The sequence below is a fragment of the Solwaraspora sp. WMMD1047 genome (assembly GCF_029626155.1).
Classification (GTDB): domain Bacteria; phylum Actinomycetota; class Actinomycetes; order Mycobacteriales; family Micromonosporaceae; genus WMMD1047.
Genome location: NZ_JARUBL010000001.1, coordinates 3,603,873 through 3,660,339, shown reverse-complemented (window position 1 = coordinate 3,660,339; position 56,467 = coordinate 3,603,873). Strand labels below are relative to the sequence as shown.

52 protein-coding genes, 3 pseudogenes and 1 riboswitch (2 of these 56 only partly in view) are annotated in these 56,467 nt (G+C 72.6%); of the genes and pseudogenes, 27 read left to right on the top strand and 28 right to left on the bottom strand.

Annotated elements, in window-relative coordinates; translation table 11 throughout:
• The 3 genes from O7627_RS16570 to O7627_RS16560 all read right to left on the bottom strand — a co-directional run.
• Positions 1 to 979, bottom strand: partial view of an ATP-binding protein gene (locus tag O7627_RS16570; protein WP_278094417.1) — the 5' portion only. Its footprint begins 242 nt before the window's first position; the window shows 979 of its 1,221 coding nt (coding positions 1-979); its start codon is at positions 977 to 979; its stop codon lies off the left edge, out of view.
• A gap of 213 nt (positions 980 to 1,192) precedes the next feature.
• Positions 1,193 to 1,405 carry a DUF397 domain-containing protein gene (locus O7627_RS16565; protein WP_278094416.1) on the bottom strand — a complete coding sequence of 71 codons (213 nt, stop codon included), beginning with the start codon at positions 1,403 to 1,405 and terminating at the stop codon, positions 1,193 to 1,195.
• A 68-nt stretch (positions 1,406 to 1,473) separates the two neighbouring features.
• The gene (locus tag O7627_RS16560) at positions 1,474 to 1,656 is read right to left on the bottom strand and encodes a Scr1 family TA system antitoxin-like transcriptional regulator (RefSeq protein WP_278094415.1); all 183 of its coding nucleotides are present in this window, start codon (positions 1,654 to 1,656) and stop codon (positions 1,474 to 1,476) included.
• A 22-nt stretch (positions 1,657 to 1,678) separates the two neighbouring features.
• On the opposite strand from O7627_RS16560, the gene O7627_RS16555 reads away from it, so the two are divergent.
• Positions 1,679 to 2,713 (top strand): DUF222 domain-containing protein, encoded by a 1,035-nt coding sequence (locus O7627_RS16555; protein WP_278094414.1) that lies wholly within the window; start codon positions 1,679 to 1,681, stop codon positions 2,711 to 2,713.
• A 43-nt stretch (positions 2,714 to 2,756) separates the two neighbouring features.
• On the opposite strand, the gene O7627_RS16550 is transcribed toward O7627_RS16555, so the two are convergent.
• The 3 genes from O7627_RS16550 to O7627_RS16540 all read right to left on the bottom strand — a co-directional run bounded on the left by O7627_RS16550 (position 2,757) and on the right by O7627_RS16540 (position 5,939).
• Complete coding sequence (locus tag O7627_RS16550) at positions 2,757 to 3,656, bottom strand: glycine betaine ABC transporter substrate-binding protein (RefSeq protein ID WP_347404713.1); 900 nt, start codon at positions 3,654 to 3,656, stop codon at positions 2,757 to 2,759.
• Between the two features lie 112 nt (positions 3,657 to 3,768).
• The gene (locus O7627_RS16545; protein WP_347404712.1) at positions 3,769 to 4,647 is read right to left on the bottom strand and encodes a proline/glycine betaine ABC transporter permease; all 879 of its coding nucleotides are present in this window, start codon (positions 4,645 to 4,647) and stop codon (positions 3,769 to 3,771) included.
• Positions 4,648 to 4,652: 5 nt separating this feature from the next.
• Positions 4,653 to 5,939 carry a glycine betaine/L-proline ABC transporter ATP-binding protein gene (locus tag O7627_RS16540; RefSeq protein ID WP_278094411.1) on the bottom strand — a complete coding sequence of 429 codons (1,287 nt, stop codon included), beginning with the start codon at positions 5,937 to 5,939 and terminating at the stop codon, positions 4,653 to 4,655.
• Positions 5,940 to 6,429: 490 nt separating this feature from the next.
• Between O7627_RS16540 and O7627_RS16535 the strand changes: the two genes are divergently transcribed.
• The 7 genes and pseudogenes from O7627_RS16535 to O7627_RS16505 all read left to right on the top strand — a co-directional run bounded on the left by O7627_RS16535 (position 6,430) and on the right by O7627_RS16505 (position 15,206).
• A complete protein-coding gene (locus O7627_RS16535; RefSeq protein ID WP_278094410.1) occupies positions 6,430 to 7,035 on the top strand; it encodes a DUF4956 domain-containing protein in 606 nt (201 codons plus the stop codon).
• 23 nt (positions 7,036 to 7,058) lie between these two features.
• Entirely contained in the window at positions 7,059 to 7,859 is an 801-nt protein-coding gene (locus O7627_RS16530) for a polyphosphate polymerase domain-containing protein (protein WP_278094409.1), read from the top strand.
• Positions 7,860 to 7,931: 72 nt separating this feature from the next.
• A pseudogene (locus tag O7627_RS16525) lies at positions 7,932 to 9,569 on the top strand (CotH kinase family protein); the annotation flags it as partial.
• Between the two features lie 60 nt (positions 9,570 to 9,629).
• Positions 9,630 to 10,043 (top strand): annotated as a pseudogene (locus O7627_RS16520) (cellulose binding domain-containing protein); the annotation flags it as partial.
• A 263-nt stretch (positions 10,044 to 10,306) separates the two neighbouring features.
• Positions 10,307 to 11,389 (top strand): DUF559 domain-containing protein, encoded by a 1,083-nt coding sequence (locus O7627_RS16515; RefSeq protein WP_278094408.1) that lies wholly within the window; start codon positions 10,307 to 10,309, stop codon positions 11,387 to 11,389.
• Positions 11,389 to 12,054, top strand: coding sequence for a hypothetical protein (locus tag O7627_RS16510; RefSeq protein ID WP_278094407.1), 666 nt, complete (start codon positions 11,389 to 11,391; stop codon positions 12,052 to 12,054). The genes O7627_RS16515 and O7627_RS16510 overlap by 1 nt, the downstream gene beginning before the upstream one ends.
• Positions 12,054 to 15,206, top strand: coding sequence for a DUF87 domain-containing protein (locus O7627_RS16505; protein ID WP_278094406.1), 3,153 nt, complete (start codon positions 12,054 to 12,056; stop codon positions 15,204 to 15,206). Before O7627_RS16510 ends, O7627_RS16505 begins: the two co-directional genes overlap by 1 nt.
• Here O7627_RS16505 and O7627_RS16500 read toward each other — a convergent pair.
• Positions 15,203 to 15,670 carry a Crp/Fnr family transcriptional regulator gene (locus O7627_RS16500; RefSeq protein ID WP_278094405.1) on the bottom strand — a complete coding sequence of 156 codons (468 nt, stop codon included), beginning with the start codon at positions 15,668 to 15,670 and terminating at the stop codon, positions 15,203 to 15,205. The genes O7627_RS16505 and O7627_RS16500 overlap by 4 nt on opposite strands.
• A gap of 182 nt (positions 15,671 to 15,852) precedes the next feature.
• Between O7627_RS16500 and O7627_RS16495 the strand changes: the two genes are divergently transcribed.
• Positions 15,853 to 16,926 carry a nitroreductase family protein gene (locus O7627_RS16495; RefSeq protein ID WP_278094404.1) on the top strand — a complete coding sequence of 358 codons (1,074 nt, stop codon included), beginning with the start codon at positions 15,853 to 15,855 and terminating at the stop codon, positions 16,924 to 16,926.
• Positions 16,923 to 17,666: a histone deacetylase gene (locus O7627_RS16490; protein ID WP_278094403.1), complete on the top strand. Its 744-nt coding sequence runs from the start codon at positions 16,923 to 16,925 to the stop codon at positions 17,664 to 17,666. The genes O7627_RS16495 and O7627_RS16490 overlap by 4 nt, the downstream gene beginning before the upstream one ends.
• Here O7627_RS16490 and O7627_RS16485 read toward each other — a convergent pair.
• The 9 genes from O7627_RS16485 to O7627_RS16445 form a co-directional block, all read right to left on the bottom strand.
• On the bottom strand, positions 17,617 to 18,378 hold the full coding sequence (locus tag O7627_RS16485; RefSeq protein ID WP_278094402.1) for a cyclase family protein: 762 nt from the start codon (positions 18,376 to 18,378) through the stop codon (positions 17,617 to 17,619). The two genes, O7627_RS16490 and O7627_RS16485, sit on opposite strands and share 50 nt — an antisense overlap.
• Before the next feature lie 21 nt (positions 18,379 to 18,399).
• Positions 18,400 to 19,107, bottom strand: coding sequence for a methyltransferase (locus O7627_RS16480; RefSeq protein WP_278094401.1), 708 nt, complete (start codon positions 19,105 to 19,107; stop codon positions 18,400 to 18,402).
• A gap of 3 nt (positions 19,108 to 19,110) precedes the next feature.
• A complete protein-coding gene (locus O7627_RS16475) occupies positions 19,111 to 19,533 on the bottom strand; it encodes an OsmC family protein (RefSeq protein WP_278094400.1) in 423 nt (140 codons plus the stop codon).
• Between the two features lie 109 nt (positions 19,534 to 19,642).
• A complete protein-coding gene (locus O7627_RS16470) occupies positions 19,643 to 20,542 on the bottom strand; it encodes a lytic polysaccharide monooxygenase (protein ID WP_278094399.1) in 900 nt (299 codons plus the stop codon).
• A gap of 142 nt (positions 20,543 to 20,684) precedes the next feature.
• Positions 20,685 to 22,256, bottom strand: a complete 1,572-nt coding sequence (locus O7627_RS16465; protein ID WP_278094398.1) for a hypothetical protein — start codon at positions 22,254 to 22,256, stop codon at positions 20,685 to 20,687.
• The gene (locus O7627_RS16460; RefSeq protein WP_278094397.1) at positions 22,241 to 23,017 is read right to left on the bottom strand and encodes an ABC transporter ATP-binding protein; all 777 of its coding nucleotides are present in this window, start codon (positions 23,015 to 23,017) and stop codon (positions 22,241 to 22,243) included. Before O7627_RS16460 ends, O7627_RS16465 begins: the two co-directional genes overlap by 16 nt.
• A 29-nt stretch (positions 23,018 to 23,046) precedes the next feature.
• Positions 23,047 to 24,063: a hypothetical protein gene (locus O7627_RS16455; protein ID WP_278094396.1), complete on the bottom strand. Its 1,017-nt coding sequence runs from the start codon at positions 24,061 to 24,063 to the stop codon at positions 23,047 to 23,049.
• Positions 24,060 to 25,193: a DUF916 domain-containing protein gene (locus tag O7627_RS16450; protein WP_278094395.1), complete on the bottom strand. Its 1,134-nt coding sequence runs from the start codon at positions 25,191 to 25,193 to the stop codon at positions 24,060 to 24,062. Before O7627_RS16450 ends, O7627_RS16455 begins: the two co-directional genes overlap by 4 nt.
• Positions 25,194 to 25,344: 151 nt before the next feature.
• Positions 25,345 to 26,835, bottom strand: a complete 1,491-nt coding sequence (locus O7627_RS16445; protein WP_278094394.1) for an HtaA domain-containing protein — start codon at positions 26,833 to 26,835, stop codon at positions 25,345 to 25,347.
• 219 nt (positions 26,836 to 27,054) lie between these two features.
• On the opposite strand from O7627_RS16445, the gene O7627_RS16440 reads away from it, so the two are divergent.
• The 9 genes from O7627_RS16440 to O7627_RS16400 all read left to right on the top strand — a co-directional run bounded on the left by O7627_RS16440 (position 27,055) and on the right by O7627_RS16400 (position 37,378).
• On the top strand, positions 27,055 to 27,897 hold the full coding sequence (locus O7627_RS16440; protein ID WP_278094393.1) for a hypothetical protein: 843 nt from the start codon (positions 27,055 to 27,057) through the stop codon (positions 27,895 to 27,897).
• A 98-nt stretch (positions 27,898 to 27,995) separates the two neighbouring features.
• A complete protein-coding gene (locus tag O7627_RS16435; RefSeq protein ID WP_278094392.1) occupies positions 27,996 to 29,003 on the top strand; it encodes an ABC transporter substrate-binding protein in 1,008 nt (335 codons plus the stop codon).
• Entirely contained in the window at positions 28,994 to 30,094 is a 1,101-nt protein-coding gene (locus tag O7627_RS16430; protein WP_278094391.1) for an iron ABC transporter permease, read from the top strand. Before O7627_RS16435 ends, O7627_RS16430 begins: the two co-directional genes overlap by 10 nt.
• Complete coding sequence (locus tag O7627_RS16425; protein ID WP_278094390.1) at positions 30,091 to 31,047, top strand: heme ABC transporter ATP-binding protein; 957 nt, start codon at positions 30,091 to 30,093, stop codon at positions 31,045 to 31,047. Before O7627_RS16430 ends, O7627_RS16425 begins: the two co-directional genes overlap by 4 nt.
• Positions 31,044 to 31,730, top strand: a complete 687-nt coding sequence (locus O7627_RS16420) for a biliverdin-producing heme oxygenase (protein ID WP_278094389.1) — start codon at positions 31,044 to 31,046, stop codon at positions 31,728 to 31,730. Before O7627_RS16425 ends, O7627_RS16420 begins: the two co-directional genes overlap by 4 nt.
• Entirely contained in the window at positions 31,727 to 32,056 is a 330-nt protein-coding gene (locus O7627_RS16415; RefSeq protein ID WP_278094388.1) for a DUF2470 domain-containing protein, read from the top strand. Before O7627_RS16420 ends, O7627_RS16415 begins: the two co-directional genes overlap by 4 nt.
• Positions 32,057 to 32,244: 188 nt before the next feature.
• On the top strand, positions 32,245 to 33,675 hold the full coding sequence (gene gndA / locus O7627_RS16410) for an NADP-dependent phosphogluconate dehydrogenase (RefSeq protein ID WP_278094387.1): 1,431 nt from the start codon (positions 32,245 to 32,247) through the stop codon (positions 33,673 to 33,675).
• Between the two features lie 101 nt (positions 33,676 to 33,776).
• Positions 33,777 to 35,498, top strand: a complete 1,722-nt coding sequence (locus tag O7627_RS16405; RefSeq protein WP_278094386.1) for an ABC transporter ATP-binding protein — start codon at positions 33,777 to 33,779, stop codon at positions 35,496 to 35,498.
• Complete coding sequence (locus tag O7627_RS16400; protein ID WP_278094385.1) at positions 35,495 to 37,378, top strand: ABC transporter ATP-binding protein; 1,884 nt, start codon at positions 35,495 to 35,497, stop codon at positions 37,376 to 37,378. Before O7627_RS16405 ends, O7627_RS16400 begins: the two co-directional genes overlap by 4 nt.
• Before the next feature lie 19 nt (positions 37,379 to 37,397).
• Here O7627_RS16400 and O7627_RS16395 read toward each other — a convergent pair whose 3' ends face one another.
• Positions 37,398 to 38,228 carry a helix-turn-helix transcriptional regulator gene (locus tag O7627_RS16395; protein ID WP_278098300.1) on the bottom strand — a complete coding sequence of 277 codons (831 nt, stop codon included), beginning with the start codon at positions 38,226 to 38,228 and terminating at the stop codon, positions 37,398 to 37,400.
• 240 nt (positions 38,229 to 38,468) lie between these two features.
• Positions 38,469 to 38,732, bottom strand: a complete 264-nt coding sequence (locus tag O7627_RS16390; RefSeq protein ID WP_278094384.1) for a DUF397 domain-containing protein — start codon at positions 38,730 to 38,732, stop codon at positions 38,469 to 38,471.
• A gap of 323 nt (positions 38,733 to 39,055) precedes the next feature.
• Here O7627_RS16390 and O7627_RS16385 point away from each other — a divergent pair.
• The 5 genes and pseudogenes from O7627_RS16385 to O7627_RS16365 all read left to right on the top strand — a co-directional run.
• Positions 39,056 to 39,670, top strand: a pseudogene (locus O7627_RS16385) (GGDEF domain-containing protein); the annotation flags it as partial.
• Positions 39,671 to 39,912: 242 nt separating this feature from the next.
• Positions 39,913 to 40,170 (top strand): hypothetical protein, encoded by a 258-nt coding sequence (locus O7627_RS16380; RefSeq protein WP_278094383.1) that lies wholly within the window; start codon positions 39,913 to 39,915, stop codon positions 40,168 to 40,170.
• Between the two features lie 308 nt (positions 40,171 to 40,478).
• Entirely contained in the window at positions 40,479 to 40,925 is a 447-nt protein-coding gene (locus O7627_RS16375; RefSeq protein WP_278094382.1) for a helix-turn-helix domain-containing protein, read from the top strand.
• Positions 40,926 to 40,972: 47 nt separating this feature from the next.
• Entirely contained in the window at positions 40,973 to 41,530 is a 558-nt protein-coding gene (locus O7627_RS16370; protein ID WP_278094381.1) for an ImmA/IrrE family metallo-endopeptidase, read from the top strand.
• 32 nt (positions 41,531 to 41,562) lie between these two features.
• On the top strand, positions 41,563 to 42,789 hold the full coding sequence (locus tag O7627_RS16365; RefSeq protein WP_278094380.1) for an MAB_1171c family putative transporter: 1,227 nt from the start codon (positions 41,563 to 41,565) through the stop codon (positions 42,787 to 42,789).
• Positions 42,790 to 42,802: 13 nt separating this feature from the next.
• Here O7627_RS16365 and O7627_RS16360 read toward each other — a convergent pair whose 3' ends face one another.
• The 7 genes from O7627_RS16360 to O7627_RS16330 all read right to left on the bottom strand — a co-directional run bounded on the left by O7627_RS16360 (position 42,803) and on the right by O7627_RS16330 (position 49,162).
• A complete protein-coding gene (locus O7627_RS16360) occupies positions 42,803 to 43,663 on the bottom strand; it encodes an ABC transporter ATP-binding protein (RefSeq protein WP_278094379.1) in 861 nt (286 codons plus the stop codon).
• Positions 43,660 to 44,526: an ABC transporter permease gene (locus O7627_RS16355; protein WP_278094378.1), complete on the bottom strand. Its 867-nt coding sequence runs from the start codon at positions 44,524 to 44,526 to the stop codon at positions 43,660 to 43,662. The genes O7627_RS16360 and O7627_RS16355 overlap by 4 nt, the downstream gene beginning before the upstream one ends.
• A complete protein-coding gene (locus O7627_RS16350; RefSeq protein WP_278094377.1) occupies positions 44,523 to 45,530 on the bottom strand; it encodes an ABC transporter substrate-binding protein in 1,008 nt (335 codons plus the stop codon). The genes O7627_RS16355 and O7627_RS16350 overlap by 4 nt, the downstream gene beginning before the upstream one ends.
• Positions 45,531 to 45,545: 15 nt before the next feature.
• Positions 45,546 to 46,730, bottom strand: a complete 1,185-nt coding sequence (locus O7627_RS16345) for an agmatinase family protein (RefSeq protein ID WP_278094376.1) — start codon at positions 46,728 to 46,730, stop codon at positions 45,546 to 45,548.
• A 46-nt stretch (positions 46,731 to 46,776) separates the two neighbouring features.
• Positions 46,777 to 46,892: riboswitch (guanidine-I (ykkC/yxkD leader) on the bottom strand.
• Between the two features lie 36 nt (positions 46,893 to 46,928).
• Positions 46,929 to 48,158, bottom strand: a complete 1,230-nt coding sequence (locus O7627_RS16340) for an MAB_1171c family putative transporter (protein ID WP_278094375.1) — start codon at positions 48,156 to 48,158, stop codon at positions 46,929 to 46,931.
• On the bottom strand, positions 48,151 to 48,711 hold the full coding sequence (locus tag O7627_RS16335) for a hypothetical protein (RefSeq protein WP_278094374.1): 561 nt from the start codon (positions 48,709 to 48,711) through the stop codon (positions 48,151 to 48,153). Before O7627_RS16335 ends, O7627_RS16340 begins: the two co-directional genes overlap by 8 nt.
• A 4-nt stretch (positions 48,712 to 48,715) precedes the next feature.
• Positions 48,716 to 49,162: a helix-turn-helix transcriptional regulator gene (locus O7627_RS16330; RefSeq protein ID WP_278094373.1), complete on the bottom strand. Its 447-nt coding sequence runs from the start codon at positions 49,160 to 49,162 to the stop codon at positions 48,716 to 48,718.
• Positions 49,163 to 49,492: 330 nt separating this feature from the next.
• Between O7627_RS16330 and O7627_RS16325 the strand changes: the two genes are divergently transcribed.
• Positions 49,493 to 50,128: a GGDEF domain-containing protein gene (locus O7627_RS16325; protein ID WP_278094372.1), complete on the top strand. Its 636-nt coding sequence runs from the start codon at positions 49,493 to 49,495 to the stop codon at positions 50,126 to 50,128.
• On the opposite strand, the gene mgrA is transcribed toward O7627_RS16325, so the two are convergent.
• The gene (mgrA, locus tag O7627_RS16320; protein WP_278094371.1) at positions 50,125 to 51,123 is read right to left on the bottom strand and encodes an L-glyceraldehyde 3-phosphate reductase; all 999 of its coding nucleotides are present in this window, start codon (positions 51,121 to 51,123) and stop codon (positions 50,125 to 50,127) included. The two genes, O7627_RS16325 and mgrA, sit on opposite strands and share 4 nt — an antisense overlap.
• 164 nt (positions 51,124 to 51,287) lie before the next feature.
• Here mgrA and O7627_RS16315 point away from each other — a divergent pair, with 164 nt between their 5' ends.
• The gene (locus tag O7627_RS16315; RefSeq protein WP_278094370.1) at positions 51,288 to 52,481 is read left to right on the top strand and encodes an acyltransferase; all 1,194 of its coding nucleotides are present in this window, start codon (positions 51,288 to 51,290) and stop codon (positions 52,479 to 52,481) included.
• 16 nt (positions 52,482 to 52,497) lie between these two features.
• Here O7627_RS16315 and O7627_RS16310 read toward each other — a convergent pair whose 3' ends face one another.
• The gene (locus O7627_RS16310; protein ID WP_278094369.1) at positions 52,498 to 52,800 is read right to left on the bottom strand and encodes a DUF6582 domain-containing protein; all 303 of its coding nucleotides are present in this window, start codon (positions 52,798 to 52,800) and stop codon (positions 52,498 to 52,500) included.
• A gap of 249 nt (positions 52,801 to 53,049) precedes the next feature.
• On the opposite strand from O7627_RS16310, the gene O7627_RS16305 reads away from it, so the two are divergent.
• Complete coding sequence (locus O7627_RS16305) at positions 53,050 to 56,058, top strand: LuxR family transcriptional regulator (protein ID WP_278094368.1); 3,009 nt, start codon at positions 53,050 to 53,052, stop codon at positions 56,056 to 56,058.
• Here O7627_RS16305 and O7627_RS16300 read toward each other — a convergent pair.
• On the bottom strand, positions 56,048 to 56,467 hold the 3' portion of the coding sequence (locus O7627_RS16300) for a pyridoxal-phosphate dependent enzyme (protein ID WP_278094367.1). Its footprint extends 375 nt past the window's final position; 420 of the gene's 795 nt are visible here — the last part of the coding sequence; its start codon lies beyond the right edge, outside the window — the gene reads right to left on this strand; its stop codon occupies positions 56,048 to 56,050. The genes O7627_RS16305 and O7627_RS16300 overlap by 11 nt on opposite strands.

Here is a 56,467-nt window from a genome sequence, read left to right as displayed (position 1 = left end):
CACGTGGGTTCGTGTCGGGATCGGAGAAGAGGCCAATGACCTGGGCCGAAAGCGTCGGATGCAGACTGGCGTCCAGCTCGTCGAACAGCAGGAGGGAACCGGTCTTCAGGGCGCTCAGGACCGGGCCGATGAGCTGGAACCAGGTGCGGGTGCCCTCGGATTCGGCGGACAGGTCGAAGGGAATCCGTTCGTCCGTGCTGCGGTGGACCAGCCGGATCCGTCGCTGCCTACGGACGCGGGCGGGGTCCGCGTCGGCGCTTTGCAGGGCGACATCCTGTTCGTCGATCATCACGTCGTCGATACCGAGGTCCGCCATCCGGAGCAGGGCAAGCGCCTGGGCGCGGTCCGCCGCGAACTCAGCTCGGGGATCGTCGAAGCCGGGAAGAACCTCCTGGCCCTTGTCGTCGGGCTCCTCGAACCAGTGCCGGGTGGAGATGCCGAACACCGACGGACGTTTGACCCGCTGACCGAAGGTCTGGGCGGAGAGGACGAAGCTGGCGAAGTCGGAGACGAGGGGTTCACCGAATCTACGGGCAGCGGAGAGCACCATGGCGCGATCGGTCAGCAACTCTCTGGTCCCGGAGAGTCTTCCGAGGCCACGCTGGAGAGTTAGGTTGGCGCCCTCCCGCTCGAACACCCGCCGCCGCTTCTTCTCGGGATAGTGGAAGAGCGCCTCGTAGCGCACGGCTTCCCGGTCGACGTCCACGACGTACTCGAAGCGCACGCCACCGATGACGGCTTCGAGCGTGAAATCCGTGCCTCGGTCCCGGCCGTCCGCGAAGGCGAAGGGCTCCGTTGGGATCGCGTCGTCCCAAAATCGCAGCGAGTCCAGGACCGCGAGTCGCAACCAGGTCATCGCAGCGATGATGTTTGACTTGCCGGAGGCGTTGGGTCCGAATATCGCGGCGACCGGCAGCAGGCTCTCGTTGATGTTGGGCACGGCCCGTACGCCTGGTCGGTCCTGGTCGATCGCCACCATCGTCAGCTCGATCGGGTCGAGGACCGATCGGAAGTTTGCGACCTCGAACCGGATCAGCACAGCCTTCCCCCATCGTCGCCGCGATCATAGCCTCAGATTCGTCAAAGATCTACGAAATCGGCCACGTGTTGGCGTCGGCTGGGCGGGCAGTCACAGCCGCGGCGGACCACTGGGACAGGAATGTCGGGTGGTCCGCCGCCGGGTGGAACGCGATCAGGGGTGGGCCGGGTCCTGCGCTCCCGCGCTCAGGACTCCGATGAAGCCCGCCCAGGCCGCCGGGGCGAAGGCGAGTGCCGGGCCGTCGGGGTTCTTGGAATCGCGTACGCCGACGAGGTCGGCGGTGACGCGGACCTCGACGCAGGCGGCGTTAGTGGCGCTGCGGGAGGACTTGAACCAGTCGCGGTCGGGGGTGGGGAGGGCGGTCATGTCATCTCCTCGGCGACCTGGCGGATCAGGGCGAGCGACTCGTCGAAGCTTAGCGCCCGCTCCAGGGTCTAACCGAAGGTGACGAGGTAGTCGGCGACGCGGGTGGACTGGTCGATGATGTCGCTGGAGGTGAGGACCTCCTGCCAGACCAGTTCAGGCACTCGGGGCGAGGCGAAGGAGAGGATGACGAACGGTGCGCCGAGGGCAGGGTAGGCGCCGGCGGCGTACGGAATCGACCGGGCCCGCCTCAATGGTCACGATGCCGTTGTGCTGATGCGGGCCCGCGCCCGGCAGATCGCGCACGAGCAGGCACAGCTGCTGGCCGACATGGTCGAGGTGGCTCACTGTCCTCCCGGTGACCGCGACGCGCCCGTGGCCCGGATGCCCAGCGTCCAGGAGTTCGCCGAAGACGAGATCCGGATGGCTCTGCAGCTGACCCGGCGAGCGGCCGACACGATGCTCGCGCTCGCCGTGGACCTGCTCGAACGGCTCCCCCGGGTGCACGCGGCAGTGCTAGACGGGGAGATAGACCTGCCCAGGGCGCGGGTGTTCAGCCAGGAGACCCGGTGCGTGCCCGATCGCGTCGCTCGGCAGGTGGTTGATGAGATCATCGACGTGGCGCCGATCCTGACGACCGGGCAACTCGCCGCGCGGCTCCGCCGGCTGGTCATCAGCAGTGACCCGGACGCCGCGCGGCGACGGCAGGAGGAGTCGGTGACGCAGCGGCGGGTGGTGACCGAGCTCGACCCGGCCGGCACGGCCAGCCTGGCGGGCTGGCAGCTCCCCGCTGCCCGGGCCGCCAGGCTGCCGCCCGGATCAACGCCCTGGCCCATGCCGCCAAGCGGTCGGGCGATGCCCGGACACTGGACCAGCTTCGCGCCGACACGTTCCTCGACCTGCTGGAGGGCGAACCTGGCCTGGCATCCGCATCGACGGACGGCACCCCGAACACCAGCACGGCGACTCCGGGGGGGATCAGGCGGTGACGGCGGTGGTTCGACCCGCGCCGCGCTGGGCGGGGTCGAGCTGCGGGTTCCGATGACCACCCTGATGCGGCTGTCCGACGAACCGGGCGAACTCGCCGGTTGGGGGCCGGTCATCGCCGAGGTCGCCCGTGACGTCGCCGAGCGACAGGTCCGCTCGCCCTGGCGGGTCAGCGTCTACGACAGCACCGGCCAGCTCGTCCACCATGGCCGGGTCCGCCGGCGGCCGACGGCCGGGGACGCCGCCTTCGTCAGAGCCCGCGACGGCACCGGCCGCGCACCGGGATGTCGGGCACCGGCCAGCACCAGTGGCCGACGCCGCTAATGCGACGCCGGCCACCACATGAGACGGGCTACCTGGCCGTGGATCAGGCCGTGCCGCCGAGCGTGGCGAGGTAGTCCGGGTTGGCCTTCAGCCACTCGTCGACGGCCTTCTCCTCGTCGTCGGCGTGGACGTTGAACATCAAGTCTTCGAGTGAGCCGAGCTGGTCGTCGTCCATCTTGAACTTCTGGAGCATCTCGGTGACCGCCGGGAAGTCCGCCCCGAAGCCGCTACGGGCCAGGGTGGTGATCTCCTCGGCCTGCCCCAGGGTGCCCTCGGGGTCGGCCAGGTCCTTCAGCTCGTAGTTCGAGTAGGCCCAGTGCGGGTGCCACAGGGTCACCACGATCGGCTTCTGATCCCCGATCGCGCCGTCAAGCGCGGCCAGCATCGCTGGCGTGGAGGAGGTCTTCAGGTCGAGTTTGCCGGTCAGGCCGTAGGTCGGGATGACCTTGTCCTGGGTTGCCGAGGTGAGACCGGCACCCGGCTCGATGCCGATGATCTCGCCGCCGAACATGTCGGCGTTGGCGGCGAGATCGGCCAGCGACTCGACCCCGTTGACGTAGCTGGGTACGGCGATGCTGAGACTCGCGTTGTCGTACCAGACGCCGATCTTCTCCAGCTTGTCGCCGTACTCCTCCCAGTAGTCGGCGTGGGTCTGGGGAAGCCAACCGTCCAGGAACAGGTCAATGCTGCCGGTGGCCAGGCCCTGGTACACGACGCCCGCCTCGACGTTCTTCAGCTCGACCTCGAAGCCCTCGCGCTCCAGGATGTCGCTCCACAGGTAGGAGGCCGCGATCGCCTCGTCCCAGGCCATGTAGCCGATGGTGATCTTCTTTTCCACCCCGTCGGCCGACTCGTCGGAGTCGCCGCAGGCAGCGGCGCCGCCCAGGGCAAGAGCAGCCACGGCTCCGAGCGCCAGCCGGCGCAGCAGTTTCGTGCTTCGCATCATCGTGATTTTCCTTCCGTGTTGCCGTCCACCGGCGAACTCGCGGGTAGCGAGGCAGGGCGCCGGCACCGGTCACCTCCCTGCAAGGCGTGGGATCGGTGCGACCGGGTGTTCAGGACTCCCGCATCGCGAGCTGCGCCTTCGCCGAGGCGCTCCGGGCCCCGATGGAGTCGGTGAGGCGGTCGAGCACCACGGCCAGGATCACCACGGCGATGCCGCCCTCGAACCCGGTGCCAACCTGAACCCGGGCCAACGCCGTCATGATCACCTCGCCGAGGCCACCGGCGCCGACCATGCCGGCGATGACGACCATCGACAGCGCGAGCATGATCACCTGGTTGACGCCGGTCATGATGGTCGGCAGCGCCAGCGGCAGCTTGGTCCGTAGCAGGATCATCCGGGGCGAGGCGCCGAACGCCTCCCCCGCCTCGATCACCTCACGGTCGATCTGGCGAAGGCCCAGCTCGGTCAGGCGGACCCCGGGCGGCATGCTGAACACGACGGTGGCCAGCACGCCAGGCACGGTGCCGACGCCGAAGTAGAAGATCGCGGGGATCAGGTAAACGAACGCAGGCAGGGTCTGCATCAGGTCCAGTACCGGACGGACCGCCGCCGAGGCCCGTCGGTTCTCCGCGATGAAGATCCCTAACGGTACGGCCACCAGCAACGACAATCCGCTGGCCACCAGCACCAACGCCAGTGTGGCCATGGTCTCGTCCCAGTACGGCATGCCGGCGACGATGCCGAGGCCGACCGCCGTGCCGACGCCGAACTTCCAGCCCCGGAGCCAGCAGCCCAGGCCCGCGAAGATCAGCACGACGACGATCGCCGGCGGCCAGGTCAGCAGGTCCACCAGCGGCCCGACCAGGGACTCGACGGTGCCGGCGATGCCGTCGAAGAGCGGACCCAGGTTGTCGGTGGTCCAGTCCACGAACGTCTCGAAGGCCGATCCGATCTGGATGTACAGCAGCAGGTCGTCAGGCCCGTCCACGGTGTTCATACCCGTTCCCCCTTCTGCTGCGACGTAACAGTCCGCTGCGCGGGGATCGATGCCGCTACCGGCGCCGTGCCGTCGGCGGCGGCGGCGGTAGCGTCGCCACCGGCTTCGCCGAGGGCGGTGAGCAGGGTGATCCGGGGGATCACGCCGGCCAGCCGACCGGCAGCGTCCACCACCGCCACCGGGTGCGGGCTCTCGGCGCAGAGCGCGAAGAGTTCGGCGACCGGTGTGTCCGGTGCCACCGTCCGTACGTTGTCGGTCGAGGCGATGCCGCTGAGGTCCTGGCGTCCGTCCTTCACCGCCTGCCGGATTGCGTCGGCGGTGACCGTGCCGAGGAACCGCTTGTCGCGACCGGTGACGTAGACGGCCGAGGTCTGGGTGTCGCGCAACGTCAGACCCGCGACCCGCGGTCCGACGTTGACGTCGACGACTCCCAGGGGCCGTTCCATCACCGACGACGCGGTGAGGATCCTGGTCCGGTCGACGTGGGCGACGAACCGGGCGACGTAGTCGTCGGAGGGTTCGGTGAGGATCTGCTCGGCGGTTCCAATCTGGACGATCCGGCCGGCGCGCATGACCGCGATCCGGTCGCCGAGCCGCATCGCCTCGTTGAGGTCGTGGGTGATGAACACGATCGTCTTGCCGAGCTGGGCCTGCAGCTCCAGCAACTGGTCCTGCACCTCCCGCCGGATGAGCGGGTCGAGCGCGGAGAACGCCTCGTCCATCAGCATGATGTCGGTGCCGGCGGCCAGGGCGCGGGCCAGTCCGACCCGCTGTCGCATGCCGCCGGACAGCTCGTAGGGGAGCTTGTCCTCCCAGTCGTCCAGCCCGACCATCCGCAGCGCCTCGACCGCCCGCTCCCGGCGTTCGGCAGCTGGCCGGCCGGCGATCTCCAGGGCGTAGCCGGCGTTGTCCGCCACGGTGCGATGTGGCAGGAGCGCGAAGTGCTGGAAGACCATGCTGATCTTCTCGCGTCGCAGCTTGCGCAGTGCCGCCGGTTTCAGGTTGGTCAGGTCGACGCCGTCCACCTCGACGGTGCCCCGGGTCGGTGCCAGCAGGCCGTTGAGCATCCTGATCAGGGTGGACTTGCCCGATCCGGACAGGCCCATCACGACGAAGATCTCGCCCGGCCTGACCTCGAAGTTCACGTCGATGACCGCGGCCGTCGCGGCCATGTCGGCCAGCACATCCTCCCGGCCGCCATCGAGCAGCTCCAGGACCTTCTCGGTACGCTTCCCATAGATCTTGTACAGTGATCTTGCGACGATTCCGGACACGATCTCCAATCCAACGGACGCCTGTACGACGTTCTTCGGTCGACGCGGACCGAGCGCATCTATCGACCGGCGAGTGGCCGGCCGGGATCGCCGGTGTCGGGGTGACCGGTCCCGGAGATGACGGACGGTGACCGGCGCTTGAGCGGCCAACCCTACCTGACAGCATCCTGTAAGGAAAAGGCGCTGATCTCAGCCTTGATCGTCCGATCTCGACTCGGAGCGATTCGATCGCGCCGCTGAAGCGTTGCGCACGCACAGTGATCACGATCAAGTATCATCTGCGTCTGGCACCTTGCGGACGCCACCGACACCAGCCCAGCACCGGACCTCTTCCGCAGGCGGGCTTCCTCGTCCTTATTGACGCATATCTATCTGTTCAGCTACCGTTCAACCACAGTTCCGGTAACGGTACCGAAAGTTTCGGCGATCATCACTCGACATCGGTCGATCCATGCCACCTGCGTTGGCAGCGGGCCGATCCCCAGGAGGAAGCCACGCCATGTCGCAACTCGCACTTTTCGTGATCGACATCGTCGCGGTCAGCCTGCTCGTCTTCGGGCTGTACTTCCCCCGGCACCGCAGACGAGACCTGGTGGTGGCCTTCCTCGGCGTGAATGTCGGCGTGCTGGCGGTGGCGAGCGCGCTGAGTGCCACCTCTGCCGGCGCCGGGCTCGGGCTGGGCCTGGCACTGTTCGGCGTACTGTCGATCATCCGGCTGCGCTCCACGGAGTTGGACCAGCACGAGGTCGCCTACTACTTCTCCGCGCTGGCCATGGGCATCCTCGGCGCACTGACCAATACCCAGGTCTGGCAGGGCGCGGCGCTGATGGGGCTGATCCTGGTGGTGATGTTCGTCGGCGACCATCCTCGCCTGTTCCGGCGGTACCGACACCAGATCATGGTGCTCGACTCGGCCGTCACCGATCAGACCGGGCTCGTCGCCCAGCTCGAACAGCTGCTCGGGGCTCGCGTGCACTCGGCCACCGTGCAACGCCTCGACATGGTCAACGAGACCACCATCGTCGACGTCCGCTACGCCGCGGCGGTGCACCCCCGCACCGTCGCCGCCGTGCCCGCCACCGCCGGAGCGGGGGCAGGCCGGTGACCGCCCCGACGACAACCACCCTGATGTCCACGGCCGACATGGACTCGATCGGGCTGGTGGAGCTGACCGAACGGGCCGCGTTGCAGGCCCGCTTCGACCGCAAGTATCTGCTCCCGGTCGCGCTGGTGCCCGAGTTGCTCGTCGACATCGCCCCGCAGGCTCGGATCCTGGAGATCGACGGCATCCGGTCGTTCGCCTACGAGTCGATCTACTTCGACACCCCGGCGATGACCAGCTACCTGCTCACCGCGCACCGGCGACGTCGCCGGTTCAAGGTGCGCACCCGGACCTACCTCGACTCGGCACAGTGCTGGTTGGAGGTGAAGCTCGCCGGAGCCCGGGGCGACACGGTCAAGCACCGCTTCCCCTACCTGCCGGAGCACGGCACCACGCTGGCCCCCGGCCGGGAGTTCGTCGACGGCATCCTCGACCAGGAGTCGATCGGCCGGCGCGAACAGCGGGAGTTCGTCCCGGTCCTGCGCACCCGCTACCAGCGCAGCACCCTCTATCTGCCCGCCACCGACAGCCGGGTCACCATCGACACCGACCTGACCTGGCAGGACGACCGGGCCGGCCTGCGGCTGCCCACCCTGGCCGTGATCGAGACGAAGACCAGCTCGGTGGCCTCCCGGGTCGACCGGCTGCTGTGGCAGCGTGGACACCGGCCGGTGCGGATCTCCAAGTACGCCACCGGCCTGGCCGCGCTCCGGCCGGACCTGCCCGCCGTCCCCTGGCGCCGTACCCTACGCCGGCACTTCACCGTCCCCGCCCAACCGACCGACCTGGCGATCCTGGCCTGCGCCGAGCTGGCAACAGCGAGCTGACTCGCAGCGGCGAACTGACTGGCACCGCCGGGCTGATCGGCACCGGCTGGGCTCGACCTGATTGGAGACATCGTGCGGAACCTGGCAGTCCGGACCGCCGGCATCCTGGCGGCGGCCGCCCTCCTCGCCGGCGTGGCACCGCCCCCGCAGGTCGGCGCCGTCGAGTTGCGCGGCGGTGAGCCGGCCGGCGCGCAGAATGCCGCGTCGGCGGCTGCCCAGGCGGCGGCCGACGACCTGACCGGCGACATTACGTTCTCGGTTCCCAGCGGCACCTTCCAGAGCGCGGTGACGGTCGGGCTGAGCACCAGCGTCGCCGGTGCGCAGATCCGCTACACCACGAACGGCCAACTCCCGACCGCCAGCTCCTCCGCGTACGCCGGAACGCCGTTGCGGCTGACCAGCACCACGCAGCTGCGGGCCCAGGCGTTCGTCGGCGGGACCGCGACCGGCGCACCCGGCACCGCGCTCTACGTCGCCAACACCGTGACCACCAGCCACGACCTGCCAGTACTGCTGATCGACGACTACGGCGCCGGCAAGCCCGGACGGGAGTACGTGGACGCCGCCAGCATGCTCTTCGAGCCGTCCGGCGGCACCACCACCCTGAACGCGGCGCCGACGCTCGCCACCCGGTCCGGCATCCATCTGCGGGGCAACTCGTCGGCGATGTTCGAGAAGACGCCGTACCGGCTGGAGTTCTGGGACAACGACAGCGACGACGCCGACTACCCGGTGCTCGGCATGCCGGCCGACTCCGACTGGGTGCTGCGCGGGCCGTTCAGCGACAAGTCGCTGATCCGCGACTCGTTCGTCTACGACCTGGGCCGCGAGATGGGAATGCCGGCGCCGCGCTGGAAGTTCGTCGAGTTCTACCTGAACACCGACTCGGCACCGGTCGGCGCGAGCGACTACATGGGCGTCTACCTGATCGTCGAGACCATCAAGAACTCGAAGGACCGGTTGGACCTCAAGCAGCTCCGCGAGGAGGACACCACGCTGCCGCGCATCCAGGGCGGCTACATCTTCAAGTTCGAGTGGCTGGCCGCGGAGGAGCCGATCCTGCCGTGCTCGGGTGCCGCCGCGACCTGCTGGAACTACCTCGAACTGGTCGACCCGGACCCGCCGAACGCCCAGCAGCGGGCCTGGATCACGCAGCACATCCAGCAGTTCCACGACAACCTGCACTCAGCCGGCTACGCCGACCCGAACACCGGCTACCGGTCGTACATCGACACCCGCTCGTTCATCGACCAGATCATCATCAACGAGCTGAGCCGGGAGATGGACTCCTACATCCGCAGCGCCTACTTCTACAAGGACCGGGACACCAAGATCTTCGCCGGGCCGCTGTGGGACTACGACCTCAGCTTCGGCGTGGGCGGCTTCTTCAACAACGACCAGATCGCCGGCTGGCAGTACCAGCAGACCCGGCAGCCGGTCGCCAACGACTGGTTCACCGTCCTGCTACGCGACCCGGCGTTCGTGAACGAGCTCAAGAGCCGCTGGCAGGAGCTGCGCCGGGGACCGCTGTCCAACAGCGCCCTGGACGCCCGGATCAGCGCGCTGACCGCGCCACTGACCAACGCCGCGCAGCGCAACTTCCAACGCTGGCCGAACCTGACCACCCGGATGGTCGGCCCGTTCATCACCCCGACCGCCAACACCTGGCAGGGCCAGGTCCAGCAGATGCGCACCTGGCTGAACCAGCGGGCCACCTGGCTGGACTCCAGCACCGCCTGGGGCGGACCGTTCACCCCGACCACGCCGCCCCCGAACCCGACCACCCCACCGCCGAACCCCACGACTCCCCCGCCGAACCCGACCACCCCACCGCCGAACCCCACGACCCCGCCGCCGAACCCGACCACCCCGCCCAACCCGGGCCGGACCTGCTCGGCCACGTACGCGATCACCAGTCAGTGGACCGGTGGATTCCAGGGCGAGGTGCGGGTCACCGCCGGCTCCTCGGCGATCACCGGCTGGACCGTGACCTGGACCTTCGCCAACGGCCAGACCGTCAGCCAGTCCTGGAACTCGACCGTCACCAGCAGCGGATCGACGGTCACGGCGCGCAACGTCTCCTACAACGGCGCCCTGGGTGCCGGTGCCAGCACCGCCTTCGGATTCCTCGGCAGCTGGAACGGCACCAACACCGCTCCCACCCCGACCTGCGCGGCATCGTGACCCTCCCGGAGTGACCTGACCAGGCCCCATCCTGACCCCGCACCGCGACCGGCGGTGCGGGGTCGGGTCACGTCCTGACCAGAGACCCAGGCTCCCTGGCCGGCCCCGATGACCTGGTCCCGATTGACGCCCTACAGAGTCGTCGTGGTCGCCATGGGTGACCGACCGAACCACCGAGAGGAGCCCGTGCGGGTGGTTGTGGGCCGGCCAACCCCCTCGGGAGAATTCGCACCCGAGGAGATGGGCAGAGGATCGGATGGGAGGTGCCGCAGTTGGATCGGCTCTGGGCGGACCTGCCGATCGGACGGGTCTGCCGACTGACCGGCGCCAGCCCGGCCGCACTCGGCATCACACTGTCGCCGCTGCCCCGGTCGGCGCCGGCGACCGTGACGTTCCGCCCCCGATCGATCGGCTCGCAGGTCGACACCGTCGAGACGATCCTCCGCGAGCTGGAACGGGTAGCGCTCGACTGCTTTCCCGCCTGGCTGCCGGCCGCGACCGGCATCCCCGGGCCGGGTGGCGCCGGCGTGGCCGCCGTCCGGACGCTCGCCCGGCGGCTTGCTCCCACCGTCGGCCAGGGTGGACCATTTCTCGCCGACCTGGCCGAGCGCTCACTACGGGCGACCGGCGCCCCGGGCGGGCAGGCGACCGCGCCGGCCGGTGGTCGATACTCAACGGAGGTGCGAGCCGCCGGACTCGCGCGCGTGATCGCCGCCAGCTTCGGTCGGCCGACCGCCGGACTACTCGTCCAGGTACCCACCGGCCTCACCGCCGCCGACGAGTTGAGCCTCGTCGCTGCCGGCGAGTGGCTGGCCCACCGTGGCGACCTCGGTGTCTGGCTCGTCGGCGCGCCGCTGAGAGCTGTCGACTGGTTGCCGGTGATCGAGGTCCGGGTCCCCGACCAGGTCGCCCGACTGGAACGCGACCTGCCGCGATCGGCCACCGAACCGGTCCTGCCGACCGTGTACTACCCGCCGTTGGCCGGTCGACCGCACCCGGCCAGCAGCGCGGAACGGGCCCTGGAATCGGCACTCGCCCGACAGCCGTGGGCTACCGGCCGGGCCTGGAACCAGACCTACCAGTCCCGGACCCTGGTCAACCCCGTGCGCCTGGACCTGGTCTGGCCGGGCGAACGCTGTGCGGTGGAGATCGACGGCGCCGAACACCGGGAACCGCTGCGGTTCGCCGCTGACCGTCGGCGTGACGTCGGGCTGCAACTCGACGGGTACGCCGTGCTGCGCTTCACCAACGACCAGGTACGCGACGACCTGGCGGTCGTGATCGCCCAGATCGGACGCTTCATCTCGCAGGCCCGCCGCGGCCGCCGACCAGAAGGAAACCCCTGATGCCCCCCAGCCCCGACCTCACCCCGTCCGAGAGCGCGCTGTTGGTCGTACTGATGACCGAGGCCCGTCCGGTGTCCAACAAGGACCTCGCGGACCGGTTCGGCGGCCTGACGCTCGACGGCGCGAGCCGGCGGAAGCTCAACGCGCTGAAGTACGTGGAGAGCTGGCGAGAAGGCCGGATGTTCGTCCACCAGCTCGGCGAACAGGGCTGGGCGCGGTGCCGGGAGGGGCTCAACTTCGACAGCCCCCGAGCCCGGGCACTCGGCGCCGCGCTGACGTCACTGCTGGCCGGCGTGCACCGCTACCTGGCCCACGCCGATCGGAGCCTCGCCGAGATGTTCGCGCCGGACCTGGTAGCGATGCCGGACCCGGTAGAGACACCCCGGCCCGCCGGCGCGGACGGCACCGACCTGCCGGGACGGCTCCGAGCGCTGTACGCGGAGCTGGCGAGCGAGCCCGGTGCCTGGGTCGGGTTGGCCACCCTCCGGGCCCGACTCGGCGACCAGCCCCGGGCTGCCGTGGACGCCGCCCTGCGCCAGCTCGAACGGGCGGCCGACGTGAACATCGTTCCCCAGTCGAACCAGAAGGCGCTCACCGCCGAGGACCGGGGATCGGCGGTGCGGATCGGCGGCCAGGACAAGCACTTCCTGGCGATCGGCGTGTGATGACCGAGGACGAACGCAAGGCACTTGCCGCCCTCCGGTTCAACTGGGCGCCCGTCCCCGACGACGTGTGGCGGCGCTCGCCGTACCACGTGCCGGGCCTGCACCCGGGCACCGAACAGACCGTCCTGCAGGGCCTGACCGACGCGGTCGCCAGCGACGACGCCAGCCCGATCGGGCTGGTCATCCAGGGTCAGCGCGGCTCCGGCAAGACGCACCTGCTGGGCTGGGTCCGCGAACAGGCACACGCCCAGGACGGATACTTCTTCCTGGTCAGCCTGCTCAGCGCCAAGGGATTCTGGGACAGCGTCGTCGGATCGCTGAACGAAGGGCTGGCCCGGCCCGTGAACGGCGGCGAGAGCCAGCTCCGGACCCTGCTACGCCGGCTCGGATCGGCGGTCCGCGCACCGCGCGCGGTGCGTCGCGCCGTACTCGGTGAGACCACGCTCACCGCAGAGACGCTGGACCGCTTCGTCGAGCACCTGCGCGACCTCGACGAGCTGGTGGGGCGGGAATGCCAGGAGACCGCCCGCGCGCTCGCGCTGCTCGCGTCGCCCGTGCCGCAACTGCGGGAGATCGGCGAGACGTATCTGCAATCCGCCGACGACGACTATGGTGACCGCCCACGGTGGGGCATGCGGCGCTCGCCCCGGGTGCCCGAGCTGATCGTCCGCGACCTGTCCTGGCTGCTCGCGCTCACCGGCCCCACCGTGATCGCCGTGGACCAGATCGACGCCCTGATCGCCCAGTCGGTGAAGTCGTTGGCCGGCGGTCCGGACGACCAGGCCCCGGACGCGGTGCTGGAACGGATCGCCGGTGGGCTGATGGCGGTACGGGAGCGGACCCGACGGACACTGGCCCTGGTCGCCTGCCTGCCGGACTCCTGGCAGCTGATCAAGGATCGGGCCACCGACACCGTGCAGGACCGGTTTCGCGAGGCGAGCCAGCTCAAGACGATCCCGTCCCCTGCCGTCGGGCGGGCGTTGGTCGAACGGAGGTTCGCTCCGTACTTCGAACGGATCGGCTTCCGGCCACCGTACCCGAGCTGGCCGGTTACGCCGGCCGCGTTCGACGCGGCACCCGGGTTCACCCCGCGCCAGCTGCTGATCCTGATCGACCGACACGTGCAGGCTTGTGTCCTTGACGACCAGGTCCGCGAACTGTCCCGGTTCGACCGGACGCCGAGGGCCGAACCGGCGTCGTCGGGACCACCAGCCGAGGTCGATCAGCTCGGAATCATCGACGCCAGGTTCACCGAGTTGTCGATGGCCGACGTCGCGAACCCGCTGGCCGAGGAGACCGAGGACGCGGCGTTGCCCCCGTTGCTCTCGGCCGGGCTGACGGCGTGGATCGTCGAACGCGGGCCGGCCGGCGTGGACTTCGCCCAGGATCCGCCGCCGAGTGCCCGGCCGGCGTTGCACGCCCGGCTGCGACGCACCATCGACGAGCGGACCGAGGACGAGTCCCACTGGGCCTTCCGTGCGATCGCGTCGCGGAACGCGATCGCGGCCCTCAACCGGCTGCGCAAGGCGTCGACGGCGGCCGGTCTCGCCGACGGCGTACCGGATCGGCGGTTGATCGTCCTGCGAACGGCGGCCTGGTCCGACGGGCCGAAGACCCAGGCGGCCCTCGCCGACTTCGCCAGCCGGGGCGGTGTCGTGCGGAGCCTCGGCCACCAGGAGATACGGATCCTGGGCGCGCTGCGGGGCCTGCTGACCGAGAAGCCGCCCGGGCTGCAGGCATGGCTGTTGGACCGGCAGCCGGCGAGCGGGCTCGCGATCTTCCGCGAGACCCTCCCGCTGGTCGACGGCGACGCCGCCGGTACGAGCCACGCCGCCGGTACGAGCCGTACCGCCGATGCCGGGGCCAGCGCACCGCCCGCCGTGCGGCGGCGGATCGGACCGCCGGCCGATGCCGGCGAGCAGGTACGGATCGGGTTCCCGTTCGACGGCGGTGATCCGGTCGGGCTCGACCTGGAGGCGCTGCGGAAGCACACCGCGATCTTTGCCGGATCCGGTTCGGGCAAGACGGTGCTGATCCGCAGACTGGTTGAGGAGTGCGCGCTGCGGGGCGTCTCCGCCATCGTGCTGGACCCCAACAACGACCTGGCCCGGCTCGGTGACCCTTGGCCGGCGCCGCCGGACGGCTGGTGGCCGGGGGATGCCGGCCTGGCCGCCGATTACCTGGCCCACACCGACGTGGTCGTCTGGACTCCCCGACGCGAGGCTGGCCGGCCGCTGGTGTTTCAGCCGCTACCCGACTTCAGCGGGGTACGCGACGACCCGGACGAGTTCGGCGAGGCGGTGGAGGCGGCGGTCGCGTCGATCGCACCGCGGGCGAAGCTGGATGGACGGACCCACAAGGCACATCTCGGCTTGGCGGTGCTGCGGATGGCCGTCCGCCACTACGGCCGTCTGGGCGGGAACCGGCTCACGGGTCTGGTGGAGCTGCTCTCGGCGCTGCCTGCCGGGGTCAGCGACCTGGAGAACGCCGAGAAGATCGGCGGCGAGTTGGCCCAGACCCTGACTGCGGCGATGGTCAACGATCCGCTCTTCGGCGGTTCCGGAACGCCGGCCGATCCCGGTGTGCTGCTGACCCCGCCGCGCGGCAAGAGGGCCCGGGTCTCGGTGATCAGCTTCATCGGGCTCCCCTCCGAGGACCAGCGGCAGAGCTTCGTCAACCAGTTGCAGATGGCTCTGTTCGCCTGGATCAAGCGGCATCCCGCCGGCGACCGACCGCTCGGCGGGCTGCTCGTCATGGACGAGGCGCAGACCCTGGCGCCGTCCGGCGCGTTGACCGCCTGCACCCAGAGCACGCTGATGCTGGCCGCCCAGGCCCGCAAGTACGGACTCGGGCTGGTCTTCGCCACCCAGGCCCCGAAGAACCTGCACAACCGGATCTCCGGCAACGCCGCCACCCAGTTCTTCGGCCTGCTCAACGCCCCGGTCCAGATCGCCGCAGCTCGGGAGATGGCCGCCGCGAAGGGCGGCGACGTACCGGAAATCTCCCGGCTGCGATCGGGTCAGTTCTACGCCGCCATCGAGGGCGGCGCCTTCGAGAAGGTGCGCACCCCGCTCTGCCTCAGCCACCACCCGAGGAGTCCGCTCACCACGGAGGAGGTGCTCGACCGGTCCCGAATCGCCCCGGGGCGCTAGGCCGACGCCGGATAGCCGTACAACTCACTCAGGCGTACCCGGGTCGCCTGCAGCCGGCCCACCACGACGCCCATGAACCGGCCGGTGAGCTCATGGCCGAAGGCCGGGTCGTCGGCGAGCAGCCGGCGCACCCCGGGACCGTCGCACTCGATGGCCAGGGTCTGCTCGACCGCCACCGCCCCGAACCGCCACCGGTACGGCGGATACAGCCACGACCAGCCGAGGACGCTACCCGCCTCGACGGTGTCGATCGCGATGTCGCCCCGACCGGCGACGTGGAAGTCGAGCGAGATCCGGCCGGAGCGCAACAGCCAGAACCGGTCCGCCCGGCTGCCCTCGTGGAACAACCGCTGCCCGCCGTTGCGGACCACCGGATGCGACTGGAACGACAACCGTTCCAACCACGGCTGCGGCAGACCGGCCAGGAAGGGATGGTCGGTGAGCAGGTCGATGGTCCTGATCATGTGCCGCCTCCCGGATGGTCGGGTTCCGCGCGGCCGCCGGAACGTCACCTCCAGACAACCGCGACCCGGCCGGCCCCGGCAGGGTCGAAGGTCCCGTCCGCGACGGTTGCAAGCCTCTGGTGCCGACCGCCGCCGCGCGGTCGGATGAGGTCATGGCAAGGCTCGGCGTACGGAGGTGGATCGTGACAACGCAACTCTCCCCGCGACAGCTCACCGACGGCCCCGGGCCGGACTGGCGGGTCCACCCGGACGGGTCGCCCGGCCAGCTCCTCGCCGACTGTCTGCTGGCGGCGGTGGCCGCGCCGTCGAAGCACAACAGCCAACCATGGCGGTTCGCGCTGCATCCCGGCGGGATCGACGTGTACGCCGACCGGACCCGGCGACTGCCGCTGACCGATCCGCAGGACCGCGAACTGGTCATCAGCGTCGGTGCGGCGGTGCTCAACCTGCGGGTGGCGGTGCTGGCCCACGGCCGCCTGCCGCTGCTCACCCTGCTGCCCGATCCCGGACGCCCCGACCTGCTGGCCCGGCTGACGCTGGGCCCGCGGACCGCCGGCGACGACACCGTACGCCTGCTGCACCGGGCCATCCCGCGTCGGCGCAGCAACCGCCGCCCGTTCCGGGAGGTACCGGTACCGGGCCAGGTGGTGGACGAGTTGGCGGCCGCCGCCCGCGCCGAGGGGGCGATCCTGACGGTGCCGCCGCCGGCCGGCCGGGACCGGCTGCTGGCGATCGTCGAGCGGGGCGACCGGCGCTGCCGCGCCGAACCGGACTACTGGCTCGAGCTGGACCGCTGGACCCGGGCCTGGCCGGGCCGGCGCGACGGGGTGCCGGTGGCCGCGTTCGGGCCCTGGCCCGCCGTGCGGTCGGTGCCGGTACGCGACTTCGGCCTGCTGCAGCCGACCCCTCGTCGGGGAGTCCGGCAGTTCGAGCCGGAGCCGACGGTGGCGGTCCTGCGCACCTGCGGCGATCGGCCGAGGGACTGGCTGCGGGCCGGTCAGGCGCTGCAGCGGGTGCTGCTCACCGCGACCGTACGCGGGTTGGCCAGCACCCTGCTCACCCAACCGCTGGAGACGCCGACGCTGCGCACCCAACTCGACGGCCCGGCCGGCCAGGCGGCCCAGGCGATCATCCGTCTCGGGTACGGGCCGCCCAGCGCGGCGGCGCCCCGCCGGCCGCTGGCCGAGGTGCTGATCCCGCCGGCGTTGCCCGGCTCGGTGGCAGATCCCCGCTGGGCTGGTCATGATGGCTCATGACCAGCGGCGGCCCGGCGGCGACGAGTGACCCGACCGGCCGGCCGGTGGCGAGTCCGGCCGGCCAGGGCGCGGCCGGACTCGACCCGGTCTGGTACGCCGCCTACGGGTCGAACATGGACGACGCCCGGTTCGCCTGCTACCTGTCCGGCGGCCGGCCGTCGGGAGCGAGCCGCCACTACCCCGGCTGCCGCGACGTCAGCCCGCCCCGCCGCAGCCGGCCGCTGACCCTGCCGGGCGGGATCTACTTCGCGTTGGAGTCCCGCACCTGGACCGGCGGGATGGCCTTCTACGACCCGCTGCTACCCGGGGAGGCGGCGGCCCGGGGCTATCTGGTGACGGCGGCGCAGTTCGCCGACATCGCGGCCCAGGAGATGTATCGGCAGCCGGGCGCCCCACTGGACCTGGTCGCGACGGCCGTCGCCGTGGGAAGGGCCAGCACCGGCCCCGGCCGCTACGAGACCATCGTCTGCGGGGGATGGTCCGACGGGCATCCGGTGCTGACCTTCACCGCGCCCTGGCGGGCCGGTGAGGTGGACCCGGCCCCGCCAGCGCCGGCCTACCTGGCGACGATCGCCAGTGGACTACGCCTGGGGCACGGATGGGACGCGGGACGGATCGCCGACTACCTCGCCGGCCGCCCGGGAATCGCCGGCCGGTGGCGGCGGGCCGACCTGCTGGCGCTGGCCGAGGTCAGCGCGGCACCAGGGCCAACACCCGGCAGGGACTGCCGGAGCCGTTGACGATCGGCAGTGGGGCGACGATCAGCACCGACCCGGTCGGTGGCAGGTGCGCCAGGTTCCGCAGCTGGGTCAGCCCGTACCGGCCCCGGCCGAGCAGTTCGTGGTGACAGGGGAACGGCGGGTCGAAGCCGTGCGCCGCGCCCGCGTCGGTGCCGACGGTCTCCACCCCGACGCCGAGGATCGGGGTCTGTTCGGCGAGCCAGCGGGCGCACTCCGGTGCGATGCCCGGCGTCCGCCCGCCGTTGAGGAACTGCTCCTCGTCGCCGGACCGGGCGTCCCAGCCGGTGCGGTAGAGCAGCCAGCCGCCGGCCGGCAGCGGGCCGTGCCGGTCGATCCAGCCCTGGACATGCCCGGTCTGCAGCAGGAAATCGGGATCGGCGGCCGCCTCGGCGGAGAGGTCGAGGACCGCGGCGGGGCGGACCAGCCGGCGTACCGGGATCTCCGCGACGTCGCCGCCGGTCCGACCGGTGACCCAGTGCACCGGCGCGTCCAGGTGGGTGCCGGTGTGCTCGCTGGTCGCGATGTTGTTCCAGTACCAGGCCGGCCCGCGTTCGTCGTAGCGGCTGATCTCGGAGAGGCTGAACCGGTGCGCCTGACCGAACTGGTCGGGCAGGCGCAGAACCGGGGTGTCGGCGGAGAGCGGCGCGGTCAGGTCGACGAGTTCGAGGTCGCCGTCGGCGAGCGCCGCGACGAATCCCGCGAGCACCGACATGGACCGACGGTATGCCAGGTCCTACCGAGGGTCAACGGCCGGATGCGCGAATTCCAGCAGCAGGTAACGCACCGGCTGCGGCACGTTGCGAGTCTGCTCGGCGACAACGCGCATCCGGTAACCGAACTCGCGCCGGAGCTCATCGAGCCGATCCATGCTGCCCAGGCTGGAGAAGCCGAGCAACAGCCGGCCGCCCGGTCGCAGGTGTCGCCAGGCGGCGGCGAGGAACCGCCGGTGGGTGCGGTACCCCGGGTCGAACAACGCCCGCCGCAGCGGCTCGGTGCAGTCGATGTCGGCGGCCACCTCGATCAGGTTGGAGTTCCAGAAGACCAGGTCGTAGCGGCCGCCGGGGACCGCGTCGAAGAGGTCCCCGACGGCCGTCTCGACCCGGTCCGCCACGCCGTGCCGGCGGACGTTCAGCGCGGTGTTCTCGACCGCCCGCGGGTCGATGTCGGTGGCGGTGACGGTGGCGCATCCGGCCCGCGCGGCCCAGACGCTGACGATTCCCATCCCGCAGCCGACATCGAGGAACGAACCACCGACCGGGTACGGGATCCACTCGGCGAACAGGCCGGAAGCACCGGTGAAGACCGGCGCGAACACCCCGGGCAGCAGGTCCCATTCCACCCCGAGCAGCCGGAACGTGGTGGCGTCCCGGATGCTCTGGTGCCGGGCCAGCAGGTCACGTCCGAACGGGATCCGCCCGTCCGTCGCTCCCCCGTCCCGCATCCGTCAAGTGTGCGTCCCGACGGCGCCCAGCGGAACGTCCAGATCGACGTCGAGGCGCGGCGGTTGGCGCAGCGAGTTGGTGACCGTGCACCTGTCCACCGCCGCCAGCAGCGCGCCGTGCAGCTCGGCGGGGAGAGCCGTGGGCGGCTGGATCGCCATCCGCACCCGGCCGACCCGGGCCGGTTCGCCCGCCCGCATGGCCCACTCGCACCGCACCCGCAGCCCGTCCGCGGGCAACCCGCGGGCCCGGAGGAACCGGCCCGCGTAGTAGCCGGCGCAGGCACCGAGGCTGGCCACGAAGATCTCGACCGGCGTCGGTCCCGCCTCCGTGCCGTCCGGCGCGGGCTGGTCCACCTCGAACGAGTGGCCCCGCACATCAATCCGGAACGCGTCGGCCAGGACGTTGGTCACCGTCACCTGTGCCACCACCATCACCTCCCGACCCCGCCCCGCGGCTCGACCGTACGTCGGGACCGCTACGAGGTTCACCTCCGACGCTAGGGGCGGTGCCGCGAGGCGGGCAGTGCCGGACGGCCTACCGGTGCCGGCCGATGGACCCGTTGACGCGTGCCCGCCGCCGGCGGGTCAGCAGCACCGCGAGCGCGACGGCCAGGACGGCCACAGAGCTGGTAGCCGCCACCGGCAGCCAACGTCCGGTCGCCGAGGTGTCGTCACCGGAGCCGCTTCGATCTCCGGCGGCGACCACCTGCCCGCCCGGTTCGGCACCCACCGGGCTCGGGGCGGTACTCGCCGCGGAGCCCACCGGGGGCGCGGCCGACGTGGCCGTCGGTTCCGCGGCGGCGGCGAAGACGACGTCCGAACAGGAGTAGTAGGTGTCGGGCGTACTCGTGTTTCGCCAGATGGTGTAGATCACGTGCCGGCCGACCTTGTCGCGGGGCAGCCGGCCGGCCATCCGGTACGCCCCGTCGCGCAGCGGCGGGTCGGTGGCGCGCAGGAACGGCTCACGCTCCAGGTCCGACCAGGTCAACGGCCTGGTCGGGTTGTAGCCGTCAACCGTCACGTACCACCGGAACTCGCCCTCGTGCGCGATGGTGGTCCGGTAGGCGAAGGTGTGTGCGGTGCCCGGGGTGAGCCGGGTCGAGGGCCAGTCGGCGCGGGCCAGGTCCAGGCCCCGGTAGCGGTCCAACCCGGCGCTGCACAGGCGGCCGTCCGGGATGACCGCGCGGTCCCGGCCGGCCACGTCGGGGATTCGGATGTTGTCCCACTCGTCCCGCACGATGCCGGCCCTGGCCGCCGCCCGGCACGCCGCCGACCCGGCCGCCCGGCCGCCCTCCGGGCCGCAGGCGGCCGCCCGGCTCACCGGTTCGGTGGCCGCGCCGTGCGCGTTCGCCGGGCCGGACCCGACGACGGGACAGCACAGTGCGGTGACCGCCGCGGTGGCCACGAGCGTGCCGAGCCTTCGACCGATTGCCATCAGATGGCCTCCCGGCATTGGTACGGCCGCCGGGCGGCGAAGGTTCGATCGCCGGACCCGGGAGTTTCCGCCGGGTCCGGCGACCTGTTCGATGTGCGGGCGGCTGGCCAGCTGTTCGGTTCGCGGCCGGCGAGGTGTTCCGTCAGGGGCCGGCGAGCTTGGCCAGCAGCTCCGGGCCGCGCTCGCGCAGCCGGTCGGCGGCGGCCCGGCCGCCCAACCAGCCGCCCAGCAGCCCGGTGCCGATCCCGACCAGCAGGCCCGGCCAGGAGATCCCGCCCGGGCCGGCCCCGCCGGTCAGGGCGACCGTCGCGGCCGGCGGTACGGCGGCCACACCCATCAGTGGTACCAGGGCGTACCGGACCGGATCGGCCTGCGACTTGCCGGAGCCACCCACCGGGCCGTCCATGCCGACCGGGTACGGCGCCAGGACCGAGAAGAGCACCACCAGGCCGGACCCCGCGCCGAGCAACGCCGGCGTCAGGGCGATCACGTACGACCGCACCCCGTCCAGCTCGGCGCCGGTGAATGCCAGACAGCCCACGGTGATCGCCACGGTGATCGGGACGAAGACCACCAGCCAGGCGAGCTGGCGACCCCGTACCTCGGGGCGTTCACTGTCGGCGACGACCAGGGTGTGCCAGAGCGCGCTGCCGTCGAAGCCGAAGAGGTTGGCCGACTCGTTGGCGGCTACCAGCAGCGCCAGCAGCGCAGCGAAAGGCAACAGGAAGGGCCAGCCGGCCAACCCACTGACGACCGCGTAGATGACGCCCATGCCGACGGTGGCGACCACGATGATGTGCATGCCGGTGTCGCGGGACCAGCCCCGCAGTGCCCGCACCGTCGCCGCGCCGACGGGAGTGGCCACCAGCGGGTGGATGCCGGTGGCCCGGTTCCGGCCGGCGCGCGGCCGCCCGGCGGCTGACCGGGAGGTCATCCGCCGGCGCAGCAGCACCGCCCAGAGCCCGAGCAGCCCGGCGTTGAGCGCGGCGAGCCCGGCCGGACCGGCGACCACCACCGGCCAGTCCTGGCGTTCGACGGCGGCCACCGCGGCCACTCCCCAGCCGGACGGGAGCAGCAGCAGCCAACCGGGCAGGTCCGGCGCCTGCCGGGCGGTCAGCTGGTCCAGGTAGCCGGCGACCGGTTCGCGCAGCAGCAGGCCGCCGATGATGGCGACCGCCAGCAGGATGCTGATCAACAGCGGGACCAGGTCCATCCCGAGCCGGGTACGCAGCGCCGCGCCGAGCAGGCCGACGGTCACCCGGGACAGCAGCAGCATCAGCAGCAGATGCCCGACCACCGCGAGTACGGCCACGAAGAGGGCCACCGCGCCCAGCCGGACGCCCAGCGGCAGCAGGGCACCGAGCGCCACCACGGTGACCACCGCCGGGACCCCGACGCAGGCGCTGGCCAGCAGCCCGGTGGCGAGTTCGCGGGCGGTGACCGGGATGGTCCGGAAGTACTCCGGCCGCAGGGTCTCGTCGCTGCCGCCGAGCAGCACCGGACCGAGGAACCAGCCCACCGTCCAGCCGGCCAGCACCAGCGCCAGCAGGGCCGCCGACGCGTCCGGGTCGCCCAGGTCGATGGCGCCCAGCCAGATCGTCGCGAACGCGGCGAGCAGACCGAGCAGCCCTCCGCCGACCATCCGCCAGGCCCGCCAGCCCGTCATCTGGTTGCGCAGGATGGCGAGCTTCATCCGGATCAGGACACCAGCCATGCCAGCCCCTCGTCCCCGCTGGACCGCCCGCCGACGATGCCGACGAACGCGTCCTCCAGGCTCTGCTCCCCGCGTACCTCGTCCAGTGGGCCGGCCGCCACCACCCGGCCGGCGGCGATCACGCCGACGTGGTCGCAGATCGACTCGACCAGGGGCATCACGTGGCTGGACAGGATCACCGACCCGCCGGCCCCGACGAAGCGGCGCAGGATGTTGCGGATGGTCGCCGCGGAGATCGGGTCCACCGACTCGAACGGCTCGTCCAGCACCAGCAGCCGGGGGCCGTGCAGCAGGGCGGTGGCCAGCCCGATCTTCTTCCGCATCCCGGCGGAGTAGTCGACGATCAGGGTCCGTTCCGCGTCGGTCAGTTCGAGCACGGCGAGCAACTCCTGGGCGCGTTCGGTGACCGTGTCCCGATCGAGCCGCCACAGCAGGCCGAGGTAGTGCAGCAGCTCGCGGCCGGTCAGCCGTTCCGGCATCAGCACGCCGTCGGGCAGCACCCCGAGCAGCGACTTGGCCCGGGCCGGCTCGGCCCAGACGTCGACGCCGAACACCTCGGCGGTGCCGGCGTCGGGGCGCAGCAGGCCGACCGCCATCGACAGGGTGGTGGTCTTGCCGGCCCCGTTCGGGCCGACCAGGCCGAACATTGATCCTCGCGGGACGACCAGTCGCACGGCGTCGGCGGCGACGGTCTCGCCGAAGACCTTGCGCAGACCGTCGATCCGCAACGCCGGGGTCGTCGGATCCGTCGCGGTTTCCATGCCGGCAGTCTGCCCGGCCCGGCCGCCGGTCACCGTGGCCGGATTGAGATTTCGCGTCGACGAAAGTCGACCCGGCGCCAACCGATCCGGCGGCGCAGCGCGCGCCCGGCCGGTCGGGCCAGCAGCAGCAGCGCGGCCAGCGCCGGCAGCCCCCACGGGTACACCGAGGTCTCCGCCGCGAATCCGGCGCCGGTGTCCGTCCGGCCGGTGCCGGCGGGGACATTCGCACCGGGTCCGCCGCCGGGCGCGGTCCGGGGGCCGCCGCCGGCCGCGCCCGGCTGGCCGACCTGACCGTGTACGGCGTAGCGCCCGACCGCGGGCGCGCCGAGCGGCACGTCGATCAGGTAGGTCCGGGTCGCGCCGGCGGGGATCGCGCCGAGGCGGGGTGGCCCGACGATGGTCGTGACCCGGTCCGGGCGGCCGGTGAGCAGGGTGGTCGCCGGCACGACAACGGTGTCGCCCGCGTTGTGTACCGACAGTTCGACAGTGATCCGGGTCGGCAGGCCGAAGAGGCCGGTCAATCGGTCGCGGCCGCGGGGACCGGCGATCCGCAGCTCGGCGATCCGCAGTCCGGCCGGCACGCCGGGTTCGGCCGCCGGCGGCGCGGTGATTCCGGAGACCCGCACCGGTACGGCGGCAGCCACTGGACCGCCGACGGCGCTGGCGCGGAGCACGCAGGGGCAGCCGACCGGCGGCTCCGGGACGGTGAACTGGACGGTGGCGCTGCCCGACGGCGGGACGTAGACGTGCACGGCGGCCGCCACCGCGCAGTCCCGCACCCCCCGCCGGGCGGCGTTGCCGCAGAGTTCGAGTTGGACCGTCCCGGCCGGCCAGCCCGCCAGTCCGACCACGATCCGGTCCCGCACCCGGACCAGCCCGTCCGCCACGGTGATCTGGTTGCCGGCGGGCGACGGGGAGACTGGCGACGGGGCGGCGACCAGCGGGGCGGCGGGCGACGGCCCGGCGAGCGACACGGCCGCGAGCGTCGTGGCCAGGATCGGCACCGCCAGCAGCGACGGGTAGGCGGCCGACCGGACCGGGTTCACGAGGCGCTGATCGGCGCCGGCACCGGCGCGCCGCGAGCCGCGCCGGTGTCCTCGATTCCGGTGTCCTCGGTTCCGGTGTCCTCGGTTCCGGCCGGACGCGGGAGGCGCTGGCGCCGCCAGCGGCGCAGCAGGGCCACTCCGGTCAGCACCAGGAGGCCCGCCAGGAGGAGCCACGGCGGCGCCCAGGCGGTTCCCGACCTGATCACCGGTGGCAGGGCGGTGTCGATGGTGGTCGGTGCGATGTCCGCCTCGGCCGTCAACCGTAGCGCCGGGGGGACGCCGGTGACCCGCTCGGTGACGGTGAAGGTGCCGCCGGGCAGCAGTTCGGGCAGGTCGACCCGGTCGGTCCGGGCCAGCCGCCAGCCGAACGGACCGGCGATCGTCACCGCGCCGGTCCCGCCGACCCGGACGTTACCGGCGTTGTGCAGCCGGTAGGTGACGGTGGCGTCCCCGCCGCCGAACGGGTTCAGGGGGTTGTCGTACCACACGGTCATCGACGTCACCGCCAACGCTGGCCGGACCTCGCCGGCCACCCGCAGGTAGACCCGGGCGGCCACCCGCCGGTCGACGGTGACCCGCTGCCCCTGCGCCTCCGCCCCGGGCTGGGCCACCGCGCCGATCACCCCGCCGACGTGGTCGCCGGGGGTGGCGTTGTCGGGGACGGTGATTCGGAACGCCAGGTCCACCCACCGTCCGGGAGCCACCGTGTGGGTCCCCTCGGCGAAGCTGATCCAGGATCCGACGTCCGTGGCGGGCTGGCTGGCCGGCAGGAGTGCGAACGCCCCGTCGTCGGTGGTGAACGCGTCGGTGCCGTACACGGCGAAGGTCAACGGCTGGTCGCCGAGGTTGCTGATCCGTACCTGGTCGGTGATCTCGTCACCGGGCGCCAGGTCGTACACGAAGTAGTTCCGGCCGGTCGGACCGTCCGGGCCGGACGGCTGCACGGCCCAGGTGAAGGCCGTACCGGCGGCGGCTGGTGGGCTCGGACTCGGCGCCGGGGCGGCGCCGGCGGCCGGAACCGGCGCCAGGGTCGCCAGCGCGGTAAGCGTAACCAGCCCGGTAAGGCCGGCCAGCGTGTTGAGCCTTGCCAGCGTGTTAAGCCGTCGGGTCGGTCGGGGGTCATGGGTCATGCCGGTCTCCGGAGGGTGAGGTCACTGGCGGGCAGCCAACCGCGGGACGGAGTCCGCCGGGCGCGGCACCGGCAGGGCGCGGCGGCGCCGGCGGCGGGCCCGGTGGGGCGGGAGGTTCCCGCCCCACCGGGATTCGGCTGAATCCGTCCGCTCAGGAGAGCGTGAGGGTCAGCGTGGCGGTGTAGTCGCCGGCCGGTGCGGCCGGCGGGACACCCAGGTTGAGCTGGGCGCCGCAGGTGAAGCTTCCGGCGCTCGCGCCGGCCGCCGACGTGCACAGGGCCCGGGCGCTGCCCAACCCTGCCCCGGGTTCGGCCGCCGACCCCGGGGTCACCACTGCGGGGACGCCGGCCAGCGGGTCGGTCTCCGCGGCGGCGGTCGGCACCCAGCCGAGGTTGTCCGCGGCGATCACGTCGCCGCCGGCGGAGACGAAGTCGGTCACCTGACCGACCAGGCTCCAGCCGGCGTTGGTGCCCCGGAGGTCGGCCACGGAGGCGCTGTTGAGCGCCCCGCTGGCGACCTCACCGTTGCCGACGGCCGGCAGGGTCACCGAGTCGCCGGCCACGCCGAGGGTCAGCGGGCCGCCCCGCACCGTGGCGGTGATCCGCTGGTCGGTTCCACCGCCGGCCGGCGTGCCGAAGGTGACCGGGGTGAAGGTGTCCTGGCTGCGGTCAGCCGAGCCGCGGGCGGCGAACGTGATCACGTAGCACTGCACCGCCGTGCAGTCGACCTCGGCGCCGTTGCGGTCGGTGTAGAGGGCGCTGATCGGCAACGTGGTCTGGAAGGTGCCGTCGGTGTTGAGGGTGTCCCGCGCGTCCGTCGGCAGGTTGTCCCGGCTGACCCACTTGGTGACCTGGAGAACGCTCGCGTTGGTCCAGTGGTTGTCCACCTTCGGCCCGAACGAGACGTAGATGCCGGCCGCTCCGTTGGCTTCCGGGTCGAATCCGGAGCCGGTCACGGTGATGACCGCCCCGGCCGGCTCGACGCCGGCCGCCGGGCTGACCCCGACGGTGGGTACGGTCGGCTCCTCGCCGCCGGTGCTGAAGGTGAACGAGACCGGGTCCAGCGTCTCGCCGGCGGCGTAGAAGCCGTTGAAGGCCGAGGCGCCCTCGGCGGTCAGCACCGCCGCCAGGTCGGTGCCGACCACCGTGGCACCGTCCTGACCGGGGCTGCCGGTCAGGGTGGCGATGGTGGCCTGCTCGACCTGGACCGGTTCGGCCGCGGTGGAGACCAGTTCCACGTCGGCCTTCAGCTGGACCGCGCCATCGGCCAGCTCGACCGCCGGGTTGGCCAGCGTGATGGTGAAGAAGTGCGCCGGATACGAGAAGACGATGGTCCCGCCGTACCGGGCGGTGCCGGTGCCGGTGGTCGGGTCGTAGCTGCCTCCGGTGGCGGGGAAGGCGAAGGTGCCGTCGGCGTTGATCGAGGCGCCGTTGCTCGCCGCGATCGGCGGGCTGCCGTTGCCACCGGAGACGTAGGTCCGGAAGGACGCCTTGAACCCCCAGGTGAGGGTGCCGCCGCTGAGGTCTGCCTCGGCCGCCGAGGCGGGGCCGGCACCGGCGAGGGCTGCCATCGCGCCGAGGGCGGCGACCGCCACCCAGCGGGTGGACCGCCACCGCGGAGTTCCGGCTCTCGATCGGGTCATGCCCGGTTCCTTTCGTCGTACCGCCCGGTCCGCGAGGTGTGCGGACCGGCCCGGTTGCATCAGAAGATAGGTTAGGCATACCTAAGTCGATCTTCATCGGCCGGCCGGCCCGCAATTCCGCCATTCCGGCCCTTGCCCGGGTCAGGGCTCCTGATTTAGGTTAGGCAAACCTATGTTGACCTTGTAGCGATCCGCTCACCGCGGGTACGAGGAGCCGAGATGCGACCAGTTCGGACCGTTGCCCTGGCCGGAGTCCTCGGGCTGGTCATCGCGACACCGCTCCTGGCGGACCGGACGCCGGCCGAGGCGGGGGCGCAATCCGGGCAGCGACTGACCGTCTCCAAGAGCAGCGGCGTGAGCCGCGCCGGCGAGCGGGTCACCGTCACCGGCTCCGGATACGACGAGACAAAGGGCATCTACGTCGCGTTCTGTGTGGACAACGGCGCCGGGAGGCTGCCCACCCCGTGCGGTGGCGGTGCCGACCTGAGCGGCAGCCTCGGCGCCTCGCACTGGATCTCCTCCAACCCCCCGTCGTACGGGGAAGGACTCGCCGTGCCGTACGGGCCGGGCGGATCGTTCCGGGTCCAGCTCTCCCTGACCGCGAAGATCGGTGACGTGGACTGCACCGTGCGGACCTGCTCGGTGGTGACCCGCAACGACCACACCCGCAGCGCGGACCGGGGGCAGGACGTCCGGGTGCCGATCAGGTTCGCCGCCGCACCGGCCGGGAACGCCCCGCCGGCGGCCCGACCCACGACCACCCGCCCGGCGGCCCCCGGCGCCCAGCCACCACCACCGACGACCGGCCGACCCAGCGCCACCGCGGCGGCCGGGGCCGCGGCCGACCCGACCGGATCCACCGGCCCGGATCCGGCGGTCGGTGCCGCCAGCGCCGGACCGCCTGGGATCGGCGAACCCCAGGTCACCCGGGTCAGCAGCGCCGAGAGTCTCGGCGGCTGGTGGCTCGCCTGCCTGGCCGCCGTCGCCTTCGGCGCACTGCTGCTGTACGGCCGCCGGCTGCGCCGGGGGTCAGCGGGCAGACGTGGAGCTGGGCCGGCGTGACCTCTTCACTCGTGCACCTCCGCCGATCCGACCCACCTGGCCCGCCCGGCCGGCGCCGTCCGCCTGCCTGGCACCGTCGGACCGTCCGAGGCTGGTGGATGGCCCGGGCCGGGCTCGGTGCGGCACTGCTGCTGGCCACCGGGGTGGCCGGCTGCGCCGGGCCGACGGCTCGGTCGGCCGAGACTCCCCCGACCGGCTGCGGACCGGTCACCGCCGAAGTGGAGTCGATGGACGTCACGCCCCTGGACCCCACGCCCCGACCCGCCCTGCCGGTCACCGTGCCGTCCGCCGACGGCGTGACCAGCACCGTCACCGACGCCAGCCGCATCCTGCCGGTGAACCTCTACGGCTCCATCGCCGAGATCGTGTTCAGCCTCGGCCTGGGCGGCAGCGTGGTGGGGCGGGACACCTCCACGACGTTCGCCGCCGCGGCGCACCTGCCGGTGGTGACCCCGGCCGGACACGACCTGTCGGCCGAGGCCATCCTCGCGCTCGAACCTACGGTGGTGCTCGCCGACGACAGCATCGGTCCGCCCGAGGTGCTCGACCAGCTCCGCGCCGCGGGGATCCCGGTGGTCCTGATAGCCGACGAGCAGACCCTGGCCGCCGTACCGGAGCACATCCGCGCCATAGCCGGCGCGCTCGGCGTGGCCATCGCCGGCGAGGAGCTGGTTCGCCGGGTGGACGCCGAGATCGAGGCCGCCCGGCGGCAGCCCGGCAGCGGCCCGCCGCCCCGCGTGGCGTTCCTCTACCTGCGGGGCACCGCGGGCGTCTACCTGATGGGTGGCGACGGCGCCGGCTCCGACGCGATGATCGAGGCGATCGGTGCGGTCGACGCCGGCAGCGCGATCGGGCTCCGCCGGTTCCGGCCGTTGACCAGCGAAGGGCTCATCAACGCCGCGCCCGACATCATCCTGGTGATGAGCGAGGGGTTGGCCTCGGTGGGCGGCGTCGACGGGTTGCTCGCCCTGCCCGGGGTGGCACAGACCCCGGCCGGCGCGAACCGCCGGATCGTCGACATGGCCGACGGCGTCCTGCTCACCTTCGGCACCCGCACCGGCTCCGCCGTGCGGGCCCTGGCCCGGGCGGTGTACGAATGCCGGTGACCCGCCCCCGGGCCGACCCGGTCGACGCGCCGGTCAGTCGGCCGCCGGCCGGCCTGCGACCGGTGCCGGGGCCGCTGCTGATCGGCGGTCTGGCCGGCGCCCTGGTGCTGGTGGCCCTGGTCGCCGCCGGTCGGGGCCAGGTCCAGATCGGCCCGGCCGAGGTGATCGGCTCGGTGCTGCACCGGATCGGGCTGGAGATCGGCCCGCTGCCCGCCGCCGCCCACGGCGAGGACGCACTCTGGATCGTCCGGTTCCCCCGGGTGCTGCTCGCCGCGATCGTCGGGGCCGCGCTCGGCTGCGCCGGCGCCGTCATGCAGGGCGTCTTCGGCAACCCGCTGGCCGAACCCGGGGTGATCGGGGTCTCCGCCGGGGCGGCCGTGGGGGCGGCGCTGGCGATCGTCACCGGCGTCACCGCCGTCGGCAACTGGACCGTCGCCGCCGCCGCGTTCGCCGGCGGTCTGCTCACCACGTACGCGGTTTATCTGCTCTCCCGATCCGACGGTCGCACCGAGGTGGTGACCCTGGTGCTCACCGGGATCGCCGTGAACGCGGTTGCCGGGGCCGCGATCGGGCTGCTGATGTTCGTGGCCGACGAGGCCGGGGTGCAGGCCATCGCCTTCTGGAACCTGGGCAGCCTGGCCCAGGCCACCTGGGGGGCGGTGGCGGTGACGCTGCCCTGCCTGGCCGTCGGGCTGGTCGCCGCGCTCGCCGGTGCCCGCCGCCTCGACCTGCTCGCCCTCGGTGAACGGTCGGCGCGCCACCTCGGGGTGGACGTCGAGCGGCTGCGGGTCTCGATGATCGTGGTGACCGCCCTGCTCGGCGCGTCGGCGGTCGCCTTCACCGGCGTGATCAGCTTCATCGGCCTGGTCGTGCCGCACCTCGTCCGGATGGTCGCCGGGCCGGGTCACCGGGTGCTGCTGCCGGCCAGCGCCCTCGGCGGCGCGGTGGTGGTGATCCTGGCGGACCTGGCCGCCCGGACCCTGGTCGACTACCAGGAACTTCCGCTCGGCGTGCTGACCGCCCTGGTCGGCGGGCCGTGCTTCTTCTGGCTGCTGCGGCGTACCCGTACCCGGGCCGGAGGGTGGCGGTGACCGGCCGGCCGGCCGCCCGCGGACCGGGCGCGGCGCGGCGGCTGCGCGGCCTGCCCGGTCTGGTCCGGCCGGCGCCCCGGGTTCCGCGCCCGCCGGTTGCCGGCCACGTCGTCGCCCGGGCCACCGGAGTCCGGGTGCTGCTCGGCGGCCGGCCGGTGCTCGACGGTGTGGACCTCGCGGTCCGGTCCGGCGAGGTGCACGCCCTGGTCGGGCCGAACGGCGCCGGCAAGTCGACACTGCTGGCGGCGATCAGCGGCGACCTGCCGCTGGCCGGCGGCTCGGTGCAGATCGACGGCGCCGAGCCGGGGACCTGGACGCCGGTCGAACTCGCACTGCGCCGCGCCGTCCTCACCCAGCGCACCACGTTGAGCTTCCCGTTCACGGTGGCCGAGGTGGTCCGGATGGGGCGGGCCCCCTGGGCCGGCCTGCCACCGGCCGACCAGGACGACGTGATTGTCGAGGAGGCGCTGCGGCGTACCGACGTGACCCGGTTCGTGACCCGGGCGTACCCGTCGCTCTCCGGCGGCGAGCAGGCCCGCGCCGCCCTCGCCCGGGTGCTCTGTCAACGGGCCACCGCGCTGCTGCTCGACGAGCCGACCGCCGCGCTCGACCTGCGGCACCAGGAGCTGGTGATGGGGATCGCGCGGGAACGGGCCGGCGCCGGCGACGCGGTCCTGGTCGTCCTGCACGACCTCGGGCTGGCCGGCGCCCACGCGGACCGGATCACGCTGCTCGGGGCGGGCCGGGTGCGGGCCACCGGCCGGCCCGCCGAGGTGCTGACCCCCGGGGTGCTCAGCGACGTGTACGCGCACCCGGTCGAGGTGCTCCCCCACCCCCGCACCGGGCTGCCGATGGTGGTCCCGGAGCGGCCGGCACCGCCGGTGCCCGCCGTCGACCGGGCGGCTTCACCCGTCGTCCGTCCGCACCACACCGCGAGCGAGGAGTCACCATGAGCGAGGAGCCGGCCGTCGCGTTCTCCACCCGGCTGCGGGAGGCCACCTGGTCGGATCACCGGGCGGCCGAGGCCCCACCGGTGCTGACCGCCCTGGTCGGCGGCGAGCTGGACCGGGCCGGCTACGCCCGGCTCGCCGCCCAGCACTACTTCATCTACCGCGCCCTGGAGGAGTGCGCCGGCCCGATGCGGGACGACCCCGTCGCCGGTGGCTTCGTCGACGAGCGGCTGACCCGGCTGCCCTCCCTCGTGGCCGACCTGGAGTTCCTGGTCGGAGCCGACTGGGACGGCCGGATCTCACCCGGCGCGGCGACCCGCGCGTACGTGGCGCGCATCCGCGAGGTCTGCGACGCCGGCCCGGTCGGGTTCGTCGCGCACCACTACACCCGCTACCTCGGCGACCTGTCCGGCGGGCTGTTCATCGGACGCGGGATCACCCGCGCCTACGGCCTGACCGACGGCCGCGGCGTGGCGTTCTACCGGTTCGAGGCGATCGGTGACCCGCGCGCCTACAAGGCGGCCTACCGGCGCCGGCTGGACGACCTGCGGCTCTCCGAACCGCAGCGGGCGGCCCTGATCGAGGAGGTGGTCGTGGCGTACCGGCACAACACCGCCGTCCTGGCCGAGCTGGGGTCCGAACTGCTCGACGCGGTGACGACGGCGGCCGAGGGCAGGGCGGCATGACGCGGTCGTTGCCGGCCGGTGGGAGCGGACCGTTCACCCCCGACGTGGTGGCCGCGATCAGCCGCCACATGAACGACGACCACGCCGCCGACTCGTTGCTGATCTGCCGGGCGTTGGGCGGCCGACCGGACGCCACCGCGGCCCGGATGACCGGCATGGACGCGACCGGCATCGACTTCACCGTGACGGTGCCCGCCGGTGCGGTGCCGGTGCGGGTGCCGTTCGCCCACCGGTTGACCGAGCGGGGCGAGGTCCGCCGCGAGGTCGTCCGGCTGTACCGGCGGGCGTGCGCGCTGCTGGGGGTGCCCGCGCGGCCGGCCGGCTAGGCCGGGCGTCGCCACCCGCCGGGCCACGATCGAACGCCTCGCTTACGCTGTGCGTACCACAGGGTGTGCCGGAACGGCACGGTCGCGCCACCGGCGTGACCAGGTCCGCCGGGACCGCGGACGACCGCTCTGGCCGGTACGGCAGCGCAGCCGGCCGGCGTCGGGCACTCGCTTGAGGAGGCGATTCAATGACGGAGAAGGCGCAGATCGGGGTAACGGGTCTGGCGGTGATGGGGCGGAACCTGGCCCGCAACTTCGCCCGGCACGGCCACACCGTGGCCCTGCACAACCGCTCGTACTCCCGGACGAAGGAGCTGTTCGAGACCTTCGGCCACGAGGGGACCTTCATCCCGTCGGAGACCGCCGAGCAGTTCGTCGCCTCTCTGGAACGCCCGCGCCGGCTCATCATCATGGTCAAGGCCGGCACCCCGACCGACGCGGTCATCGACGAGTTCGCCCCGCTGCTGGACGAGGGCGACATGATCGTCGACGGCGGCAACGCCCACTTCGCCGACACCCGCCGCCGGGAGCGCACGCTGCGGGAGCGGGGGCTGCTCTTCGTCGGCGCGGGCATCTCCGGCGGCGAGGAGGGCGCTCTGAACGGCCCGAGCATCATGCCTGGTGGGCCGGCCGAGTCGTACGACGCGCTGGGTCCGCTGCTGGAGGACATCTCCGCCAAGGTGGACGGCACCCCGTGCTGCACGCACATCGGGCCGGACGGCGCCGGGCACTTCGTCAAGATGGTGCACAACGGCATCGAGTACGCCGACATGCAGCTCATCGCCGAGGCGTACGACCTGCTGCGGCACGCCGCCGGGTTGGCGCCGGGCGAGATCGCCGAGGTGTTCCGGGGGTGGAACACCGGGCGGCTCGACTCCTACCTGATCGAGATCACCGCCGAGGTGCTCGGGCACACCGACTCGGTGACCGGGCAGCCCTTCGTCGACGTGGTGCTGGACCAGGCGGAGCAGAAGGGCACCGGCCGCTGGACGGTGCAGACCGCGCTGGACCTGGGGGTTCCGGTCAGCGGCATCGCGGAGGCCGTCTTCGCCCGTTCGCTGTCCGGCAACGCGCACCTGCGGGCGGCGACGCAGGGTCTGCCGGGGCCGGTCCCGGGGCAGGCTCCGGTCCCCGCCTCCCTGGTCGACGACGTGGAGCAGGCGCTGTACGCGTCGAAGATCGTCGCCTACGCGCAGGGCTTCAACCAGATCCAGGCCGGCAGCGCGGAGTACGGCTGGCGGGTGGACCCGGGTGCGATCGCGACGATCTGGCGGGGCGGCTGCATCATCCGGGCCAAGTTCCTGGACCGGATCCGGGACGCCTACGACACCGTGCCGGCGCTGCCGTCGCTGCTGACCGACGAGTACTTCCTCGACGCCGTTCGGGGCGCGCAGGACGCCTGGCGGCGGGTGGTGACCACCGCGGTGCAGCTCGGCATCCCGGTGCCCGGCTTCGCCACCGCACTGTCCTACTACGACGGTCTGCGGGCCGAGCGGCTGCCGGCCGCGCTGGTGCAGGGTCAGCGGGACTTCTTCGGCGCGCACACCTACCGGCGGATCGACCGGGCCGGCGCCTTCCACGTCACCTGGGGCGGCGACCGGGCCGAGACCTCGGCCTGACCGGACGGCTCACCCCCGCGCCAGCGACCCGTCGACGAGGTAGTAGCTTAGCCTAAGCTAACCGCCGGTCGGCGGATTTCGTCGATGGTGCGGGGGGTCGCGTGGTGCTGCCCGATGACCGGTTGACCGCCGGTCGGATCCTCGGTGGCGCCCTGGCGCGGCACCGGGGCCGGATCGCGGTCGGCGTCGCGCTGCTCTGCCTGCACCAGGCCGCCGAGGCGCTGGTGCCGGTGGCCATCGGTGTGACGATCGACCGGGCGGTGGCGACCGGCGACCGGCTGGCGCTGCTCTGGTCCGTCCTGGGCATGGCGCTGCTGTTCACGGTGCTCGCGCTCGCCTACCGGTTCGGCTCCCGGCAGGCCGTCATCGCGATCGAACGGGAGGCCCACCTGCTGCGGGTCCGGGTGGCCGCCCGGGCGTTGGACCCCCGGGGGCAGCGGACCGGTCTGCGGTCGGGGGAACTGCTCGCCATCGCCTCCTCCGACGCCGAACGGTCCGCGCTGATCATCCGGGCCGGCTCGGTGGGGATGGCCGCCCTCACCGCCCTGGCGGTCTCGTCGGTGGCGCTGCTCACCATCGACGTGCCGCTCGGGCTCGGCGTGCTGGTCGGCGTACCGCTGCTGGTGCTCGCGCTGCAGGGGCTGGCGCCGCTGCTGACCCGGCGGGAGGATGCCCGGCAGGCCGCCGCCGCCGGCACCACCGCGCTCGCCACCGACCTGGTCAACGGCCTACGCGCGGTACGCGGCATCGGAGCGCAGGACAACGCCGTCCGACGGTACGAGACGTCCAGCCGGCAGACCCTGACGGTGACCCTGCGGGCGGCCACCATGAACGGGGTGTACCAGGGCATCACCACCGCGGCCAGCGGCCTGTTCCTGGCCGCCGTCGCCGCCGTCGCCGGCTGGCTCGCGCTGCGGGGCCGACTGAGCATCGGCGAGTTCGTGGCCGTGGTGGGGCTGGCCCAGTTCATCGCCGAACCGGTCCAGACGCTCGGCTACTGCGGGCAGGTGGCGGCGGCGGCGCGGGCCTCGGCCGGCCGGGTGGCGGGGGTGCTCGCCGCGCCCGCGGTGCTCGAATCCGGCGACCGGCCGCTGCCGGCGCCGAGCCGGACCCGGCTGGCGCTGGAGCAGGTCAGCTACCGCACCCTGACGGAGGTGGAGCTGCGGTTGGCCGCGGGCGAACTACTCGGCGTACTCGCGCTGGACCCCCGCGACGGCGACGCGTTGCTGGCCCTGCTCGCCGGGCCGGTGGCCGCCGACGAGTACACCGGTCGGCTGCTCATCGACGACGTGCCGGCCGAGAGCCTGGACCTGGCCGAACGTCGCCGCGCCGTGCTCGTCGAACAGCACGAGGTCGCGCTCTTCGAGGGGACCCTGCGGACGAACCTGGTCACCGACGGCGCGTCCGGGTCTCCCGACCGGGTGGTGGCGGCGGCCCTGCGGGCGGCGGCGGTGGAGGAGCTGGTGGCCGGCCTGCCGGCCGGGCTCGAACACCCGGTGACCGATCGGGGCGCCACCCTCTCCGGCGGGCAGCGTCAGCGGCTCGGACTGGCCCGGGCGCTGGCGGCCGGGGCGCCGGTGCTGGTGTTGCACGACCCGACCACGGCGGTCGACGCCGTGACCGAGGAGCAGGTCGCCGAAGGGCTGACCGGGCTGCGGACCGGTCAGCCGGACAGCGCCACCCTGGTGTTGAGCAGCAGCCCCGCCCTGCTGTCCCGGATGCATCGGGTGGTGGTCCTCGACTCGGGACGGGTCGCGGCGGTCGGCCACCACGACCAGCTGATCCGGACCGACAGCCGTTACCGGGAGGCGGTGCGGCGATGACCGGCTCCGGCACCACAGTGGAGCAGCCGGCCGGCTCCGCGGTCGGCGGTGGCCCGGCCACCGCCGCGGCGGTGTCCAGGCTGCCGATCGCGTCGGCAGGCCGCACCTGGGGTCTGCTCTGGGCCGAGTTCCGCCGGCTGCCCGGCCTGGTCGCCACGGCCGTGCTGGTCGTCGTCGCCGCCAGCGCCGCCGGGCTGGTCGCGCCCTGGGTGCTGGGCCAACTGGTGGACGACATCCGCGCCGATCCGGCCGGTGCGCAGCTGGCCCGACCGGTCGTGCTGATCGCGGTGGCCGCGCTGCTGGCCGGGGCGCTGACCGGGATCGGCGCCGTTCTGGTGGCCCGGGTCGGCGAGACCGTCCTGGCCCGGCTGCGGGAGCGGGTGATGGATCGGGCCCTGCACCTGCCGACCACGGCGCTGGAACGGTTCGGCACCGGTGACCTGCTCTCCCGCGTCGGCGACGACGTGTCGGTGGTCACCACCGCGATCACCACCACCGCTCCGGCGTTGCTGTCGGCCCTGCTCACCGTGCTGCTGACCGGGGTCGGGCTGTTCGCCCTCGACTGGCGGCTGGGGTTGGCCGGGCTGCTGGCGGCGCCGATGTACGCGCTCGCGCTGCGGTGGTACCTGCCCCGCTCCGGGCCGTACTACGCCCGGGAGCGGGCGGCGACCGGCGACCGGGCCCAGGCGATGATCGGGTCGCTGCGGGGGCACGCGACCGTCCGGGCGTACCGGCTGGAGGCCGACCACACGACCCGGATCGAACAGCGCTCGGCCGCCGCCCGGGACCTGTCCGTCACGGTCTTCCGGCTGTTCACCCGGTTCGGTTCGCGGATCAACCGGGCCGAGTTCGTCGGGCTCACCGCGGTGCTGGTGGTGGGCTTCGTGCTGGTCAGGGCGGATCTGTCCACTCTGGGGGCGACCACCGCTGCGGCGCTGTACTTCCACCGGCTCTTCAACCCGCTCTTCGCGCTGATGCTGAGGTTCGACGAGGTGCAGATGGCCGGCGCCAGCCTCGCCCGGCTGGCCGGGGTGGCGCTGCTGGACCCCCCGGCCGAGCCGGTCGGCGGCCGCGAGCCGGCCGACGCGTCGATCGAGATCACCGGCGTCGGTCACCGGTACGACGACGGCCCGCCGGTGCTGCACGACATCACCCTGCGGGTGGAGCCGGGAGCCCGGGTGGCGCTGGTCGGCGCCAGCGGTGCCGGCAAGACCACGCTGGCCGGCATCGTGGCCGGTCAGCTCGCACCGACCGGCGGGACGGTACGGCTGGGCGGGGTGGATCTGGCGCACCTCGGTGAGCTCCGGATCCGGCGGCAGGTCGCGCTGGTCAGTCAGGACGTGCACGTCTTCTCCGGGCCGTTGCTGGAGGACGTCCGGTTGGCCAGGGCGGACGCCAGCGACGCCGAGGTACGCGCGGCGCTGGCGACGGTCGGCGCGCTGTGCTGGGTCCAGGCCCTGCCCGACGGCGAGCGGACCGAGGTCGGCGAGGTCGGACACCGGCTGACCGCCGCCCAGGCCCAGCAGCTCGCGCTCGCCCGGCTGGTCCTGGCCGACCCGCCGGTGGCGATCCTCGACGAGGCGACGGCGGAGGCCGGCAGCGCCGGCGCCCGGGACCTCGATCGTGCCGCGGCGGCGGCCACCGCCGGGCGGACCACCCTGATCGTGGCGCACCGGCTGGTCCAGGCGGTGCGGGCCGACCGGATCGTGGTGCTGGACCAGGGCCGGATCGTGGAGACCGGCACCCATGACGAACTGCTGCGGGCCGATGGCCGCTACCGCCGGCTCTGGCGGACCTGGAGCGGAACGGCGACACCGGGGACGGCGGCGACAGCGGGTACGGCGCCGCGGCCGCCCCGGCCGCGGCCGGGCCGGCACTGACGCCGGCTGGGGCGACGCCTCAGCGGTCCAGCTCGCGCAGCATCCGTTCGAGGGTTTCCGCCGTACGGTCCGGCGGGTCGGCCTCGACGCAGAGCCGCTCCATCGCGGCGGCGTAGTGATCGACGTCGTCGCGCTTGTCGAGATAGAGGGCGCTGGTCAACTGTTCCATGTAGACGACGTCGGGCAGGTCCTGCTCCGGAAACCGCAGCATGGTGAAGGCTCCACCGGCCGCCGCGTGGCCGCCGGCCTGGAACGGGATCACCTGCAGCCGGACATTCGGCAGTTTGGTCGCCTCCAGTAGTGCGGCGATCTGGCCACGCATCACCGACCGGCCACCGATCGGCCGTCGCAGCAGCGCCTCGTCCACCACCACCCAGAGGTTCGGCGCGTCCGCGCGGGTGAGCACCTGCTGGCGGGCCATCCGCAGGTTGACCCGGCGCTCGATCTCCGCCTCCGGTGCCCGCCCGTGTCCGAGCAGGACGACAGCGCGGGCGTAGTCGCGGGTCTGCAGCAGGCCGGGGACGAACTGCACCTCGTACGTGCGGATCAGCACCGCCGCGGCTTCCAACCCCAGATAGGACTGGAACCAGTTCGGCAGCACGTCGCCGTAGCGGTGCCACCAGCCAGGGTTGTTCGCGTCCCGCGCCAGGGCCAGCAGCGCGGTGCGGTCGGCGTCGTCGGTCACGCCGTAGAGGGTGAGCAGATCGGCGACGTCGCGTTCCTTGAAGCCGACCCGGCCGAGCTCCATCCGGCTGATCTTCGACTCCGACGCCCGGATCTCCCATCCGGCGGCTTCCCGACTGACACCCTGGGCCTCCCGAAGCTTGCGCAGCTGGCTGCCGAGCAGCATGCGGAGCACCGTCGGACCCCCGGCCGACGCGCTCTCCGGTTGAGCCGTCGTCACGTGTCGACCTCCGGGCGCTTCGCGCGGGCCCATGACCGGACCCGGCTCTCTCTGCCGGGTAAGCATGCCATGACCCGTTGGTGACGTGGATAAGCCGTTAGCCTGATTCTGCTCCGGCCCCGACCGCCGGATGTCCGTCGCGTGCCGGCACCTGGCCCGCGACGGCGCACCCGGGGACGGCCGCCGTTACCCGGGTAGCAGGTGGTCGAAGTCGCCGTCCCTGGCCCCGAGGATGAACGCCGCCATCTCGTCCGGTGTGTAGATCAGCGCCGGACCGTCCGGGTCGCGGGAGTTGCGGACCGCGATCCCGGTTCCGCCAGGCAGCCGCGCCACCTCGACGCAGTTGCCGCTCGGGTTGCTCCGGCGACTCTTGCGCCAGGTGACGGCCGGCAGTTGACCGGTCGGCATCCCGTTGTACGTGTCGTCTGTTCCGCTGTGCGAGTTAGCCATCGAATCTTCCTAGGTGCCCACGGACCGCGAGCTCTGGACGGGAGTGCGTTCGACGGTCGGCCGCCCCTCATTGCACCGTCTCCTGCACGTGCATCATCCCTTGCGCCTGCAAGAGATCACGAGCATGATAGCGCCATGAAGTTGTGCCCAGTTGTTTACGTTCGGTGACTGGAGTGTGTGCAATTGCCGGCTAAACGGACACTCCGGGTTACTGGCCGTATCGCTCGGCGCCCCGGAGCCGTGCCGACAGCGGGGTCCGGTGGGAGCGTTCCCCGTCCCGCGTCGGGAACTTGTCGGCGACGCGTACCCGGCTCGTGGAAGGGATGCCCATAGTGGACGTTCTTCCTTTCGTGCTCGGACTCACCGCGGTGACCGGATTCGGCTCGGCCTGGCACGCGTTCCGCCGGCTGCGGCGGGCCGAGGCCCGGGTCACCGCACTGCGGCACGAGTTGGCGGCCGAACGACACGCGGCCAGCCACGACCCGCTCACCGGCCTGCCGAACCGGCGCGCCTTCGACCGGCTCGGCAGCGCCCTGCTGGCGGCGCCGCCCGGCCCGTACCTGGTCGCCGTCGTGCTCGACCTGGACAACTTCAAGCAGATCAACGACCAGTTCGGCCATGCCGCCGGCGACGAGGTGCTGATCGCCGTCGCCCAGCGGTTCTCCGCGTACGCCAAGGGTCGGCTGGTGGCCAGGCTGGGCGGCGACGAGTTCGCCGCACTGATCACCGGTCCGACCGACGACGAGACGTGGCTCTGCTACACCAGCCAGCGGCTGACCGAGCTGATCGCCGTGCCGATGCAGGTGGCGGGGGAACTGGTCACTGTCACCGGTTCGGTGGGCCTCGCTCCGGTGCCGGCCGGCGCTGGGCTGTCGGAGGCGCTGCGCCGGGCCGACGCGGCCATGTACCGCGCCAAGGAACGCGCCCGGGCCAGGGCCTGCGAGCGGGCCGTCCGGACCATCCGGGCAGCTGATCCGACGGTGGCCGGCGCGCCTGCCGGACCGACCGTGGCCGGCCCGGCAGGTCGGTCCGACCACGGTGTCGGGCACCAGCTGCCGGACGAGTTCAACCCCCACCAGTTCACCTGGCCGCCGGCCGCCCGACATCCGCCCGCCCCGCCAGCACCCACCCGGCAACTGGTTGACACGACACGACGCACCGACACAGGAGGGCCGTGACCATGCCCACCCCCACGATCGACCCGAACCGCCGCGATCCGTCCGAGGTCGCGCCGACGGACACCTACCGCCCCGCCGACCCGGTGTGGGTCTACCGCGGCGGTACCTGGCGCGCCGGGGTCGTCGAGGCGAGCTCCGCCCACGCGGCCATGGTGACCTACCAGCCGAACGGTGCCCGGGGCACCGGCGTCGACACCCTGACCGCCCAGTACATGCTGCCGCGCGTGGATATCGACCCGCTGGTGGATCTGCGCCGCTGACCGGGTCACCACCCGCCGCCGCTGGCCTCCCGACCGCCAGCGGCGATGACGGCCGCCCGTCCGGGCGCCGGTGCCATGCCCCCATGCCCCCATGCCCCGGTGTCCGGTCGGCCGCCCGGCGCTTCCTCGACGGATGACGACCTCCACCGGAGATGACCTCCACCGGACCCGACCATCGGCCGACCGACCGTCTGTTGATTGGCCGAACGTTCGATCCTAGACTGGTCAGCGCGCGCTGCGGTCAGCCGACGTTAACCGTCCTCCGACTGCCGATAAAGTTAGCTGCAGACGAGCCGACGGAGGTTGGCATGACCGGCGAGGGCCCGGGTGGATCCACCCTGGCGGACAAGCTCAACCTGCTGTTCGAGACGGTGCACCCGGCGCACCGGAGCCCGTACACAGCCCGGGAGGTGGCCGACGGCATCCGCAACCACGGCGGCTCCATATCGGACGTCTACATCTGGCAGCTGCGCACCGGCCGGCGGACCAACCCCACCAAGGAACACCTGCAGGCGCTCGCCGACTTCTTCGACGTCGACCCCGCCTACTTCTTCGACCGGCGTCGCGCCGAGGAGATCGAACGAGATCTCCACGCACTGCACGCCATGCGCAACCTGAAGGTACGCGCGGTAGCGACGAGACTCAGTACGCTACCGGAGGATCAACTCGACGCGGTCGGCGAGATCCTCGACCGCGTGGTCGAGGCGCTACAGGCCCAGCGGGGTGATCCGGACAGTACCCACCGATCCACGTGACCGTCTCGGAATAACGGCGGGCGGACCGAGCCCAGGAGCGCGATGACATGAACCTCGCCCGGCTACGTCAGATCTGCCTCGCCCGCCTCGCCGAACTCCGCGACCAGGGACTGCGGATTCCGACCCCGTTCGACGCCGCCGCGCTCTGTGCGCGGGTCGGCGACTGCCTGGGTCAGCCGATCAGGTTGGTCGGCGTACCGATGCCGGCCGGCGCCCCGTTCGGCCTCACGCTGTTCACCGACAACGGCCACATCATCGCCTACGAGCAGGGCACCAGCCGGGTCCACCAGGACCACATCATCGCCCACGAACTCGGGCACGTGCTGTTGGACCATCGCTCCTACGCCGTCGACGACGAGACCGCGGCCCAGTTGCTGATGCCGACGCTACGCCCGGCGATGGTGCACCAGGTCCTCAACCGCACCGGCGCGTACAGCCGGCAGGAGGAGCAGGAGGCCGAGATGATGGCGACGATCCTGCTGGAGGAGGCGAGCCGACGGGAGGAGGCCAGGCGGTCGGTGAGCACCGGCGGGGACGGCCTGTCGGAGACCGACGCCGCACTCTACGCGCGCCTGCGACACGGGCTCGAACAGCCGCACCACTAGGCTTCCGGTCGACCGTCACCGGGAGGACCGCAATGGACACCCCGCTGTATCTCTTCTGCGCGCTCAGCGGTTGGCTCGCCTTTGCCTACAAGCTGCGCGACCTGCGCCAGGATCCGGCGAACCGGGTGCTGCGGGCGATGGTCTACGCGTTCTGTTCGTTCGCGGTGGCCATCACCCTGGCCGTGCCGCCGATCGCCCGGACGGTGGACCAGCTCACCGGCCTGCCCAACCTGGCCCGGATCCTGTCGCACGGCGGGGTGATGTCGATCGCGGCGCACGCCGAACTGCTGCTGCTCTTCCTGGCCATGCCGGCCGAGCGGGCCGCCCCCCGGGCCCGGCTGCGGCTGTGGGCCTCCACCGCCGCGTTCGGCGTGCTGGCGGCGCTCTGGCTCACCACGCTGCCGATGGACCCACCGGTCGACCTGGACATCCATGACGGCGACAGCCCCACGGTCGCGGTCTACATGACCATCTACCTGGCGGTGTTCGTCGCCTACTGCGCGGACATCGCCCGCCTCTGTTGGCGGTTCGCCCGGGTGAGCCCCCGGTCGTGGCTGCGGCTGGGGCTGCGGGTCACCGCGACCGGGGCGACCTTCGCGCTGGTCTACTGCACCAGCAAGGCCTGCTATCTGGCCGCCTACCGGCTCGGCTACCAGCCGGTCGGCGAGCCGGAGATCAACTCTGTCCTGGTCACCATCAGCGCCCTGCTGATGCTGGTCGGGATGACCGTGCCGACCTGGGGACCCCGAGCGGACGCGGCCGCCGGCTGGCTGGCGCGGCTGCGCGCCTGGCGACGACTCGGACCACTCTGGCGGGCGGTGGTCGCCGTCCAGCCGCACCTGGTGCTCGACGAGCGGGCCCACCGTTGGCCGGTCGCGCTGCGCGACCTCGACTACGCCCTGCACCGGCGGATCACCGAGATCCGCGACGGCCGCCTGGCGCTGCGTCCGTACATTGATGAACGGATCGGCCCGGTCGCCGCCGGGCTGGCCGCGGCCGCCGGGCTCGCACCGGACCGGCGGATGCCCGTCGTCGAGGCGGCGCTGCTCGCCGCCGGGGTGCGCGCCGCCCGGTCGCGGACCCCGGCGGCCCGGCCGGACCGGACCCGGCCGCACAGTCCGGTCGGTGGCTACCTCGGCGAGATTCACTGGTTGACCCGGGTAGCCACCGAGTTCCGCCGCTCCCCGGTGGTGGCCGGCACCCTCGACCGGACCGTCCAGTTCGCGCCGGACACATCGACGGTGACCTCGGCGCGGTGACCGCCGATGACGGCTAGGGCGCCGACGGCCGGTCCGATGCCCCGCCCAGGTGCTGCCGGTGGTAGGCGCGGACCAGGTCCTCGACCCGTGCCCGCAACGCCAGGAAGCCGGCCGACCGTTTGACCGCCAGATCCCGATCGGCGGCCAGGTCGACGGTGAGGTCAGCGGCGATCCGGCCCGGATCGGAGGCGAGCACCACCACCCGCTGGCCCAGGAAGACCGCCTCCTCCACGTCGTGGGTGACCATCAGCACGGTGGTACCGGTGTCGCGCCAGACCCGCCGGATCAGCAGTTGCATGTCCTCCTTCGTCTGCACGTCGAGTGCCCCGAACGGCTCGTCGAGCAGCAGCACCTCCGGTTCGCCGGCCAACGCCCGGGCGATCGCCACCCGCTGGCGCTGCCCGCCGGAGAGCTGCTTCGGCAACGCCCGACGCAACTGCGTCAGGCCGGTCTCCGCGAGGTACCAGTCGACCCGGCGGGTCCGCTCGGCGCGGCTGATCGGAAGTAGCTCCAGTCCGAACGCCACGTTGCGCTCGACGGTGCGCCACGGGTACACCGCACCGGACTGGAACACCAGGCCCCGGTCCGGCCCCGGTCCGGAGATCGGGCGGCCGTCGAGGCGAACCGCACCGACTGTGGGTGGGATCAGGCCGGCCACCAGCGCCAACAGGGTCGACTTGCCGGAACCGCTGGCGCCGACGACGCAGACGAACTGGCCCCGCGGCACGACCAGGTCGATGCCGTCGAGCGCCCGCACCATGCCGTCGGGCCGGCGGAAGTCCCGGCCGACGCCGACGAGCTCCAGCACCGGGTCGGCGGCCGGTGCCGCACCGGCCCGAGCGGTCCCGGCCGCCGGCCGGGACCCGGTCGTCATGTCCACCTGCCGATCCGGTCGCGGGACAGCCGCAGCAGCAGGTCGATGGCGAGTCCGATCAGGGCGATCACCACCAGCACCGCGAAGATCCGGTCGATCTGGTTGAACCGCTGGGCCCGGATGATCCGGTAGCCGAGACCGGACTCCGACGCGATCAGTTCCGCCACCACGACGAAGTTCCAGGCCGCGGCCGCGTTCACCCGGATCGAGTCGAGCATGCCCGGCAGCGCGTGCGGCACGATCACCTTCCGGAGCACCTCGGTCCGCCGGGCGCCCAGGGTGTACGAGACGTCGATGAGCGACACCGGCACCTGGCGGACCGCGTCGGCGGTCATCAGGGTGTTGAAGAAGACGGTGCCGATGAAGAGCAGGGCCACCTTCGACGGTTCGCCCAGCCCCAGCCAGATGATCAGCAGCGGAATGAACGCGCTGGCCGGCAGGTAACGCAGCAGGCCGATCACCGGTTCGAGCGCTGCCCGGCCGGCCTGGAAGCTGCCCATCACGATGCCGAGCGGAACCGACACCACAACGGCCAGCCCGAAACCGCGCAGCACCCGCCCGACGCTGGCCCCGGCGTCGGTGAGCAGTTGGCCCGAACGGGCCAGTTCCACCCCGGCCGCCCAGGACTCCAGCGGGGACGGCAGGTAGTCGGGGCGGCCGTCGATCACCCCGCTGAGCAGCTGCCACAGCGCCAGCGGGACCAGCACCGACGCCGCCCCGAGCGACATCCGGGCGGCGGCCGGGATCGGGGTACGGATCGCCAGCACCGCGGGGAGCCGGCGCGGCGGGCGGCGGCGCGGCAGCGGCCCCCAGCCGGGGTGGGTGCCCTCGGCCACGGCGCCACCGGCGGCGGTGGCGGTCACGACCCGGCGGCCTTGACGAAGGTGTCGTCGAGCAGCCCGTCCAGCGGCGGCTCCTCGTCGACCAGACCGGTCTCGACCAGGAAGCGGGCGATGGAGCGGGCCTGGAAGTCCAGGTTCGCCGGCGTCTGGCCGGGGGTGAAGGCGGCCAGGTTCTGCTCCCGGGTGAAGATCGTCGTGCCGGCGTTGTACGACTGGTATTCGGCCACGCTCACGCCACCCTTCGCGGCCATGATCTCGACCGCGGCGTCCTGGTTCGCGGCGATCCAGGCCAGCGTGTCGAACCAGGTGTCGACGATCGCCTGCACCTCGTCCGGGTGCTCGTCGACGAAGGCCGCCTCGAAGACCAGGTGGTCGGGGATGGCGCCGGGAAAGTCGGCCGAGGTGGTGATGGCCCGGCTGCCGGGGAGCCCGAGCGCCGTCGTGGTGAACGGGGCGAACGCGCCGACGGCGTCGACCTGCCCGGCCAGGAAGGCCGCCGCGGCGGCGTCGGTCAGCAACGGCTTGAGCTCGATGTCGTCCGCGCTGAGCCCGGCCTCGGCCAGCGCGAGCAGCAGCAGGTAGTGGTCGACCGTGCCCTCCTCCACCGCCACCTTCCGGCCGCGCAGGTCCGCGACGGAGGAGATGCCGGGCCGGGCGATGATCTGGTCGTTGCCGGTTGAGTTGTCGTTGACCAGGACGATCGTCTGCTCGGCGCCGCCGCTGACCGAGGAGAGGGTGTCGTTGAGGGTCTGGCTGTTGGCGTCGAGGTTGCCGGTGGACAGCGCGGTCAGGCTGTCGGTGTAGCTGTCGAAGTAGGTCAGCTCGACGGTCACCCCGTTCGCGGCGAACAGGCCCTGGTCCTCGGCCACCTGCCAGGGGAACCAGCCGGGCCAGGCGGAGAAGCCGAGGCGCACGGTGACCGGCCCACCCTCGGCGGGTTCGTCGGTGCCGGTCGAGCAGGCGGTAAGCAGCAGCGCGGCCGCGCACGCGGCGGCGAGCGGACCGCGGACTATTCGACGGATCATTGTCACTCCATGGGGTCAGCGACGGGGCAGATGTCCGGACCGCACCAGGCAGCCGAGGGTGTCGCAGATGACGCGGGTCGCGATGAGCGAGGTGATGTCGGCGTTGTCGTAGGGCGGAGAGCACTCCACCACCTCGATCCCGGCCAGCGGCCGGGCGTCGGAGATGAGCTGGATGAACTTGAGCACCTCGCGGGGGAGGAAGCCGCCCGGCTCGGGCCAGCCGGTGCCGGGTACGAAGGCGGCGTCCAGGCAGTCGACGTCGAACGACAGCCAGACCGCCTCGGCGCCGTCCCAGGCGACCTCCAGCGCCCGCTCGGCGGCGGCCTCGATGCCCATCTCCACGCAGTCGGTGACCGTCATGATGGTGGTGCCCCGCTCCCGGCCGACCTTCACCCCGGGCCGGGGAGCCTGCCAGCCGCCGATGCCGATCTGGACCAGGTTCTTCGGGGGCACGTTCGGCAGGTCGGTGGCGTGGAACCACGGCGTGGTGTGCATCCGCTCGTCGAGGTCGGTCTCCTGGGTGTCGACGTGCCGGTCGAAGTGGATGATGCCGAGAGCGCCGGTGAGGTGCTGCGCCACCCCCCGCACGGTCGGGTAGCCGATCGAGTGGTCTCCGCCGAGCACCACCGGGAATGCGCCCGAGGCGTACACGTGGGCGACGGCCTTGGAGATCTGGTCGAAGGTCTTCTCGATGTTGGCCGGGATGGTGAAGATGTCGCCCAGGTCGGCGATGGTGATCGACTCGCGCAGGTCGACACCGAGCTCGAACGAGTACGGCCCGTAGAGCGCGGAGATCCGCCGGATGCCCTGCGGGCCGAATCGGGTGCCGGGGCGGTAGGTGGTGCCGCCGTCGTAGGGCGCGCCGAGCACCGCGACGTCGTACTCCCCGCAGCGTCGCACGTCCTCCAGGTAGGGGGCCTTCAGGAAGGTGTTGATCCCGGCGAAGTGCGGCAGTTCCCCCCGCGAGAAGGTCGGGATCCGGCGGTCCACGATGGAGTCGGCGCCGGGTAGGCCGTACTCCAGTCCCCGGGCGATCTCCTCCGCCCACCTGGTGCTGGGCAGTTCGGCCTCCCGGGCGACCGCGTAGGCGGCCTCCGGGCCGTAGCGGTCGTGGGGTCGGAAGGCGGCTCGCTCGTCGGATCCGTCGTCGGGGACCGGTCGCCGGTCGTGGGGTGGATGGTGATCGTGCACGGAGCCCATGGGCAGCCTCCAGATGAGGCCTGGCCGGAGCACAGCCAGGCTGGCTGTCTCCCGGGCTTTTGTCCCGCCGTGGAACGCCACGTCGTGGCGCCTGCGTCTCTCGGTCCAGACCCGTCGCGGCCTACCTGCGACCGTGGCGGCGGAACCCTAGACGCGCCTCACCGGTGGTGAGTCACCCCGGAGTAGAACCCCGGGCCATTACCCCCGTTTTACCTGCTCGTTGCGGGCGGGTGTCAACGAAGATCGCCGCCCGGCGGCGCCGACGATCGGCGACGAGACGTACGCCCGGGCCACCCGGACCAGTCGGGCCAGTTCACCGGCGCCGTCCACCTCGAACCCGGCCGGGTCGGCTCCCGCCGGGTCGGTTCCGTCGGGCTCGGGCGGGAACCGCCGGTCGTGGGCCTTGTTCGCCACCGCCGCCCGGATCATGGCCGCGTCGACCACCGCCCGCAGCTCCGCACCGGTCAGTCCGGACTCCCGGCCGATCCGGGTGGCCGCCCGTGCCACCGCCGGGTCGAAGTACGGCCGAAGCGCCAGCCGGCCGTCGAGGATCTCGGTCAGCCGTCGGGTCAGCCGCAGCTCAAGGTCCCACCACGGTAACCGGATCGGCGTGACGATCGACGGGGTGGACCGGCGCAGCGCTTCCCAGAGCGGATGGAGCGCCCGGTACGCGGCCGCCCGGCCGACCGGCCGGCTGAGCCGCTCCCCCACCACCGGCAGGACGAACCCGGTCGCGATGGTGATCGTGCCCAGTCCGGCCAGCGCCGGGGCGACCACGGTACTCAGCGCGTCCAGGTCGGCCCCCGCCCACCGGGCCGCGACGGCGGCCAGCTTGCAGACGTCGAACCCGACCCCGAGGCCGACCCCCACCAGGATCGCCCACAGCCCGCGGCGCAGCCACGGCCGGCCGGCGACCCGCACCCACCGCCAGCACAACAGGCCGACGCCGATCCCGGCGACGGCGTGCGCGACCAGGTACAGCACGATGAAGCCGGCGATGTAGGGGGTCCGGGCGTAGTAGGTGTCGAAGTCGACCGGCCGCTCGACCGGCGTCTCACCCAGCACGAACAGGGTGATCATCGTGGCGATGATGCCGGCGTACCCGAGGGTCCAGCGCCGGGCCGCGGCCCGGGCCGGGTCGGCGGGTCCGCGCCAGTGCACGACCAGGATCAGTGCGGCGGCGCCTTCGCAGACGACCAGGCAGTAGACGAGCAGGGCCGCCAGGTTCGCCACCCCGGTCGCCCGGTTGACCACCGTCACCACCGCCGGTGCCGCGCAGAACAGCGAGGCACCGACGAGAAACAGGGTGCCGCAGATGACCCGGTGGATCGGGTGGTCGGGCGAGCGGCGCAGGCCACCCAGTTTGAAACCCAGCGCGCCCCAGGCGATCGCCGCGCAGCCCCAGTAGGCGGCGCTGACGCTATCCACCGGGCGGTCCCAGGACACGCCGCTCGGGGTGACCGAGGGTGCTCTCCAGCCGGTCCACCACGCCGACGGCGTTCTCGGGAACCGCCCAGGTCCGTTGCGGCAGCCAGCGGCTCAGCTTCGCCACCAGCAACGAGGCGAACAGCTCCGCCTCCTGCTCGGCCACCGCCTCGCAGTGGGCCCGGGCGGCGACGACCCGGGCCACGGTCGCGCGGTCCGGCGAGTCCCCGCCCAGCCCGGCGACGTCGCCGGCCGGGACCGCGGTGGCCTGGTGCTCGGCCTCCATGTGCCAGAACTCGTGGCCGGTGATCGCCAACTGGTGCCAGCCGCTGGTGTCCTGCTCGCAGAGCAGGTAGTTCGCGGTGTCGGTGGCGATCCAGAGACCGCTGACCGTCTCCGGCGGAAATCGGACCAGCCGGTGCCGTACCGGCACGCCGAGCCGCTCCCCCATCCGGCCGCAGAGTGCGGTTATCAGCTGCGTCGGCTCGGTAGGGTCTGGTGGCTGCAGGTCGCGGACCAGGTCGGCGCAGCTGCGCCGCATCCTCCTGAGGTCCATCCCGTCATCCCTCCCGCTGGCCACCGGCGTCGGACTCCCGGTCGGCCGCCAGGACGTGCTCGACGATTCTGGTCACCGCGGCCAACCCCTCCGGGGTCAACTGCAGGGCCCGCAGCGCGAGTTGCCGTACGCCCAGGTTGTTGGCGACCTTCGCCAAATCGATCTCCGCGTCCGTCTGCGGGGCGGTCGCGTCGTCGAGGAAATACGACGGCGGTACGCCGAAGAAGCGGGCCAGGGCGACCCGCAGTTCCCACGACGGGTTCTTCTTCACTCCGGTCCGCAATGCTGACAGATAGGAGCCGGTGACCCTGATGTCGGGGTTCGTGCTCTTCACCGCCGATGCGACTTCCTCGTTGGTATAGCGTCGGCCGAGCCGGCCCTCCGGTCTGATCTCGTTGAACAGCTTGTCGAGCTTGCTCGCGGTCGTTGGCCGCTGCTGACCGTCGGGCACCCGTTCCTCCCCAGTAGCCGGTGCCAGTCCCCCGATCGCCGCGGACCGATGGCGATTCGCGCCGGGAACTGCAAGTTGCACGCCTGACGCAACTCAACCACGATCGGTCGCCGCACACCGAACCCGGGGCCGGTGACCAACCAATGCTAATTGTCCGTCGCAAAGGGACTGGCTTTATTCGACTGCTGGTTGACAGAATCGGGCCGGAGCAGTTTAGACTCACGCACCGCTGCGGCTCAACCGTTTGAGTCGAGAGGAAGTCTTCCGATTCTCGACCGGCTCGACGACCCCTCCGGGCCGGCGGGCAGCCGTGCCGACCCAGGAGGGCCGATGACAACCGCCCGGACCATGCCCCCAGCGGCGGAGACTGCCGCCGCGGTCCGGCATCCGGACCAGGCGCGGCACGGCGAGCCACCGCCCTGCCACGCCTGCGGCCGACCGCTCACCGATCCGCTCACCGGCCTGTTGGACCGCGGCACCTGGACCGCGCGGGCCGGCACCGCGTTCGAGCGGCGCGCCGTCGCCGGGGAGCCGGTGGCGCTGGTCATCGTCGACCTGGACTGCTTCAAACGGATCAACGACACCTTCGGCCATCCGGCCGGCGACGCAGTGCTACGGGCGGTGGCCGACCTGCTCCGGGACCGGGTCCCCGAGGAGGCCCTGACCGGTCGGTACGGCGGTCACGCCGACGAGTTCCTCGTCCTGCTGCCCGGTCAGGGACTCCCGCCGGCCCTGGCCGTGGCCGAGACGATCCGGCGAGGCGTCCGGGAGCTGTCGGTGCGCACGTCGGCGACCCGCGGCAGCAGCGTGACCATCACCGGTCGCACCGCCTCGCTGGGGGTGGCCGCCTGCCTGGCCGGCGACCGACCCGGGGGCCGCCTGCCCGACCTGCTGCTCGACGCGGACGTGGCGCTACGCACGGCCAAACGCGGTGGACGGGACCGGGTCTGCGCCCTGCCCACCTAGCCGACGGCGTACCGGTCCACTTCGGCCAGTTCCTCGGCACTGAAGTCGAGCCCCCGCAGGGCGACCAGATTCGCCTCCAACTGGCCGACGCTGCTGGCCCCGATGACGACGCTTGTCATCCGCGCGTCACGCAACGTCCAGGCGAGGGCGAGCTGGGCCAGTGACTGGCCACGGCGGTCGGCGATCGCGCCGAGCGCCCGGACCCGGCCCATGGTCTGGTCGCTCAGGTCGGCTTCGGACAGGAAGGCGCTGGTGCGCACCCGGGAGTCGGCCGGTACGCCGTCGAGGTAACGGTCGGTCAGCAGGCCCTGGGCGAGCGGACTGTAGGCGATGCAGCCCGCTCCCACCCGCTCCAGCGTGTCGAGCAACCGGTCGCGCTCGACCCACCGGTTGAACATCGAGTACGACGGCTGGTTGATCAGCATCGGCGTACCCAGGTCGCGCAGGATGGCCGCGGCCCGCTCGGTCTGGTCGGAGTCGTAGTTCGACACGCCCACGTAGAGGGCCTTGCCGGCCCGCACGGCGGCGTCCAGCGCACCCATCGTCTCCTCGAGCGGGGTGTGCGGATCGAACCGGTGCGAATAGAAGATGTCGACGTAGTCCAGGCCCAACCGGCGCAGCGACTGGTCCAGCGAGGCGGTCAGGTACTTGCGGGAACCCCATTCGCCGTACGGCCCGGGCCACATGTCGTAGCCGGCCTTGCTGGAGATGATCAGCTCGTCGCGGTAGGGGGCGAGGTCGCCGGCGAGCAGCCGACCGAAGTTCTCCTCGGCCGCGCCGGGCGGCGGCCCGTAGTTGTTGGCCAGGTCGAAATGCGTCACCCCGAGGTCGAAGGCGCGCCGGACGATGTGACGCTGCCCCGCCAGCGGCCGGCCGTCGCCGAAGTTGTGCCAGAGCCCGAGCGAGACCGCCGGCAGCCGTAGGCCGCTGCGGCCGCTGCGCCGGTAGCTCATCGTCTCGTACCGGTCGGGTGCGGCGAGATACGTCATGATCATCAGGGTAGTCGGCCCGGCAGTGACCGGGGACGCAACCGCCGGCACCCGAACGCCACGATCACGGATGAATGTGTACGGTTTGACACTGCGGTCGACGCGGGTACGTCGAGGGGTCGGCGCGGGTGATGGAAAGCTGCCGGCTGCGACGACGAGAGGGAGACGGCGTGACCAGCGTCACATCGGTGCCCGACCCGGGCACCGCTCCCGCCGGCGGCACCGCCACGGCCCAGGCGCGGCGGTTACCGTCGCTGACCGGCCTTCGGTGGATCGCCGCCATGCTGGTGTTCGGCTTCCACGTGGGCACCATGGGAATCATCGCCGAACCCAGCTACCAGGAGATCATCGCCTGGTTGTTCACCCTCGGCCTCTCCGGGGTGCAGTTCTTCTTCATCCTCAGCGGCTTCGTACTGGTCTGGTCGGCCCGCCCCGGCGAACGGGCCGGCGCCTTCTGGCGCCGTCGGCTCGCCAAGATCTACCCCAACCACGTGGTGCTCTGGGTGCTGGTCGTCCTCTTCGCGGTCTACTGGGCCGACCCACTGGACATCCGGGTGCTGCTGGCCAACCTGTTCCTGGTCCAGGCCTGGACCCCGGCGCCCGGCTACTTCTACAGCGTCAACACCGTGAGCTGGTCGCTCTCCTGCGAGTTGTTCTTCTACCTGTGCCTCCCGCTGGCGCTACCGCTGATCCGCCGGATGCGGGCCTGGCAGCTCTGGGCGCTCGTCGTCGCGGTCCCGCTGCTGATCCTGGCGCTGTGGCCGGCGCAGACCCTGGTGCCCGAGGCGCACCGCTGGTGGTTCACCCAGGTGTTCCCGCTGACCCGGTCGCTGGAGTTCTGGATGGGGGTGGCGGCCGCCGAACTGATGCTGCGCGGCCGGTGGCGCGGGCCCGGCCTCCGGCTGTCCAGCGCGATCTTCGTGGTCGCCTGGGTGGTCACCATCGAGTGGATCCCGGCGCAGTACTGGGCCGCCGTGCTGGCGGCCGTCTACGTACTGGTGATCACCGGCGCGGCCGACGCCGACGTCCGCGGCCGCTGGTCACCGTGGCGGTCCCGGCCGATGGTGCGACTCGGCGAGATCTCGTTCGCCTACTACCTCGTGCACGTCTTCCTGATCACCACGGTGCTGCGGCTGACCGGGCACGCCGGCGGGCTGCCCGGCTGGCAGGGGCTGGCGGCCACTGCCGGATTCCTGCTGGTCTGCCTGCTTCTCGCCTGGTTGCTCTTCCGGTTCGTCGAGACACCGATGATGCGGCTGCTGGGGCCACGCCGTAGGCCGCCCACCACTCCCGCCGACCGGCGGCCCATACCGGCACCCCGCCGGCCCGGCGACGCCCATCCGGTCGGCCAGCCCGTGCGCTGAGCCGGCACGGACCGCCTCAGCGGTGCTGTGCCGGGTTCGGGGTGTGCGGCCGGCTGCCCAGCTCGCGCCAGTCCGTCTCGGCCACCTCGACGCCGTGGTGCCGGGCGGCGGCGAGAATGTTCGCGAACGCCTGGTCCCGCTCCCGGTCACTGACGCCCTGCACCTGGTCGAAGCGGGCGAGGGCGGTGCGGACGTGGGCGGCGTCGGTGAGTGGTTCCTTCCGCTTGGCGGGGAAGGCGTAGGCGCTGTCCGGGAGCTCGCGTCGCTCCTTGCTGGAGAGCGTGCCGTGTTCGTCCACCGGCTTCCAGGTCGTGTCCATTTCCGCGAACTACCCGCCCGTCGGCGGTTCATGCCTGATCGTCGCCGTCAGGCCGAGCCCTCGAACCGCCGGCGGCCGATTCCCTGCGGGATTGCGCCACTCATCGTCATCCTCCCGGACGGACCCCTCCCCCGGGCCGAAACCCCGGGGACCTCAGGCCCGATGATCGCCCAAACCGGCGCGCTCTAGGATCAGTAGAACGACGTATGTCAGAAGCCTCCACCCTTTATGTCGGCGATCGGATTGACAGTGCCAGGCGAGAACGGCTCGGTCCCGGCGCGCGATCCCGGCGATGTCCCGCTGGTCGGCCGGGACGAGCAGCTCGCGGCGGTCCGGGCCGCGCTGGGCCGGGTCGAGGGTGGCGGCTCGGCCGCGGTCTTCGTGGAGGCCGAGATCGGCGTCGGCAAGAGCCGACTGCTCGCCGCCGCTGGTGAGCAGGCGCGCGCGGCCGGCGCCGTGGTCCTCGCCGGCGCCTGTCTGGACATCGGCGACGCCTCACCGCTGCATCCACTGCGGCAGGCACTGCGCCGGTTCGGCGCCCGCCGGTGGCCCGAGCCCGGCCCGACGACCGGCTCCGCCGCACCCGGGGAGCAGACCGCGACCGGGGAACTCGACGCCGTACGGCACCTGCTGGCGGTCCTCGACGGCGAGCCGGCGAGCCGGGACGGCAGCGGCGCCCTGCTGGAACGGCTCGCCAGCGGCCTGGCCGGCATCGCCGGGGAACGCCCCCTCGTCCTGATCATCGACGACCTGCAGTGGGCCGACCAGACCACCCGCAAGTTGCTGCTCTACCTGCTCGCCGGGCTCGGCGGCAGCCCGCTGCTGCTGCTCGGGGCGGTCCGGACCGAGTCCCTGGCGGGCGACGACCCGCTGCGGGCGATGCTCGCCGAACTGCGTCGGCTCCGCACGGTACGGGTGCTCCGGTTGCCACCGCTGAACCGGGCCGAGACCACCCTGCTGGCCGCCTCGGTGCTGGGCCGGCCGCTCGACCCGGCGACCGCCGAGCCGCTCTGGCAACGCAGCGGTGGCGTCCCGTTCGTGGTCGAGGAGCTGGCCCGGGAACTCCGCGACGGGCGGAGCGGGCCCTCCGAGACGCTGCGGGAGACCTTCCTCGCCCGGATCGACGCGCTCGCGGCCGACGCCCACCTGGTCGTCCAGGCGGTGGCCGCCGGGATCGAGCCGGTGTCGCACGCCCTGCTGTCCCGGGTGGTCCCGCTCGACGAGGAGCGCCTGCTCCAGGCGGCCCGGGACGCGGTCTCCCAGCGCATCCTGACCGCCTCCGGCGACGGCTACCGGTTCCGCTACCACCTGGTCAGGGAGGTTCTCCAGGCTCGGCTGCTACCCGGCGAGCGGATCCGGTCGCACCGCCGCCACGCCGAGGCGCTCGCCAGCGGGACCGGCGGTGAGCTCCAGCACGCCCGGCTGGCCCACCACTGGCGGCTGGCTGGTGAACCGATGCGTGCGCTACCCGCCGCGATCGCGGCGGCCCGGGAGGCCGAGCGGCTCGGCGGCCACGCGGAGGCGTTCGAACACTGGCACACCGCGCTCGACCTGCGCCGGGCGGTGCCGGATCCGGCGGCCGACGCGCCGGACCTGGTGGCGCTGGGCCGGCTGGCCGTCGCAGCCGCGCACCGGTGCGGCGAGCACGAGCGGGCGCTGGTGCTGGCGCAGCGGCTCGCCGACGACCTGACCGGTACGCCGGGCCGGGCCGACGAGCCCGCCCCGGCCTGGCTGCGCATGCTGCGCGCCCGGCTGCTCGCCGCCGTCGGCCGGTTGACCGAGGCCGAAATCGAGTACGAGGCCACCCTGGCCGCCTCCGGTGTCGGTGCCGCGGAGCGGGTCGCCGCGGCGGCGCACGCCGCGGACCTGCTCCGCCAGCTCGGCCGGTACGCCGAGGCGGGCAAGTGGGCGCAGGACGCGCTGGAGCTGGCCCGCGGGGTCGCCGGCTGCACCTCCTCCCTGGTGCTGGCCGGCGCGACGCTCGGCTACAGCCAGGCCTTCCTCGACGACCACGCCGCTGGCGTGGCGACGCTGCGGGCCGCCGGAGAGACCGCCCGCCGGTCCGGCACCCCACTCGACGTCGCCCAGGCGGACCTGCACCTGGCGGAGCTGCTCAGTGGGCCGTTGAACGAGCTCGCGGAGGGGGTCAACGTCGCCCGGCAGGGGGCCGCGGACGCCGAGCGGGCCGGGCTCGGTCGCAGCCATGGCGCCCGGCTGCGCGCGGTCGCGGCGAACGGGCTGTTCCGCCTCGGCCGGTGGGCCGAGGCGGAGCGGGAGGTGACGGCGGCACTGCGACACCGACCAACTGACGCGGACGCCGTCGAACTGCTTCTCGCGCGTTGCCGGGTACACGTCGGATACGGCCATCTCGACGACTCGGAGCGCGCTCTGGAATCGGTCGAGACGCTGCTCGCCGCCGGCGGCGGTGTCCGGCAGATGATCCCGCTGCTGACGCTGCGGGCCGGCATCGCGATGTGGCGGGACCGGCCGGGCGCGGCCCGCGCGGCGGTCCAGCACGGCCTCGACCTCGCCGAGAGCCGGTCCGACGACGTCTGGCTGCAGGCCGCCCTGGTCTGGCACGGGCTACGCGCGGAGGCCGAGGCCCGGGTCAGCCGCAACGGCACGCCGGACCAGGAGACGATCGACCGGCTGCGCGCGGTCGCGGACCGGATGGCCGAGCAGAGCGCGACCGCGCCGGTCCGGGGGGCCGTCGCCGGGTACCAGGACCTCTGCGCCGCCGAGCTGACCCGGGTGGCGGGCAGGTCGGATCCGGTCCGCTGGGCGCGTACGGCCGAAGTCTGGGACCGGCTCAACCACCCCTATCCGGCCGCGTACGCGCGGCTGCGCCAGGCCGAGGCGCTGTTCGGCATCCGGGCCCGCAACACCGAGGCCGCCGAGGTGCTGCGCGCCGCGTACCGGATCGGCCGGCGGCTCGGCGCCGGGCCGCTGGTGGCGGAGATCCAGGCGTTGGCGGTCCGCGCCCGGGTCACCCTCGCCGACCCGCCGGCCACCGCCGGACCAGAGCCGGTTCCCCGGGCCAACGACGACCTGGCGTCGTTGACCGGCCGGGAACGCCAGGTGCTGGCGCTGGTCGCGCGGGGTCACACCAACCGGGCGATCGCGGCCGAGCTGTTCATCAGCGAGCGGACCGTCGGCGTACACGTCTCGCACATCTTCGACAAGCTGCAGGTGCGGACCCGGGTCGAGGCGACGCTGATCTACGAGCGGTCCGGTCCGCCGCCGTCGGTCAGCCGGTGATCACCGCGACGACCGTCGTGCCGACCGGGAACGCGCGCTGCTCGCACCTGGCGAACAGGCCGAACATCATCTTCGCCACGTAGATCCGGTCCAGGAGCAGCCCGTGCCGGCCGGCGAAGTCGTCGATGAAGGCCGCCAGCTCGGGCGTGCCGCGGGCGAAGCCGCCGAAGTGGTGGCCGTGCTCCAGGTGCCAGTTGGTGCCCGGCGCGCCGAACGCCTCGGTCTGGAGCCGGCGGACCTCTCCGGCCAGGAACTCGCCGCCGCGCAGCGCCGAGAAGCCGACGGCCCGCTGGCCGGGCCGCAGCCCGGCCGCGATGCCGGCGAGCGTGCCGCCGGTGCCGACCGCACAGCAGATGACGTCGAACGGCTCGTCGATCTCGGCCGGCAGCTCGGCGCACCCGCGCGCCGC

Coding starts and splice junctions, on each gene's coding strand:
- O7627_RS16565 (WP_278094416.1), bottom strand. CDS start 1,405: ATGACCGCCCTCCCCACCCCCGACCGCGACTGGTTCAAGTCCTCCCGC.
- O7627_RS16555 (WP_278094414.1), top strand. CDS start 1,679: ATGCGGGCCCGCGCCCGGCAGATCGCGCACGAGCAGGCACAGCTGCTG.
- O7627_RS16550 (WP_347404713.1), bottom strand. CDS start 3,656: ATGCGAAGCACGAAACTGCTGCGCCGGCTGGCGCTCGGAGCCGTGGCT.
- O7627_RS16535 (WP_278094410.1), top strand. CDS start 6,430: ATGTCGCAACTCGCACTTTTCGTGATCGACATCGTCGCGGTCAGCCTG.
- O7627_RS16530 (WP_278094409.1), top strand. CDS start 7,059: ATGTCCACGGCCGACATGGACTCGATCGGGCTGGTGGAGCTGACCGAA.
- O7627_RS16510 (WP_278094407.1), top strand. CDS start 11,389: ATGCCCCCCAGCCCCGACCTCACCCCGTCCGAGAGCGCGCTGTTGGTC.
- O7627_RS16505 (WP_278094406.1), top strand. CDS start 12,054: ATGACCGAGGACGAACGCAAGGCACTTGCCGCCCTCCGGTTCAACTGG.
- O7627_RS16500 (WP_278094405.1), bottom strand. CDS start 15,670: ATGATCAGGACCATCGACCTGCTCACCGACCATCCCTTCCTGGCCGGT.
- O7627_RS16490 (WP_278094403.1), top strand. CDS start 16,923: ATGACCAGCGGCGGCCCGGCGGCGACGAGTGACCCGACCGGCCGGCCG.
- O7627_RS16485 (WP_278094402.1), bottom strand. CDS start 18,378: ATGTCGGTGCTCGCGGGATTCGTCGCGGCGCTCGCCGACGGCGACCTC.
- O7627_RS16480 (WP_278094401.1), bottom strand. CDS start 19,107: ATGCGGGACGGGGGAGCGACGGACGGGCGGATCCCGTTCGGACGTGAC.
- O7627_RS16470 (WP_278094399.1), bottom strand. CDS start 20,542: ATGGCAATCGGTCGAAGGCTCGGCACGCTCGTGGCCACCGCGGCGGTC.
- O7627_RS16465 (WP_278094398.1), bottom strand. CDS start 22,256: ATGGCTGGTGTCCTGATCCGGATGAAGCTCGCCATCCTGCGCAACCAG.
- O7627_RS16460 (WP_278094397.1), bottom strand. CDS start 23,017: ATGGAAACCGCGACGGATCCGACGACCCCGGCGTTGCGGATCGACGGT.
- O7627_RS16450 (WP_278094395.1), bottom strand. CDS start 25,193: ATGACCCATGACCCCCGACCGACCCGACGGCTTAACACGCTGGCAAGG.
- O7627_RS16445 (WP_278094394.1), bottom strand. CDS start 26,835: ATGACCCGATCGAGAGCCGGAACTCCGCGGTGGCGGTCCACCCGCTGG.
- O7627_RS16440 (WP_278094393.1), top strand. CDS start 27,055: ATGCGACCAGTTCGGACCGTTGCCCTGGCCGGAGTCCTCGGGCTGGTC.
- O7627_RS16435 (WP_278094392.1), top strand. CDS start 27,996: ATGGCCCGGGCCGGGCTCGGTGCGGCACTGCTGCTGGCCACCGGGGTG.
- O7627_RS16430 (WP_278094391.1), top strand. CDS start 28,994: ATGCCGGTGACCCGCCCCCGGGCCGACCCGGTCGACGCGCCGGTCAGT.
- O7627_RS16420 (WP_278094389.1), top strand. CDS start 31,044: ATGAGCGAGGAGCCGGCCGTCGCGTTCTCCACCCGGCTGCGGGAGGCC.
- O7627_RS16415 (WP_278094388.1), top strand. CDS start 31,727: ATGACGCGGTCGTTGCCGGCCGGTGGGAGCGGACCGTTCACCCCCGAC.
- gndA (WP_278094387.1), top strand. CDS start 32,245: ATGACGGAGAAGGCGCAGATCGGGGTAACGGGTCTGGCGGTGATGGGG.
- O7627_RS16400 (WP_278094385.1), top strand. CDS start 35,495: ATGACCGGCTCCGGCACCACAGTGGAGCAGCCGGCCGGCTCCGCGGTC.
- O7627_RS16395 (WP_278098300.1), bottom strand. CDS start 38,228: ATGCTGCTCGGCAGCCAGCTGCGCAAGCTTCGGGAGGCCCAGGGTGTC.
- O7627_RS16390 (WP_278094384.1), bottom strand. CDS start 38,732: ATGGCTAACTCGCACAGCGGAACAGACGACACGTACAACGGGATGCCG.
- O7627_RS16380 (WP_278094383.1), top strand. CDS start 39,913: ATGCCCACCCCCACGATCGACCCGAACCGCCGCGATCCGTCCGAGGTC.
- O7627_RS16375 (WP_278094382.1), top strand. CDS start 40,479: ATGACCGGCGAGGGCCCGGGTGGATCCACCCTGGCGGACAAGCTCAAC.
- O7627_RS16370 (WP_278094381.1), top strand. CDS start 40,973: ATGAACCTCGCCCGGCTACGTCAGATCTGCCTCGCCCGCCTCGCCGAA.
- O7627_RS16365 (WP_278094380.1), top strand. CDS start 41,563: ATGGACACCCCGCTGTATCTCTTCTGCGCGCTCAGCGGTTGGCTCGCC.
- O7627_RS16360 (WP_278094379.1), bottom strand. CDS start 43,663: ATGACGACCGGGTCCCGGCCGGCGGCCGGGACCGCTCGGGCCGGTGCG.
- O7627_RS16350 (WP_278094377.1), bottom strand. CDS start 45,530: ATGATCCGTCGAATAGTCCGCGGTCCGCTCGCCGCCGCGTGCGCGGCC.
- O7627_RS16345 (WP_278094376.1), bottom strand. CDS start 46,730: ATGGGCTCCGTGCACGATCACCATCCACCCCACGACCGGCGACCGGTC.
- O7627_RS16335 (WP_278094374.1), bottom strand. CDS start 48,711: ATGGACCTCAGGAGGATGCGGCGCAGCTGCGCCGACCTGGTCCGCGAC.
- O7627_RS16325 (WP_278094372.1), top strand. CDS start 49,493: ATGACAACCGCCCGGACCATGCCCCCAGCGGCGGAGACTGCCGCCGCG.
- mgrA (WP_278094371.1), bottom strand. CDS start 51,123: ATGATCATGACGTATCTCGCCGCACCCGACCGGTACGAGACGATGAGC.
- O7627_RS16310 (WP_278094369.1), bottom strand. CDS start 52,800: ATGGACACGACCTGGAAGCCGGTGGACGAACACGGCACGCTCTCCAGC.